The sequence below is a fragment of the Pseudomonas sp. S31 genome (assembly GCF_016648105.1).
GTDB lineage: Bacteria > Pseudomonadota > Gammaproteobacteria > Pseudomonadales > Pseudomonadaceae > Aquipseudomonas.
Genome location: NZ_JACVVE010000026.1, coordinates 56,720 through 103,806 on the forward strand (window position 1 = coordinate 56,720; position 47,087 = coordinate 103,806).

The window sequence follows — 47,087 nt, forward strand, 5'->3', positions numbered from 1 at the left end:
CCAGGTCCGCGGCGCCGCCTGGAACGTCGATGGTGGCTGGTTGGCCCAGTGAAGGGCCAAGCGTGCCTGGCAAAGGCCTTGCACCCTATTCATATCAAGGAGGCCCCATGCGCCTACGTCAACTGTCCGCGATCCTGTCCCTGAGCCTGGCGGCCACCGCCCCGCTGATGGCTGCCAACCTCAAGGACGTCGCCCCCTATCCGGAAGCGGAAAAAGGCTTCACCCGGCAGGTCATCCACCTGCCGGCGCAAGCCGATGAGTCTGCCTACAAGCTGGAAGTGCTCGCCGGCAGGACGCTTCAGGTCGATTGCAACCGCCAGCGCCTGGGCGGCAGCCTCGAGGAACACACCCTGCAGGGCTGGGGCTATCCCTACTACCGCCTGGAGAAAGTCAGCGGCCCCGCCAGCACCCTGATGGCCTGCCCGGATGGCAAGAAGACCGAGGCCTTCGTTCCGGTGATCGGTGACGGCTTCCTGTTGCGCTACAACAGCAAGTTGCCGGTGGTGCTGTATGTACCTGACGGCGTCGAAGTGCGTTATCGCGTATGGTCGGCGTCGGACGACGTGCAAAAGGCTACAGTGGAATAAGACGCTTCTTCAGAAGGCCCTGTCGCCTGCAGGCACTGGCTTACCGGCGACAGGGCCAGCACAGGCAAACCCAGGAGGTTCGGCATGACCGACGTGCTCTGGCGCCCCTCCACGGCGCTTATCGAGGCCAGCCGGATGGAGGCCTTTCGCCGCCGCGTCAACCTGCGCTACAACCTGCAACTGGCCGACTACGCCGCGCTGCACCGCTGGAGCATCGAACAGCGCCCGGCGTTCTGGCAGACCCTTGCCGATACGTTCCATGTTCGCTGGCATACGCAGCCTACCCAGGTACTCCATGAGGGCGAGCAGATGCCCGACGCCAAGTGGTTCGTCGGCGCCACGCTGAATTTTGCCGAACACCTGCTGCAGCGCCGTGACGACCGTACCGCCATCGTCGCCCTGCGTGAGGACGGCAGCCGCATCACCTTTACCCACAACCAACTCGCGGCCCAGGTCGCCGGCTTGCAGCGGGCCTTGCAGGCGGCAGGCATCGAGCCGGGCGACCGTGTCGGTGCCATCATGCCCAACACCTGGGAAACCCTGGTGGCGATGCTCGCCTGCACCAGCCTGGGCGCGGTCTGGTCGACCGCCTCCCCCGACTTCGGCCTGCATGGCATCATCGACCGCTTCGAGCAGATCCAGCCGAAGCTTCTGATTGCCTGCGCCGGCTACGACTATGCCGGCAAGCATATCGACCTGGTCGACAAGATCAACCAGACCTGCGCCCAGTTGCCCACGCTGCAACAGCTGCTGATCGTGCCCTTCACCCGCGAGCACACCACGGCGGATGAGTTCTTCGCGCCCCGGGTCAGCCTCTGGCAGGACTTCTACCAGCCCGGCGGCGAGCCCCGCTTCACCTCGCTGCCGTTCGACCACCCGCTGTACATCCTTTACTCCAGCGGCACCACCGGTGTACCCAAGTGCATCATCCACCGCGCCGGTGGCGTGCTGTTGCAGCACCTGAAGGAACATGGCCTGCACAACGACCTGAAGGCCGACGAGGTCTTGTTCTACTACACCACCTGCGGGTGGATGATGTGGAACTGGCTGGTCAGCGGCCTGGCAGTGGGCGCTACCCTGCTGCTGTACGACGGCTCGCCCTTGTACCCCGGCCCCGGGCGTCTGCTCGACCTGATCGACGCCGAAGGCATCCACGTCTTCGGCACCAGCGCCAAGTACCTGGCCGCTCTCGAACAGCAGGGCCTCACGCCAGCCACCAGCCATGACCTGGGCAGTTTGCGCATGATCCTCTCCACCGGCTCGCCGTTGTCGCCGCACAGCTACGACTACGTCTATACCAAGGTCAAGACCGACCTGTGCCTGGCGTCGATGTCCGGCGGTACCGACATCGTCTCGTGCTTCGTGCTGGGCAACCCGACCTTGCCGGTACGGCGCGGGCAGATCCAGTGCAAGGGCCTTGGCATGGCCGTGGAGGTATGGAACGAACGAGGCCTGCCGGTCACCGAAGAAAAAGGCGAACTGGTCTGCACCCGCCACTTCCCGTGCATGCCGCTGGGTTTCTTGAACGACAGCGATGGCAGCCGCTACCGGGAGGCCTATTTCAGCCAGTTTCCAGGCGTCTGGGCCCAAGGCGACTACGCCGAACAGTGCACCAGCGGCGGCTTGATCATCCATGGCCGCTCGGATGCGGTGCTCAACCCCGGCGGCGTACGCATCGGTACTGCAGAGATCTACCGCCAGGTGGAAAAGGTGGATGAAGTGCTGGAAAGCGTCGCCATCGGCCAGCAATGGCAAGGTGACGTGCGTGTGGTGCTGTTCGTGCGCCTGCGCGATGGGCTGCAGTTGGACGAGCCGCTGCGCCAGCGCATACGCCAAGTGATTCGCCAGTACACCACCGCGCGCCATGTGCCGGCGGTGATTGCCCAGGTCAGCGACATCCCGCGCACCCTCAGCGGCAAGCTGGTGGAGTTGGCGGTGCGCAACGTGGTGCATGGCCTACCGGTGAAGAACACCGATGCCCTGGCCAACCCCGAGGCCCTCGAACAGTTCCGCGACCGCACGGAGCTGCGCGATCAGGCATAATGACGGCCTTTTTTTGCCCGAAGTACAGGTGCCCCATGAAAGCTCAAGCCCGCCACATCCTGGTCAAGACCGCTGACGAAGCCGAAAAGCTCAAGCAGCGCATCGCCAACGGCGAGGCCTTCGACGTGCTGGCCAAGAAGTTTTCCACCTGCCCGTCGGGCAAGCGTGGCGGCGACCTGGGTGAAATTCGCCCGGGCCAACTGGTCGGCGCCATCGACCAGGTGATCTTCAAGAAACCCCTGCGGGTGGTGCATGGGCCGATCAAGAGCAAGTTCGGCTACCACCTGGTGCAGACCTTCTACCGCGACTGAAACTCAGCGCCGCGCGGCCCGAGGTTGAATCTCAATTTTTGCCGATTTTGAGTTGATACGGTACATTTATCTCAAATACATGGGAATTTGAGATATGTTCAAGCACCCTCCTCAGCTTCTTGCAAGCCCATTTGACGGCATCGAGCCAGGCAACATCATGAGCTACCTCGGCTATCACTCGATTGTGGACGGTGATGGCAAATATCTGCATTTCGATCAGCTTCGCCGACGGCTGCCGAAATCCATTGATGCGGTTGTGGCATGGTCCCTGATCAAAGATGCTCGACGGCAACAACAATCCATTCCCATCTTGCTCGGGGAGCCGGAGGAACCGTGTAAGTTCGTTACAACGCCAGCCATCCTACGGGCCATGTCTCTGTGTGATCAGAAGACGACCACCGCTGCCCTCACCTACATGACCTCTCAGATTGGTGAAGGAAAGCAGATCCAATACCTGATGACCGACCTTATCAATGAGGAGGCAATCAGCAGCAGCCAGCTGGAAGGTTCGGCCACGACGACGAAGGTCGCTAAAAGTTTGCTGCAAACCGAACGAAAGGGGAAAGACGAAGGCGAAAAAATGATCATCGGGAATTACCGGATGATGGAATGCGCCTGGAAAAACAGGAATGAACCGCTTACCGCTGAATTGATGCTGGAGCTGCACCTTGTAGGCGTTGAAGGGATAGACGATGAACACTATCACCCCGGGACGCTGCGCAATAACGATGACATTGAAGTGAGAGACGGAGACGGGAATATCGTCCATCAGCCGCCACCGGCGGCAACATTGAAATATCGACTCAGCGCAATTATCGATTGGATCAACCGGGATCACACCAACACGAGCGATCCCGATTACATCCACCCGTTGATCAAGGCCATCATCATCCACTTTGCCATGGGATTCGAACACCCGTTCCATGATGGTAACGGCCGAGTGGCACGTGCGCTATTCTACTGGTTCATGTTCAGGGAAGGATTCTCGGCGTTTCGCTACATCGCGATCAGCACGCTATTGAAAGCTGCACCTAAACGTTATGGCATGAGTTACGTCTATAGCGAAACCGACGACATGGACCTCACCTATTTTGTGGACTACCAGTGTCAGACGATCACTAGGGCGATCACCCTTTTCCTGAGAAATTTTGATGACGCCTTGAAGTCACTCTACGAATTCGAACAATTTCTATTCAAGTCTGGGTTATTCCGAAAACTCTCAGCCAATCAGCGCATCGTGTTCAACTTCGCCAACAGCAAAATGGCAACTGATTTCACTGCCAACAGTGTCATGACCCATTTAGGTTGTTCCTACAATACAGCAGCATCAGTGCTGAATGGTCTGGTCGAATACAAGGTGTTCAAAAAGCGCAAGGAGGGCAAGACCTGGGTCTACTCGATGGAAACCCCGGAAGCCATACGCAAAACATTGGTCTAAGACCTGCCCTCTGCGCAGTCCGGGGCGTGCAAGCAGACCGGACAGCGGTATTAGCGTCGCGCGGCCAGCAGGCCGAGGCCCGCGCAACCGAGCAGCGAGGCGCTGACCCGGTTGAACAGCCGGCGCGGCGCTGGTTGTTCGAACCACCGTTGCAGATAGGCCCCGAGCCCCGCATAGATGGCGATCGCCGCCCATTCCAGGAGCAGGAACAGCACGCCCAGGCAGAGGAACTGCTCGCTCACCGGGGTGCTGCTATCGACCGAGACGAATTGCGGCAGGAAGGCCGTGAATATCAACACCGCCTTGGGGTTGCCAGCAGCAACCCAAAATTCCTGACGCGCCAGGCGCCAACCGCCGCGGGGCTGTTCCTCGGCCTGGGTTGCTTCACCCACCGGTGCCCGCCACAACTGCCAGGCGATGTAGAACAGGTAGGCGGCACCGATCACCTTGATCGCCAGGAACAGGTATTCGCTGGTGTGCAGCACCACCGCCAGGCCCATGGCTGCCAGGGCGATCATGCCGGCGAAGGCCAGCAGCCGCCCGCCGCCGGCCAGGCAGGCGGTGCGCAGGCCGAAGCGGCTGGCATTGTGCAGCGACAACAGGTTGTTCGGCCCCGGCGCCATGTTCAGGGCAAAGCAGGCGGGTATGAATAACAGCAGGCTCGACAGGTCCATTTCGTTCTCCTTGCAACAGGCGGCTACTGTCAGCGCCGGTCGGGGCCTGGGTCAAGGTACAGCTGCCAGCGAAATCTGTACGGCCGGGCACCTGGCACTGCTAAGCTGGCGACCTGACCGAGGAGCCTTGCATGTCTGTCGACGAACTCTGGCGCGACCCGGCGCTGCCTTTCGTGGAGAGCCGCCGTGCCTGCCATAGCCGGGCCTGCTACAAGGCCCATAGCCACCCGACCTTCTCCATTGGCGCGGTGGATGCCGGCTACAGCCGATTCACCGGCGCCGAGGGAGGCCAGCAGCGCCTGACGCCCGGTACCCTGGTGCTGGTACCGGCACAGCGGGTGCATGCCTGCAACCCCGAGCCTGGGCAGGCCTGGAGCTACCAGATGCTGCATGTACATGCCGATTGGCTGGCAGCGCTGCGTCTGGAAGCCGGCCTGGCCTGCGCTGCGCCTGGAGCACCGGCACGCATCAGCCATTGTGCGCAGCTGTACCGGCAGTTTTGCGAACTCAACGATGTGCTGTTCTCGCACGCCTCCACGCTGGAGAAGGAGGCCGCGCTGGTGGCCTTCCTGGGCGACAACGACTTCGCTGAGCAGCCTACGCTGGTAGCCGCCCCAGTCCCGCCGCTGGCACCGACAACGTTGCGCGCGCTGACCCACCGGATCGAGCTCGAAGGCCCAGGCCAATTGAGCCTGGACGAACTGGCCCGACAAACCGGCATGGGCCGTTATGCCTTGATCCGGGCGTTTCGTGCCGCCACCGGGCTGACCCCGCATGCCTACCTGCTCAATGCCCGGGTCAACCAGGGCCGGCAGTTGCTGGGCCAAGGCCAGGCCCTGGCCGATGTGGCCTATCGCTTGGGGTTCGCCGACCAGGCCCACTTCCAGCGGGTGTTCAAGGCCCACGTCGGCATCACCCCGGGGCTGTACCGCCAAGCGCACGCGCCGCTGCAATAATCTTCAATACGGGCAGGCATCCGCGCTCGCAGACTGCGCTTTCTTCCACCAGAGAAAGCCAGTTCCATGGAGCAGTTCCTGATCGTCGCCCTCGCCCACTTCCTCGCCTTGCTATCGCCTGGCCCGGACTTTTTCCTGGTCGCCCGCACCTCGATCAACGCCGGCTGGCGCGCCGCCAGCGGTGCCTGCCTGGGCATCGCCCTGGCCAACGGGCTGTTCATTGCCATGGCCTTCGCCGGGTTGTCGGTGCTGCGTGAAGGCAGTGCATCGTTCATTGCCCTGCAACTGGCCGGGGCCGCCTACCTGATGTACATCGGCGGGCTGTTCCTGCGTCACGCCGGGCGGTCCAACCTCTCCGCCATCGACGCCCGCGCATTCAGCAGCAGCGGTTGGCGCAACCTAGGCATGGGTTTCGCTTCGGGTGTGCTCAACCCCAAGAACGCCTTGTTCTATGCCAGCCTGGCAAGCATGGTGGCCAGCAGCAGCGTGGCCTGGAAGCTGGTCTACGCCAGCTGGATGTTCGCCATCGTGCTGTTGTGGGATCTATTGGTGGCGCTGGTGATCGGCAACCGCCGCGTGCTGCGCCGTTTCACCCAGGCCCTGCCCTGGCTGGAGCGTGCCTGCGGGGCGATGCTGATAGTGCTGGCCACGGCGCTGCTCATGCGCCTGGCGTGGAACTGATCACACGCAGGGTGGCGAGGTCCATCAGGCTGAAATAGCCACTGGCCCAGCCACCCGTGTCCAGGTGCCAGACATTGCCGAGGCATTTGGCACGCAATACCGGCGTGTGGCCTACCAGCAACGCGCGCACGCCTGCCACCGGCTCGCTGTCGTCGTCCTTGAGACGCCGCCGGGACCACTGGCACACCTCGATCACCTGCAGGTCGTACTGCGTTTGCAGGCTGGTACGCAGGGTGGCCCAGTCGGCGAAGGGGCTGTCGGCGTGCAGCAGGCCGACCAGGCCGGCCTCGGTCTCGACCTCCATCGCGACGGGCAATTGGGCGAATGCCTCGACATAGCGCTGCTGTTCGCCCGGCGCCATGTCGATGAACCAGCTGCCACCCGCCGCACGGTACATGTCCAGTTCCAGGCGCCCGCCGCGCAACAGGGTGATCGCCAGCGACTCATGGTTGCCCTGCACCGCATGGAACCAGGGCCGAGCCAGCCAATCCAGCGCCTCTTCACTGTGCGGCCCGCGGTCGACCAGGTCGCCGACACTGAACAGGCGGTCGACGCTCGGATCGAAAGCCACCGCCTCCAGGGTCTGCTCCAGGCGGCGGAAATGCCCGTGGATATCCCCTACGGCCAGGTCACGGCCGAGTGTGTTGGCGCTCACGTGGCGAAACCGGCTCATTACAATGTTCCTCTGCTGTTGCGCCTCGGGCGGGGGTAAAATGATCGAACACACAGCCAGCCCGGAGGTGCATCATGCGTACATCCCTCGTGTATGCCGTGCTCGTGGCACTGGCAATGGACAGCATGGCACACGCGGCTCCCGCCGAGCAGGTCGAGGTCCGTTTCGAGCATCCGGAAAAATTCCGCGATGCCAGCCTCGACGGCCCAGGCTACGAGCGTGGTGCCGATGCCTACGTGCTGAAAACCCTCACCCAGTACCTGCAGAAACTGGGTCAACGCTACTTGCAACCCGGCCAGCACCTGGCCATCGACATCCGCGACATCGACCTGGCCGGTCGCTATGAGCCCTGGCACGGCAATGCCTACGATGTGCGCTACATGCGTGACATCACCTGGCCGACCATCGAGCTCACCTATACCCTGAGCCAGCCCGGCAAACCCGACCAGCACGCCCAGGAACGGGTCAGCGACAAGATGTACCTGAGCCGCCCTGGTCGCGCGGCGAGCAGCAGCGACCGCCTGTACGCCGAAAAAGCCATGCTCGACGACTGGTTCCGCCAGCGCTTCGCCGAGCGTCCGACATCCTGACATCGGTGCTGGTACTGTTGAAGCCAGCGGTAGTATGCTCGATGTTTGTTCGGACCAGGGATGGGCATCACCATGAAGCTATGCGCCGTGCAACTGGCTGCATACAAGGGCGACTTGCAGCGTAACCTCGAGCGGCACCTGTATTGCATCGACCAGGCAGCGGCACAGGGCGCAGAACTGGTGGTGTTCCCCGAGCTGTCACTGACCGGCTACGAACCCGCCCTGGCCCGCCAGGTGGCGCTGCCGCTGTGCTCTTCCCGGCTCGACCCACTGCAGGCCGCCTGCGAACGCCACGGCATCACGGTGGCGGTAGGCTTGCCGTTGCCTACCCCCGACGGTATCCGCATCGGCATGCCGATCCTCAGCCCCGGCGCGCCTCGCCTGGAATACGCCAAGCAACGCCTGCATGCCGACGAGCTGCCGTTCTTCACCCCGGCGAGCCAGCCTGTGGTGTTTTCCGCAGGCGTGCACCGTATCGCACCAGCCATTTGCTACGAGTCGATGTTCATCGAGCACGCCGCCCAGGCCCAGGCGCTGGGTGCGGACATCTACCTGGTGAGCGTGGCGAAGACCGCCAAGGGCCTGCGCGAGGGTTACGAACACTACCCAGAGGCCGCGCGTACCTTGGGCATGAGCGTGTTGATGGCCAACTGCGTCGGCGCCTCGGACTGCTTCATCGGTGCCGGCGGCTCGGCGGCCTGGGACAGCCAGGGCCGCATGCTGGCGGCACTGGACGAGCACAGCCAGGGCCTGGTGCTGCTGGACACCCTCAGCGCCAGTGCTGCCACACTGCCATTAGATGGCTTGTCTTGATGAAATACCTGCTGCTGGCATTGGCCAGTTACGCCGTGACCTATTACATCGTCGGCCTGTTGATCAGAGGCCAACTGGCGGAGATCGCCGAGGGCCTGCGCCACCGCCCCGACGCCCCGCCACCCGGGCAATATCTGCGCGAGGTGCAGTCTCGTGCGCAACGTGCGCATCGGCAGTACACGCTGATGGCCGGCTCGCTGCTGACCATCGTGGTGTGCCTGGTCGCAGCCTGGGTCGGCTAGAACGCCAACGCCAGGCTCTGGCGCCCCTCCAGCGCCAACAGGTACTGCTTGGCCGGCAAACCGCCGGCAAAGCCGGTCAGCCCACCGCCGGCACCGATCACACGATGGCAGGGGGCAATGATGGAAATCGGGTTGCGGCCATTGGCGGCGCCCACTGCCCGCACGGCGCTGGGGTTGCCGATCTGCCGGGCGATGTCGCTGTAGCTGCGGGTTTCGCCAAAGGGAATGGTCAACAGCGCTGCCCAGACCTGACGCTGGAACTCGGTGCCGGCAAAATCCAGTGGCAGGTCGAAGTGCTGGCGGTTGCCGGCAAAGTATTCGCCTAGCTGGCAAGCGGCCCGGAGCAGTACCGGGTGGGCATCATCACGGTGCAGCTCGCCCAGGCGCACGCGATTCTCCCGCTCCTCTTCCCACAGCACGGCCGCCAGGCTGTCGCCACGGGCCGCCAGGGTCAGGGTGCCGACCGGGGATTGCATGAAGGTGTAGGCACTGGACATGGGCAGGCTCCTGGAAGGTGAACGTTGCTGGCACTGTACGCACCCGCGCGGCGAGGCGCATCCGCTTTCTTGCGCACGCAAATGGCGAAATCCGAAAGCCTGGCGACGGGTGGTATATGACAGGCTGGTGACGCAATCGATTGCCACCCATGAGCTAACTTGCTGGTTTCAGACACTCCAGCTAATACTAAAGTCTCTGCCTGGGGAGGCACGAAACATGCAAACGAGATTTGTTATCGTTCCGGCCGTGCCGGTCGAGAAAGAGTCTTTTCGCATCGGTACACGCTACTACGCGGCAACCGTATGTGGTGGCTTCGATATCTATGACAACCACGGCAAGGAACGCTTGAAACCCAGTTACCCGAGCAAGGCCGAAGCCGAACAGCACTGCCTGCGCATGAACGCCGAGGCTTCGGCGGCCGAAGATGGGGTCGAACTTGCGTTCAATTCGGCGTTTCCCAGCGGGTAACAGTTCCAGTCATTCGTGCGTGCGGAACTTGAGTTTGGCGACCCGGCTCAACGCCCACCCGGCGAACACGTAGAAGGTATCCAGATAGAACAGGCCCTTGTAGTTGGGCAGGGATTGCCCTGTGACCATCAATTCCGGAGTCGGCGGGAACAATGCATGGATGCCGTTGGGCAACACTGCGAGGGCGAGCAGCATCAGGTAGGTGACCGTGCGCAGCAGGGTCGAGCGCGTGAGCGAACGGTCGGCCCACTTCAAGCCGAAATAGGCGATGACACCGGCGGCAGGTAAAACCCAGAAATGCGTCGGGATTCCGATGAACATCTCTGCCACGATACTTCTGGTCTCCACCCGCCTACCTCCACAACATGAAAAGCTGGATTATCACGAGTGAATCGGGCGAATGCAAAATCTTGCGCGGCGGCTGCCCGAACTACCCAGCTCAAGCCCTGCGGCGACGCGACCACAGACCAGTGGCGAGCAAGACGATACCGGGCACCAGCAGCCCAGCGGCGGTATAGCCGAATGCCGGCTGACCCGAGGCCGCTACCGCAGCGAATGCGGCGCCCACGGCGAGCAACGGTGCGCCAACGAAAATGAATGGGGTCTTGGCTGTCTTGGCCATTCGGGGTCCTCCTGAGTGAAGGCCCATTGAAACACATTCAGTCGAGGCACTCACGCGCTGCCATGCGCAGCTTGTCCGAGGACAGGAAGCTGCCTTTGTAGAAGGTCGCCCTGCTTCCCTCGCGATACGCCACCACCTCCAACACCTCGTCGGACGTCAGCGAACTAGGTGCCGTAAGGCGGTAACCATGGGCAATCGACTTCTGCGTGGTTTGCGGCGCCAGCGTCTGCCATTTAGGCAAGACACAGGCAGCATAAGCCTCGGGAGTTTTAGCGGAAGTCTTGCTGCCAGTGGGTTTTCCTGGCGTGGCACAACCTGCAACAACAGCAATCAGAAGCGAACAACTGAGAATACGAAAGATAGGCATTTGAACTTGATCCATTTGAGCTGATCGATTCTACCCACTTACACCCAGTTGCACTAATCCACCAAGGTAGAACGGCTCGGTTATTCGGTCTTATGGGAATGACTATTGAAACCAATAAGGCTCAAAGCATAGAGCAGGTAAGCCGATTGGCCGGTGATTATCGGGGGCTCGATAAACGCTTGGCGCTGCCGGTCGAGGATGCCACGCAACCCCTCTGCCACGGTATGACAGGCCGGAACGAACTCCCCTTGCGCCTCATAGATTCCGCAACCGCTGCAGTCGACCCAGCAGCCAGAACATTCATCCTTCAGAAGCAAAGCTTCATTGCCACAAATGAAACAGTCCATGCGGTCTCCTTGCGGGCACGTGGATTGTTATCTAGGCATAGTCGACGCACAAGGAACTTTCAACCGCCCTATCCTCTGCCTACTTCCCTATGCCGGTAAGTCTGCGCAAGCATTTGCTCAGCCAGAAAAGGACGTTCGGCAGCATGATGATGACGAACATCCCCCACAACCCGACCTGCTCGGTGCAGTACAGCACCACGCCCAGCACGGTAACGGCCATCGCGGCCATCCCAGGCCATGTCACCAACCTCTGTTTTTCTCTCACAGCCCGTTCATCCAAGACGCCTTCCCGAGGGCGCGGATGATAGCAACTGGAAAACCGCATGGCACAGCGGCGTGGGCATTTTTGCTTTTGCTGCCGCCCTTGTTTCATCATGTAAAAAGCCGCTGGGACAGCCAAGCAGCACCGATACAGCAAGGAAGCAACTCACATGAAGTACGCGGGTTTCTGGAAATACGCGCTATGGGCAGCCGCATTCGGCTGCAACGCCATGGCCAACGCCACACCCTTGCCACCTGGCTGGCAGATCCGCCCCACCACCGCCGAAGACATCGCAAGGGGCCTGCCTGCGGCATTGCAGACACCAGAACTGGCAAAGGACGGCAACCGGCTTCTCGGGGTGGAAATGGTCGTCGATCTGCCCTTCAGCCAGGTCTTGCCGGTCGTCGTCGAGGCCTTGCGGCCGGTCGGCCCCTTGCGCGATGAGATCGAGCTGATACCGGTCTCGCGGATGAGCGAGGGCTGGGGCGAGGTGCTGCTGTCGCGCCACCCTGAGCTTGCGCAGAAACTGGTCCGCCAGGTCGATCTGCCCAAGCTGCAGGAAAACGTGCGCGAAGGTGCCCTGGCGGAGTCGGAGATACCCGCGCGCCTTGCGGACCTGGAGCGAACGCTCAGATTCCAGCCCGGCGGCGAACGCATGGCGCCGTTGACCGAGCTCTACAAGTTCTGGTCCGGCAGCGCCAGGCGTGAACACGGTTTGCGCGGCAAGAGCAGCAGTATCGTCATTGCCAACGTGCGGCAGCTCGACCCGGTATTCGGGCGCCCCGCTACCTCGATCTTCCTGACGCGCAACGACGAGTACCCCAACCCCGACAACAATTTCATCGGTCAACTGCGCGGCCTCGCCGATTTCGATGTGTTCGGCGCCCATCCGCCAAGCCGCCTGGAGCGCAACAGCGTGCCGGAGGCCATGTTCCGGCCGGTGTACGAGGCATTGAGCCAGCTACCCGATGCCAACCTGGAACTTGGCCTGAACGCCGAGCACTGGCGGGTCCCGGTCGTGGCGAAATCGCGCGCCCTGGTGCGTGAGCCCAAGCTCACCCTACCCGACCCGCACGCCAAGGCGCTGCAGGCGCAAGTGCTGCTGGCGTTCGAGGGCATGGACAAGTTCACGGTCCTGGCCGATGGCACCGTGCTGATGTTACGCAGCTATCCCCAGGCGCTCCTGCAATGGTCACCGGCGCCGGGTAATCAGCCGCGTGTGGTCTGGACGCCCGCGGACTTCTTCACCAAGGGGTTGTTGTCGCGCGATACCCGTGGGCAGTCGGCCTACCTCGCGGTCAATCGGCAGCTCGTGCACTTCGACGCCGCCACCCAGAAACTGGCCACGCACCCCATCGAGTTCAAAAGCGATCGCGAAGTGGACAAGTACATCGACTACTTCCATCTCGGTAACGGCGTACCGCTGGCGTACGACCACAGCTACCGGAACAAGCGAGACAACTTCGATATCTGGCAGCCGACAGCCCAGCCGGCTGGCGACGGTGCGCCATGGACCTACGAGAAACGCTTCGCCTCCCTGCGCCAAGGCGTGATGCGCGAGCCGGCGCCCGGCAACCTGCAGATCAAGCCCGTGCGCTGGGACGGTGAAATGCCCGGTTTCTGGGTCGAGGATGTTAATGGGCTCGCTGAACTCGACAGCGAGAACGGCAAGGTGCTGCGCGCGGTGCGCTTGCCCCGCCGTTTTGGCGAAGCCGACCCGCAGGAGGACAGGGGCATGGCACAGTGGACGCCCGAGCCCTTCGGTTCGGCCAAAGGAGGCTGGATCGGGGTCGGTTTCATACTGATCGAGGATAAAAAACGCACCCCAGGCGTGCATGTCGTCGACGTCGCCAGCGGCAAGGTTCGCTACTCCCTCGCCCTGCCTGGGCAGGAAACGCTGGGCACGGCCGCGCCTTCGCCCGACGGCCGCCTGCTGGCGATGGCCACCGGCTCACGGGAAAATGCCGCCGTGCTGTGGAATCTGCAGACCGGGCGCTCGCTGACGCTGCGCTCGGAGAAAACCGGATGCAGCGACCTCAAGCAATTGCAGTGGACCCCACAGGGTGACCTGCTGGTGGGGCGCTGCTCGAACGGGCTGCTTGGCTGGGATGTGCCCTCCGACTGGTAAATTGGGCAGCTGGATGCGTCAATGTTGAAGTGAAGTGTGCAATCGAGGAGCAACCCATGAGTATCCGCAGCCTGGCGAAAAACCTTCCTCCAGACCCAAACAACGAGGGCTGGGTACTCGGCTGGGGCGTCCTGCGAGACCGCCACCCCTGGCATTTCGTCGACGTCTACGCCGACCAGAAGACCGCAAAAGCTGAAGCCGAGCGCCGCGGAGCAGGCTACGTCGTGGAGTATGGCTCGCACCGGCTTGGCTCGGATGAGTTCATTTGCGGAGTCACCGCTCCCGAAGGCTGACAAAGGAAAAATTGATGTCGATAAGCAACAATCGCAAGAATGGCGCCCTGGCGGTCTTGGGCGTGCTCCTCGTAGGCCTGAAGCTGTACGGGGTCATCAGTTGGACCTGGCCGTGGGTAACGGCGCCGTTCTGGCTCATCCTCGCCCGCTACCTGTTATCCCTGGCCGTTACGGGGCTGGTGTGGCTGTATGCGCGCTCGATGATCCGAAGTGCTCGACGGCGGGAAATGCAGGATCTGGCCCAGCGGGCATCACCCAAGGCCCGGGCGGCATCCGCCACCCAGCATGATCCCACCCTGCCCGCCTTCAGCCCCGCGGCCTACGCGGCCGGGGACGACACTCCCACGCGGTCTCACTGTTCCAGTCACAGCGGCGGCCATGGCGACCACGGGTACTCCAGCGGCGGCGACAGTTCGTGCAGTTCATCGAGCGATGGTGGGGATTCTGGCTCCAGTGACTGACCGGCCAGCACGGAGCAATGGCAAAGGAGTAGCTACGCTTGTTCTACTGCCGTTTCATGACCCTATTGGGGACCAGCAAGCGAAATGCTGAATCTGGAGTCACTGGTCTCGCCGATAAACAACGAAAACCGTGAGGATCAGCTAAAGTTTTGATGAGCGCATGAACCGTGAGATAGCGATCATGATCATACAAGAAGCGAATGAGGTGATTGAACGGATCCGGGACGATCTCAAGCGACATGGGATACTGATCGGCTACGACCCAGACTTCACCACCCCGGAATTTGGGTGCGACCTTGATTATCAAGAGGCTCAGGTCCGAGAGGACCCTCAAGTCCGAGTCGTGGGGATCATAATACATGACGAAGGCTTGTGGACTCAGCTCAGGCAAGGAGCCGTGTACCGATGCATCATCAGTGAATGTGGCGGCAAGCTATTCGGGTTGCCGATCAGCATAGAGCCTAGAGATGATGAGTCCTACACCATCCAGTACAAACTCTAGGCATCAGCACGGCAGCCCGAATGCCGGGCTGCCGTGCTGAGCGTTTCAGTGGAGCGGGGGTAGCTCTTTGCCACGAGCCCTGGCCAGCAGGTGCAGCTGCTCGACTTCTTCAGCGGGCTTCCCTTCAGCAGTTCGCCCCTAATCCCAGTCCATTTTGATGTTCTCTTGTTTTCGGAACGCGTCCAGCACACCCTGAAAATGGGCGCGTTCGAACGTCAGGCTCGGTATTGAGCCGTACCAATCGACCAACGGCAAAGGTTGGGTAGAAGCTGAGGCTGTACTTGGATTTATGACTGGCAATGGATAGCAGGTTAATCATTCCATATCTCGAATCCCTGACATCTGCAGAGGTTACTTTTTCCAGGTGCGGATGTCTGCTATTGCCCTATAGCTGTCCTCCACGAAGGGCAGCAATGGTATGAAGCGGCCATTCGCGACTTACCGCTACGACCCTAAGGACGTTAGGATATCGGCTTAGCTGCGCCCTCTGTAGGAGCGGGTTTACCCGCGAAGCAGGCGTCGCGGTGGATGGCACCGGCTATGCCGGTGCTCGCGGATCCGTTCATGGCTGTCGAACTCACTCAATTAGTGTGATTCTCGAACTCACGATCATGTTGTTCGATGGCAGCCGTTATCGAATCAGCCCAACTGCATCGTTCCAAGGGGCTTTCCTCCATAAACAGCTCCATGGCCAGAGCATCGGATCGGGCCCGTAGGGCATCGACGTTCGAGTGGAAAAAGTCTGCATTCTGAACGCAAAATTTTCCCGTGTTCAGATCTTCGAAGCAGTAATACACAACCGCCGCCCCCTCATGAGGACGCCTCCAGACAGTGTGCAGTTTGAGCAGTGACATAGCATCTCCTTGCCTCACTCAGTCAACACCCTGGCAGGTCGCATCCAGCGACCTAGGACTCAAGGATGATGTTCTCGCGGGCTAGTCTAGCGAAATAGACCAGGAGGCAACTAGCTAGACGGAAAGAGGGACGGGGCTGTTTTCTTTTCTGTCATAGAGGAACCGAGGTGAGAGAAACTATATCTGCCCCCGTTTCCGGCTGTGTTTGCGCCCCGCGCAGTGCTAGGCTCCGCTCGACTCCCCATCCAAGGAACTGGATATGAGCTTCAACTGGCATGCTGGGCCAATCACCCGCACCACCCCAATCGACTCCAGCTACCGGAACACTCAGAAAGTCCGGGAGTTCATGGCGAGCGAGTGCGGCGGAGCATTCAAATTCGATCGGCCCTTCATGGCCTGGATCAAGAGCGGTGCCCCGTCCACTATGGGCGATGTCGCAGATGAATGGCTGCGCTTGCATCGCTGACTACGGCGTTACCCGATTGAGGGCCGCACCAGCCCTCTCGGCGGCCAGGCTACTGGCCATCGCCCAGTAGCCCCCAGCCAGCCCAGCACCGCGCCGCCGGCAATCAGCACTACCGCGATCACCCAGGCCTCAGCACGACGCCCCCACGGGTGATATGAGTTGGGCATCAGGCGTCGGCCCCCATACAACTGCCGCCACACCTATGCGACAATACGCTCAATGTCCGGCCTCAACCCCCGCATTTATCGCCCTACAGCTGGGTCACAGCGTGCAGATGCTGCTGTCGACCTATGCTCGTTGGCTCAACTCAAGCTCCGACTGGAGCGAGCTGGAAAAACTCAAGATTGGTATCAAATCGGTATCAGCTGAAAATCCAGCGTCGTAAGTTACTGATAGGTAAGCCCTTTGATCTCCACCGCCAACATCACGATGCAGTTCGGCTCCAAGCCGCTGTTCGAAAACGTTTCCGTCAAATTCAACAACGGCAACCGCTACGGCCTGATCGGCGCCAACGGTTGTGGCAAGTCCACCTTCATGAAGATCCTCGGTGGCGACCTCGAGCCGTCCGGCGGCCAGGTCATGCTCGAGCCGAACACCCGCCTGGGCAAGCTGCGCCAGGACCAGTTCGCCTACGAGGAATTCACCGTCATCGACACGGTGATCATGGGCCACGCCCAGCTGTGGCAGGTCAAGGCCGAGCGCGACCGTATCTACTCGTTGCCGGAAATGACCGAGGAAGACGGCATGGCCGTCGCCGAGCTGGAAACCGAGTTCGCCGAAATGGACGGCTACACCGCCGAGTCCCGCGCCGGTGAATTGCTGCTGGGCCTGGGCATCCCGCTGGAACAGCACTTCGGCCCGATGAGCGAAGTCGCTCCAGGCTGGAAGCTGCGCGTGCTGCTGGCCCAGGCGCTGTTCTCGGACCCGGACGTGCTGCTGCTCGACGAACCGACCAACCACCTGGACATCAACACCATTCGTTGGCTGGAAACGATTCTTACGGCGCGTAACAGCACCATGATCATCATTTCCCACGACCGGCACTTCCTCAACAGTGTCTGCACGCACATGGCCGACCTGGACTACGGCGAGCTGCGCCTGTTCCCGGGCAACTACGACGAGTACATGACCGCGGCCACCCAGTCGCGTGAGCAACTGCTGTCGGACAACGCCAAGAAGAAAGCCCAGATCGCCGAACTGCAGACCTTCGTCAGCCGCTTCTCGGCCAACGCCTCGAAAGCCAAGCAAGCGACCTCGCGTGCCAAGCAGATCGACAAGATCCAGCTGGCCGAAGTCAAGCCGTCGAGCCGGGTGAGCCCGTTCATCCGCTTCGAGCAGACCAAGAAGCTGCACCGCCAGGCCGTGGTGGTCGAGAAGATGGCCAAGGCCTTCGACGACAAGGTGCTGTTCAAGGACTTCAGCTTCACCATCGAAGCCGGCGAGCGTGTGGCGATCATCGGCCCCAACGGTATCGGCAAGACCACCCTGCTGCGCACCCTGGTCGGCGAGATGACGCCGGACAAGGGCGAAGTGAAGTGGACCGACAGCGCCGAAGTGGGCTACTACGCCCAGGACCACGCCCACGACTTCGAAGACGACGTCACCCTGTTCGACTGGATGGGCCAGTGGACCAGCGGCGAGCAGGTGATCCGCGGCACCCTCGGGCGCATGCTGTTCTCCAACGACGAGATCCTCAAGTCGGTGAAGGTGATTTCCGGTGGTGAGCAAGGCCGCATGCTGTTCGGCAAGCTGATCCTGCAGAAGCCGAACGTGCTGGTCATGGACGAGCCGACCAACCACCTGGACATGGAGTCGATCGAAGCGCTGAACCTGGCGCTGGAGAACTACCCGGGTACGCTGCTGTTCGTCAGCCACGACCGTGAGTTCGTGTCGTCGCTGGCGACCCGCATCATCGAGCTGACTGCCGACGGTGTGGTGGACTTCAGCGGTACCTACGACGATTACCTGCGCAGCCAGGGCGTCTTGGTCTAAGGAATAGGCCAACCCAGGCACCGTGGGGTGCCTGGGTCAGTCGTCGCGGCAACTGTCTGGCCCGCTCCTACAGGTGTGCACTGAGCGCGCCGGGTCCCGACATTGGGTACAGTTAGTCGAATAATTCGTTAGCCTGCTTTCATTTCTTCCGCGCAGCGGCCATCATGGGCTCACGCCCAACCGCCCGCCCGCGAACGAGCCCATGACCGCGCAAGAACCCGCCCCCACCAGCAGTACCTTCGGCATCACCCTGCAAATCCTTTCGATCGTCTTCTACACCTTCGTTGCGTTTCTCTGCATCGGCCTGCCGATCGCGGTGCTGCCCAGCTACGTGCACGATCAGCTGGGTTTCGGCGCTGTCATCGCCGGCCTGACGATCGGCCTGCAATACCTCGCCACGCTGACCAGCCGCCCCTTCGCCGGGCGCGTGGCCGACACGCTCGGCGGCAAGCGGGCGATCCGCTATGGCTTGATGGGCATCGCCGGCTGCGGGGTGTTCACGCTGCTCTCGGCGTGGACCGTGGCGACCCCGCAACTGAGCCTGGTACTGCTGTTGATCGGGCGCCTGTCGCTGGGCGTGGCCCAGGGTCTGATCGGCGTCGCCACGCTGAGCTGGGGCATCAACCAGGTCGGCGCCGAGCACACCGCACGGGTCATTTCCTGGAATGGTATCGCCTCCTATGGCGCCATCGCCATCGGCGCACCGGTCGGCGTGCTGGCCGTGGATTACCTGAGTTTTGCCGTGCTCGGGCCGGCACTGTCGGTGATGGCCGTGCTGGCCTTGCTGGTACTGCGCAAACGGGAAGACGTGGTGGTCAGCCGTGGTGAACGCCTGCCGTTCTGGTCGGCCTTCGGCCGGGTGGCACCGTGTGGGCTGGGCCTGACCCTGGCGTCCATCGGCTACGGCACCCTGACGACCTTCGTCACCCTCTATTACCTCGAACGCGGCTGGCAAGGCGCAGCCCTGTGCCTGAGCGCCTTCGGCGTGTGCTTCATCATTTCGCGGCTGTTGTTCGTCAATGCCGTCAACCGCTTCGGCGGGTACAACGTCGCCATTGCCTGCATGGCCACCGAAGTCGTCGGCTTGAGCTTGCTGTGGCTGGCTCCGGTACCGGCCTGGGCGCTGGTCGGGGCGGGCCTGACCGGCTTCGGCTTGTCGCTGGTGTACCCGGCGCTGGGTGTAGAAGCGATCAACAAGGTACCTGCCAGCAGCCGTGGTGCGGGCCTGGGCGCCTATGCGGTGTTCTTCGACATGGCGCTGGCCATCGCCGGCCCGCTGATGGGTGCGGTGGCCGTGCACCTAGGCTATGCATCGATCTTCGGCGTGGCCGCCCTGCTCGCCCTGGCCGGCGTCGGCCTGTGCCTGTTACTGGCCCGTCGCCGCTGAACGCTCGGCCGGCTCCGGGGCGCCCAGCGCCTGGCTGAAGAAGGCGGCAGTGTCATGTTGCAAAGAATGGTGGATGTTGCGGCGGTCGACGCCGTCGGCATCCTTGCACAAGGCTGGCATGCGCGCACGCTGTTCGGCATCGCAGCGGGCCATGAACACGAAATGCCCCGCGCCGGCCAGCCGGCGGTAGTCCGGCGTCACCGGCAGCTTGCGCGCCAGCGCTTCGGCGTTGCGGTCCACGGCCACCAACTGGTCGCTGTCGCCGCTGTAGATCAAGGCAGGCACTTGCACCCCGGCCAGGGCGTGACGACCGAACAGCAGGCTCAACGGTGCCATCAGCATCACCGCCCCCACCCGCGGGTCGGCCTGGGGCGCCAGCTCGCTGCGGTCGGCAATCAATACGCCGTGGGTCTTGCAGGCATCGTGATCCTCGGGCCGCTCCAGGCAGTAGCGTCGCAGGCGATCCAGGTCGGGCTGGGCACCGGACAGGATCAACGCCGTCTCGCCACCGGCCGAGTAGCCGATCACCCCGACCTTGCCGTCGTTCAGGTACGGCCCGAGCAGATCGTCGTCACGCGCGGCGGTGATCGCCGCACTGACCTGTAGCGGGCGCCCATACAGATTGCTCAAGGTGCCCAGGCGACTGGGGTCGCGCGCATTGTCGCCTGGGTGCACCACCGCCACCACCACGAAGCCCTCGCGGGCCAGGGAGGTGGCCAGGTAGTGCAAAGCCAGCGGACTGCCGGTATTGCCATGGGACAGCACCAGCAACGGGAACTGGCCCATGGCGACCGGGGCTTCCTCGGCCACCCGCACAGGGTATCCGTCGATACGTTGCTGGTGTGCCTGGGCCGTTGCGGGATAGAACGCCAAGGCCTGCATGGGCCGGGCATCGACCGGGTCGGCCAGGGTCATGTGGTGCAAGCCAGCTACCCATGGGGCCGCCTGGGCGTGGCCGAGCAGGCCGCCGAGCAGCGCCAGGGTCAGCAAGGAACGGGGGGCGTTCATCGGAGGGTCCCCGCAAGGAAAGATCAGACCAGCATATGCGGGTCTTAAGCGGGGCAAGATGAAAACTGGATGAAAGGATGGGGCGCATAGGCGCCCCCTCCCTGGCGGCGATCAGGCCGCGGCGAACAGCTCGTTGGCGATCTGCGCCTGGGCTTCGTCGATGGCCTTGCTGCGCTGCTCTGGGCCATAGGCCAGGCCATGCGCGCGGACCACTTCGAGGTCGGTGATGCCGATGAAGCCAAGGAACACCTTGAGGAAGTCCTCATGGCCGACACCAGTCGGCTGGCCAGCGTGCAGACCACCAGCGGTAGACACCAGCACCACTTTCTTGTCACCGCACAGGCCTTGCGGGCCGGCTTCGGTGTAGCGGAAGGTCTTGCCGGCCACGGCGACGCGGTCGATCCAGGCCTTGAGCTGGGTCGGCACGCTGAAGTTGTACATCGGTGCGCCAATCACCACCGCGTCGGCGGCGAGGAATTCTTCCAGGGTTTCGGCGCTGAGCTTGGCCTCGAAGGCCTGGGCGGCGTCACGCACGTCTTCCGGGGTACCGGCGGCCACCAGGGTGGCGGCGGAGAAGTGGGCGATGGCGTCGGCGGCCAGGTCGCGGTAAACCACTTCGACGCTCGGGTCGGCAGCCTTCCACGCCTCGACCACTTCGCGGCTCAGCTGACGGGAGGCGGAATTGTCACCCAGGATGCTCGAATCGATATGCAACAGTTTCATGGGACTCTCCTGTGAATGAAGACCGCAGCGATGGGCGATCACGATGGGGAGAATCCTACCGAACCAGCCAATAGCTGAAAAGACAGCAAAAATGCGTTAGTTTGTCCCATGTGTAGGACAGTGGACAAAAAACGTGCAAGACCTCAACGACCTATTCTATTTCGCCCGCGTGGTCGAGGCCGGTGGCTTCGCCGCCGCCGGGCGCCAGCTGGGCATTCCCAAATCGCGCCTGTCGCGCCGCATCGCCGAGCTCGAAGAGCGTCTGGGCACCCGCCTGCTGCAACGCACCACCCGGCAACTCAAGCTCACGGCCGTGGGCGAGCGCTACCTGCACCACTGCCAGGCCATGCTGATGGAAGCCGAGGCCGCCGACGAGGTGGTGGCGAGCATGAGCAGCGAGCCGCGCGGGCGCTTGCGGGTGTCGTGCCCGGTAGCCCTGGCGCATGCCTTCCTGCCCGAGGTGATCAGCCGGTTCCTTGCACAGTACCCGCTGGTACAGCTCGACATGGTGCTGCTCAACCGCCGCGTCGACCTGATTTCCGAGGGCATCGACGTGGCCTTGCGGGTGCGCGACCTCGGCGATGAAGACCCGACCCTGGTCACTCGCCGCCTGCGCCAGGCGCAGATGCAACTGGTGGCGGCACCGGGCTTCGCCGACCATGTCCGCGACCCGGCCGAGTTGGCCTCGCTACCCGTCCTTGGCGCCGCCGAGGCCGATCGCCTGGTGCACTTGCGCCTGCTCGGGCCCCACGGTCGCCAGCAGGAAATCGCCCTGGAGCCACGCCTGGCCATCGACGATTTCGTGGTGCGTAACGCCGCTGTGCGGGCTGGGCTGGGCTTCACCGCCCTGCCGAGCATGTTCTGCGAAGAGGAGTTGGAGCGCGGCGAACTGGTGCGCCTGCTGCCGGAGTGGTCGCTGCCAGGCGGCTACCTGCAAGCGGTGTATCCGCATCGCCGCGGCTTGCTGCCGGCGGTACGGGCATGGATCGACCACCTGGCGGTCTCGTTCGAGGCCTGTGGAGAGCGTTATGTCTGAAAAGAAAATGACCGAGGCACAGGTGGCGGCGTTTTGCCTGAGCCTGCCCGGAGCAAGGGAGGACTACAAGTGGGGTGGCATCCGCGTGTTCTCGGTGGCCGGCAACAAGATGTTCGCGGTGCTCGACCTGGCTGGCGCGGGGTTGTCGTTCAAGGTGGCCGACGAGCTGTTTCTCGGCTATTGCGATCGCCCTGGCATCCGCCCTGCCCCGTACCTGGCACGGGCACGCTGGATCAGCATGACGCCACCCTACCCCATGGGCCGTGACGAACTCGGCGACCTGCTGCGGCGCTCGCACCAACTGGTGGTACGGCGCCTGCCGAAACGTTCGCAGGTGGGCTTGCTGCTGTAGTCAGCCGAGGCTGGCGAACAACGACTGCCACGGCAGCCGCCCACCCAGCCACAGGTAGTCGAGCCAGAACACCTGGTGCAGCGACACGATGCCCCAGAACACCAGCTGATACGACAGCTTGCGGGTCTTGTGCCGGAACAGCTGCTGGGCCAGCAGGCCGCCGGGCCAGCCGCCAAGCAGTTCACTGACATGCAGGACCTTCTCCGGCGTGCGCCAGGCCTGGCTGCGTGCCTGTTGCTTGTCCTGCCAGTACAGCAGTACGGTCACCAGGCTCGCCAGCGGGTACAGCGCCAGAGGTATCCAGCCCTGCCCGGCCCAGGCCATCCGCGCCGCACCCCCTATGGGCAGCAGGCACAGCACCGCCAATGCCAGCAGTTTCAGGCGCGCGTTGCGCACGCCTTGTTCACGGCCACTGGCACGCCGCTGTGGCGCTTGCGCACGGGCCATGTCAGCCCTGCGCCGTGGACCAGTCGACCCAGCCGAACTGCCAGGTAGCCAGAATCAACAAGCCGAAGACGATACGGTACCAGGCGAACACGGCATAGCTGTGGTTGGCGATGAACTTGAGCAACGCACGCACGGCGATCATGGCGAAGATGAACGAGGTCACGAAGCCCAGGGCGAACACCGGCAGGTCGCTGGGCTGGAACAGGTCGCGGTACTTGTAGCCCGAGTACACCGCCGCACCGACCATGGTGGGCATGGCCAGGAAGAACGAGAACTCGGTGGCCGCTTTGCGGGACAGGCCGAACAGCAGGCCGCCGATGATGGTCGAGCCGGAACGCGAAGTGCCCGGGATCATCGCCACGCATTGCACGAAGCCGATCTTCAGGGCGTGGCTCCAGCGCATGTCGTCGACATGGTCGACCTCCACCCGGTGCTCGCGGCGTTCGGCCCAGAGCATGATGAAGCCGCCCACCACCAAGGCCGCGGCCACGGTGATCGGGTTGAACAGGTACTCGTGGATCAGGTCGGCGAACAGTACGCCCAGCACCACCGCCGGCATGAATGCCACCAACAGGTTGCCAGTGAAGCGGCGCGCCGTGGGCTGGCTGGTCAGGCCGAAGACCACGTCGAGGATCTTGCGGCGGAATTCCCAGACCACGGCCAGGATCGCCGCGAGCTGGATGATGATGTTGAATGCCATGGCCCGTTCGCCACCAAAGCCGATCAGGTCAGCGACGATGATCTGGTGACCGGTGCTCGAAATGGGCAGGAACTCCGTAAGCCCTTCCACCACACCCAAGATGATTGCCTGAAAGGCACTCCAATAATCCATCCATTCCCCCGTTGGAGCACTGCCTACGTGTGCAGGCCCCTAATTCTTGATTTGCTTGTGGTTGCCACGCATGGCCATGCGGTTTTTACAGCGACAGGTGGGACAAATGCCAGCAGAAAAGTTCACCCCACCTAAAGGTTTCATCTGACGCGGCCGAGATCCTATCAGAGCGCCCCTGCCAAGGCTTGTGCTGCCCTGAACTAGCGCCCAATAATGGCAGTTAGCCATTGGTCGAGTTTGGCACAGCGCCAAGCCATGGTTGGATAGGCCTGAATAAAAAGAACAATCAGGGAGTAGCATTGATGAAGGCATTGAGGTCGATGTCGATCAGCCGCCGTTTGTGGCTGATTCTGCTGGTGGCGATTGCGATGTTGGTGGCCCTGGGCTTGTTGATGTTGCGCCAAGTCCATGGCGACCTCTACCAGGCCAAGGCCGAGAAAACCCGGCATGTGGTGCAGACCGCCGCTGGCGTGCTGGCCTACTACCAGGGCCTGGAAGCGGCAGGCAGCCTGAGCCGCGACGCGGCCCAGGCCCAGGCGCTGCAGGCCGTGCGCGGGCTGCGCTATGCCAAGGACGACTACTTCTGGATCAACGACCTGGGTCCCAGGATGATCATGCATCCGGCCAACCCCAAGCTCGATGGCCAGGACCTCTCGGCCATCCGTGACCCCGACGGCTTTGCCGTGTTCAACGAGATGGTCGCCCTCGCCCGCAGCCAGGGCGAAGGCCCGGTGAACTACCGCTGGCCCAAGCCGGGTGCCGCCGACCCGGTCCCCAAGACCTCGTACATCCAGCTGTTCAAACCCTGGGGCTGGATCATCGGCTCCGGCGTCTACGTCGACGACGTCCAGGCCGAATTCAACCGGCAACTGCGCGACAGCCTGCTGCTCGGCCTGGGCATCGTCCTGCTGATGGCGCTGGTGGTCATGCTGATCGCCCGCAGCATCGCCCAACCGTTGCAGCAGGCCGTGCAGGCGATGGGCAACATCGCCAGTGGCGAAAGCGACCTGACCCGCCGACTGGACACCGATGGCCGCGACGAACTCAGCCAGCTCGGCGAGCATTTCAACCGTTTCAACGGCAAGCTTCAGGGCGTGGTCGGCCAGTTGCAGGGCACCGCCCATGCCCTGGCCCAGTCGGCGGGCCAGGTGGGCGACAACGCAGGGGCCACGCAAGCGCACAGCAGCCAGCAGTCGTTGCAGATGGACCAGGTGGCCACTGCGGTCAACGAGGTGACCTACGCCGTGCAGGACGTGGCCAAGACCGCCGAACAGGCCGCCGGCGAAATGCGCGCCGCGCAACAGCAGGTCGAACATGGCCAGCAGGCGATCCACGGCAGCCTGCAGCAGATCGACCGGCTTTCGGCGACCATCGACCAGGCGGTACAGGTCATCCGCGAGCTGGCCGGGCACAGCACACGAATTGGCGGCGTGCTCGAAGTGATCCGCTCCATCGCCGAACAGACCAACCTGCTGGCGCTCAATGCCGCCATCGAAGCGGCCCGGGCCGGTGAACAGGGCCGGGGCTTTGCCGTGGTCGCCGACGAGGTACGCCTGCTGGCTCAGCGCACCGCCCAGTCGACCGCCGAGATCCACACCATGATCGAACACCTGCAAGGGCAGTCCGACGCTGCGGTGCGCGCCATCGACACCAGCAGCGAGGCCTCGCGCCAGACGGTCGAGCAAGCCCGTGAGGCTGGCTCCAGCCTGGATGCCATCAGCCAGGCCCTGCAGAACCTGACCGCACTCAACGCCACCATTGCCAGTGCCACCCTGCAGCAGTCGCACGTGGTCGAGGAAATCAACCGCAACGTGCTCGACACCGCCGGGCTCTCGCAACAGACCGCCGATGCCGCACGCCACTCCAGCGAAGCCGGCACTCGGCTGGCAAGCCTGAGCGAAGCGCTGGAGCAACTGCTCAAGCAGTTCCGCGTATAGCCCCAAAAAGGCGGCCGCCTACCTAATGCCAGTCAGTTAAGGTTCCAGCAGACTTTACTGGGGCTGCGCTGCAGCCCTTCGCGGGCAAGCCCGCTCCCACAGGGACCGCGCATTTCCAAAGCTCAGCGCCAAATCTGTGGGAGCGGGCTTGCCCGCGAAGGGCCGCAAAGCGGACCCAAATTGCTTAACTGACTGGCATTAGCCGCCTACCTGGCATTTCTGCCAGTAGACGCCCAAGGCCGCCGACAACATGGTGAAACCTCCACTCCTGGGAGGTTCATCATGGACGTTCGTTACCTCGCAGCCAGCCTGCTGGCAACGCTGCCGCTTGCCGCCATCGCCGATACCAGCGTCATCGCGCTGGACCCTGCCGCCACGCTGCAGCGCATCAACCACAACTACAACAACATCGACAATCACTGCCGCGAGCCCGATACCGGCGCCCCTCGCGGGCACTACTACTGCAGTGGAGTGACCCTGCGCATGGTCGACGATGGCCCCTTCAATCCCTGGGACTACAGTGATTACGCGCAGAAGACTGGCGCCACCTCGTTCAGCTGGATCCGCAAGGACTTGAGTACCAACCGCCTGATCCGCCCCGCAGGCTTCATCCTGCGCACGCCGATGGATGCGCATGCCTTGAAGCTGCCGGTGTTGGAGAAAGGCTTCATGTGCATCTACAGCTTCGATGGGTTCACCGGCCCTGAGCGTAAATGGTACGGTTGCGGCGCCTACAACAAGGCATTGCCTGCCAACTTCCAGAAAAACTCCGGCACCACGCCGGCCAACCGCAACCACGCGCTGGCCTATGGTAGCTGCGACAGCCTGAACATCGACAGTGCCGATCAATGGCGCAAGAACTATCGCTACGCCCGCACCGACCTGAACCGCATACAGGTCACTCAGTGCTCGTGGAACGTCGAACAGCCCAGCGATTGGAACGCGATGATCACCGTTCACGAGCATCCCAACGTCGTCACACGCAACCTGTTGGGCAGGGAGGTGCCCGCACGGGATGCCTTCGCCCAACCCCAGAAGCTCAACGAAATGCTGTTGCGCAACGCCGGTAGCGGCAGCGATGGCAGCGCGCGGCTGCCGTACATCGACGCCATGGTCTGGGACGTGAACAGTACCTACGTCGCCAACACCCGGGGCGATGCCGAGAAAGCCAAGCCCACCAACGGGCTGGAGCCGGCCCGCAACTTCCAGCGCAAATTGTATGCCCAGGGCTACGCCGTGCCGGTGTTGCGCATGGACTTCAGCAAACCTGCAAGCCAGCGCTTCAGCTACGCCGCCGAAGACCAGGCCGTGCCCCTTGGCGCTATAGCCGAGCAGCCGGCGACCGCGCCTGAAGAACCCGGCCGGCAGTTCATCAAGTCTGCCGATTGGCAGTTGCGTCTGGACCCTGGCACGGGTCGCCAGGAGTGGACCCTGAGCGTGACCCCCACGCAAGCGGGCAAGGCAGCCCAGGCACGCGAACAACAGGCGGTATACGACGAGTTGCTGCACACCCACGGCAACGACCCGCAATGGCGGGACAACGAACACAGCCCAGGCAGCATGCGGGCTCAATTGGCGTGCCTGGTCGCCAACTATCCGAAGAAGAACGTCTGGAATCTCGAACCCTTCCGTCCTGTGGCCAGTGCGCAGCAGGCCAAGGCCCAGGGTTGTAACCCTCATTGAAACGTGTCGGCGTCAGCACTGCGAGCGCTGGCGCCGTCGGCTTCAGAGTGGATTGCAGCCAGCCTTCTGCGCAGCCGCCTCACTCACGTTGGGGCGGAACGGCTCAAGGTTGAACTCATTCTTGTTGCGCGCGATCTGGTAGTGACAGACCAACTGGCGGCGCATGCCGCCACCGTCGTTCTGCGTCCATTGGTAATCGTCACCGAACTTCCTGCGCATTTCGGCGTACACGGCATCCGAGCCGCTCGAGCCTTTCTGCTCCCTACCCTTCGCGGTGAGCTTGAGCGAAAGGGTCCACTCCTCCTTGCCGGTACCAGGGTCGAAGCGTCGAATCCAACGGCCAGATTCGATGTACTCGTTGGTCGGTGTCCGCTCACGCTCGGCAATCGCCTGATCCCTGGCGTTGCAGGCAAACTGCGCCCGGCCGTCCGGGCGCTCGGGCATGCTCAGGGCGATGATCGGAACCCATACTCCGGTCTGGTTGAAGTAACGCGTCTGGTCCAGGCGCGCATCTGCCAGCCCTTCGCTATCGCCGGCAAGATGGAAGAACGACTCGATGGGCAGGGTCTCATCGCCGCCATCGCGTTTCCAGTTCTCAAGGCGCAACTCGTTCTGCCTGCGGAACAAGTCACCTTGGCGCATCGCCCGCAGTGACTGGTTGAAGTTCTCGACCGCATACTTGTCCAGGTCATCCCGCACGGCAAAACCACAAGAGTTGCGGTTATCGCCCTTGGATTCCTTCTGGTATTGGTTGACCCATTGCTCGGCGGTGGTGATGTCCTGTCGATGGCAGGGCGCACCTTTGGCCTTGGCCGTAGCGGCTGAGGCGGTGCCACAGCCATTCTCGCGCCGGCTGTTGGTGCCACCATCCACCGGAAATGCGCACAGTACCGAGTACTTCTGCTTCGACTCCGGTAATTCATTGATCGGGTAGAGGATGTAGCCGTTGTTCTGGTCCTGTACCAGGCGTCTGAAGTTGGCATCCTTGCGCAGATAGGAAAACGATGTGCCTTTGCTCCTCTCGGAGGTCGGGCTGACGTCCCACGAGTTGTACATCCCTTCCCGTGGCGCAGGCTCGGTCGCCCGCAGGATAATGCCGGAACAGAGGAACGCCGGCGACGAGCTCTTGCCGCAATTCTCCGGCGTGGCGTCGTAACGTGCCTGTTGAGCACGTGCGGTTTCTTCGCAGCTGCGCGCATAGGCAAGGCTGCCGGGCAACGCCAGGCACAAGGTGGCAAACAGCAATCCAGTGCGATTCATCATTTTCTCCTCGGAGGGTCGGTGGCCAGCCGTTTAAAACTCACCGAACCCCCAAGGCGGCACAACTGTCAGAAATGTCAGGTCTGCCTCAGCCCATGCGCACGCTAGTTGTTACATCGCAGGTGCCAGCAAGGTTACAATCGCGCCTTTTTCCACGCCCAAGGAGCGCCGATGTCCGGCCTCGAACTCGTCGCCGCCGTGCTCGGCGTCACCGCCGTCTGGCTTACCGTCAAACAGAACGCCTGGTGCTGGCCGATCGGTCTGGTCATGGTTTCGATCTATGCCTGGCTGTTCTTCGAGGTGAAACTGTATTCGGGCATGCTTCTGCAACTGGCGTACGCCGTGCTGACGCTGTATGGCTGGTGGCAATGGAAGCGCCCGGACCGCGTCGAGGATGCCCGCCGGGTCTCGCGCCTGGGGGCGTCGAGCCTGGTTGCCGGGCTGACGGCAGGCCTGCTGATGAGCCTGGCGCTGGGCGCCAGCATGGCCACGTGGACCGATGCCGCCCTGCCCTGGCTGGACGCGACCCTGACCGGTTTCAGCCTGGTCGCGCAGCTGTGGATGGCACAGAAACGCCTGCAATGCTGGCCCTTGTGGGTGGTGGTGGACGTGGCCTATGTCGGCCAGTACCTGCACCAGCAGATGTACTTCACCGCCGGGTTCTTCGCCGTGCTCACCGTCATCGCCGTGCGCGGCTGGCTGGAGTGGCGCCGTGACCCGGCGCTGGCAGCATCACCGGTGGCGCCATGAAGGTACTGGTGCTGTGCGGCCCGGAGTCCAGCGGCAAGAGCTGGCTGAGCGGGGTGATCCAGGCGCGCTTCGGCGGCGTGGTGGTGGCCGAGTACGTGCGCCACTTCATCGACCAGGAGTGCCGCGATACCTGCTACGCCGATATCCCGGTCATCGCGCGGGGCCAATTGGCCTGGGAAGACCAGGCACGCGCACAGGCCCCCGAGCTGTTGATCCTCGACACCCACCTGCTCAGCAACATGCTCTGGAGCCGGGCCCTGTTCGACGACTGCCCACCGTGGCTGGAGCAAGCGCTGCTGGCGCGCCGCTACGACCTGCACCTGCTGCTCAGCCCACAAGGCGTGGGCTGGGTCGCCGATGGCCAGCGCAGCCAGCCCGAGCTAGGCGATCGCCAGGCATTCTTCGACGACAGCCTGGCCTGGTTGCGGGGCCACCAGCAACCCGTGCAGATCATCGGCGGCGATTGGCTGGCGCGGGAGAACGCTGCCATGGCGGCGGTGGGGCAATGGTTGGGGCAAAAAGCCCGCCAATGCCCCACCCAGTGTTAACCAGGCGCAACACCCTGTGGGGGCCTACCCCCCGTATTTGTGGGCTTTGCACCGGTTTCGGGGACAGTGAAAAATTTGTGAAACACCCTCGCCCAATCACCCTCAGGCGTCGTGATTGCTGGGCGCAACGGCGATTGGGCGAATAATTTGTATCACCGCTGATACAACGAACTACTCGCCAACTCTAGGAAATATCGATAACCCATTGATTTTCCTGCTTTAGCAAAAAGCGGCACACCTTCTGCTCTAGTCCCTCGCAATGCTGACTGGACCTGCGCACTGAAGAAGGAATTGCCATCGTGGGGAATCTCGACAAAGGCTTCTACGGCCTCCTGCTGATCAGTTGCACAATCGGCGCCAGCCTGAGCGTCCCGGCGCAGGCGGACAACGGCATCATCGTCATCACTCGCGATGTGCAACCGCGCAACGCCACACGCCCGCCGCTAGCCCCCGACCCCTACCCGACCACCGTCAACGCCAACCCGTCCGAGCATGTGCTCAAGCAGACCAACGAGCTCAGCGATGGCGACTTCGCCGGCATCGCCAGCGGCGCGGGCATCTCGACGCTGGTCACCCAACAGACCAACAACCTCGGCGGCCAGATCGGCAACCAGCAGCAGTTGCCGAACATGGCCGGTGGTCGCGCCAGCGGCGGCGGCAACGGCATCTCCAACATGGTCAACTCCAACGTCCAGCGCGGCATGGGCGCCCTCAAGATCCTCACCGGAGGCCAGTGAGATGAGGCACTCGCTGCTGATCCTGGCCGTGTTCTGCAGTACCTCGGCCCTCGCCCAGTCCCCGGTGGTGGATACCGCCGTCATCGACAGCTCCGCCAGCCGCTACCAAGGCAACATGGCGGTCAACCAGGCGGCCGGCGACCAACAGCAACAGGCCAACGCCCGCGCCTTCGCGGTCGGCCCTGGGGCCAGCGCCAACTACCAGATCAAACAGAGCCTGGACACCCTGGCCGACCCTGCCCGCGACAGCCGCTCGCAGATCAACGGCGATGCCTTCAGCCATGGCAGCGGCGCACTGGGCGTGAACCAGAGTGCCGGGGCCAATACCCAGCAAGCCAACGCGTTGCGCATCAGCATCGGTGCGCAACCACAAAGTATCGACGACAGCGTCCTCCTGCAGCAGAACGTGGCGCTGGTCAACAACTCCGATTCACCTGGATCCGTACCCGGCTATCGCCAGGTCACCACCAGCGACCGGGCCTTCACCGGTAGCCGTGGGGTCATCCAGGTGAATCAGAGCGCCGGGGTAGGAAACCGAACTGCCAATACCCTGAGCATCCGGGTCGCGGATTGACCCACAGGTAAAGCAACGACACTTAACCTAAAACAACGTACGGAGAATCACCATGAAACCCTCGATGGCACTCAAGCCTCTGGTTTTCGCAATTGCTGCGGTCATGGCTGTTGCTGTACAAGCTGGGCAACCCAATAACGGCCATAACAATGGCCATAATAACGGCCATAACGGAGGCCACAACGGCGGCAACAACGGTGGCAACAACGGCAATGACGATCCCACTGTGATCTACATCTCGGCGACGGCCAACTCGCTGGATACCCAGGACAGCCGGGACAACAAGATCCTCAACGAAGGCACCCTCAACGGCGCCGAAATGAGCAACTCGGCCACCGGCACCAGCGGCAACGTGGGTGTCAACGTGGCGGCAGGTTCCGGCAACCAGCAGGACAACGCCGCGTCCATCGCCAACGCCGCTGCAGATGCGTCCAGCCTGGACAACAGCTTCGTGTTCGGCACCGCCACCGCCACCGCACAAGTCACCCAGACCAGCAACAACAACAAGGTGAACAACTACGGCAGTCAGGCCGCAGCGGTAATGAGCGGCTCGGGTAACTCCGGCAGCGGCAACATGGGCATCAACATCGCCGGTGGCGACCTCAACCAGCAGAAAAACACCATGGCCATCGCCAATGCCAATGCCACCATCGGCAATGCGGTAGCCACTGCCTCGGCCAACCAGAGCGGTCCTGGCCTGGAAGTGAACAACCGTGCCGACCGTACCTATCGGGTGGATACGCTGACCTACACCACTCGGGCGACAGGTTCCACCGCACGCGCCAACGCCTCGGAGCTGCACTCCAACGCCACCTCCTCCTGGAACACCGCTGCCAACGGCAACAGCAGCTGGGGGGTCGCCGGCAACAGCAACTCGGGCCTCACCGTCACCAACCACAAGGAAACCTCTGGCAGTAGCCACGCAGGGCTCGGCGTCGTCGCATCCGGGGGCTTCGATGCCAGCACGACCCATAGCTGGGAAAGCGGTCGCCACAGCGGCAGCACCACCGATTCGGTCAGTGGCGAGGCTAATGCGAACCTGAATGTGGCCGTCGATACCAATCACAGCAGCCTGTACGACTCGTCGTTCGAGAAGGCCTACGACTCGCACTTCGACAAGTCGGGTAATGCCAACTACCAAGACAACAAGAGCGGGAACTCGGCCTCGAGGAACGACGTGACCCAGGGGTACGCCGAGAGCAGCTCCTACGACCTGAGCAACACCGTGTCGTTCCAGGTCCTGACTCCGACCGGCTGGGCAAACCCTGTGACCAACATCGCAACCCTGAGCGGTTCGGTCAATGGCGGCAGTGGCAACCTCGGTGTCAACGTGGCCTCGGGCGTGGGCAACCAGCAGAGCAACTCGCTGGCCATCTCCAACGTCTCGTTCTAAGCGCTGTGTAGCAGAGGCCCCCTTCGGGGGGCCTTTTCCACGACCGTACCAGAGGCGATCCGACATGCGCATCCTGGCTTTGGCATGTTTGCTGTGCGTGGCAAGTCTTGGCGAAGCGGCTCAAATGCCGCTTTCGGTGCTTCCCGGCGGTGCTGTGATCTACAAGCCGATACAGAGCATCCGCGAACGCAAGTTCGCCGATCTGGTACAACAGAAAACCGATTTCAGTTGCGGCGCTGCGGCGCTGGCGACCATCCTGCGTCAAGCCTACTGGCTGGACGTCGACGAAAAACAGATCATCGAAGGCATGCTCGCCCACGCCGACCAGGACCTGGTCAGGGTCCAGGGCTTTTCCATGCTGGACATGAAGCGCTACGTCGAAAGCCTCGGGATGCGTGCCCGGGGTTACCGGGTGGCAGCGGAAACCCTCACCAGCGTGCGCATCCCGGTGGTGGTACTGATGGACATCCGCGGCTACAAGCACTTCGTGGTGCTGCAGAAGGTCGACAAAGGCTGGGTCTACATCGGCGACCCGGTGCTCGGCCACAAGCGCTACAAGGTCGATGACTTCCTCAAGGGCTGGAACGGCATCATCTTCGCCGTGATCGGCCAGGGCTACGACAAAGGTAACGCCCTGCTCGACCCACCCCAACCGCTCACCGCCAAGAACCGCATCGACAACTTCACGCCGGTAAAGGACGCGGAGCTGATGGACTTCGGCTTCATCCAAAGCGATTTCTTCTAATCGATTCTTATAACAATGGGCAAGACGCTCGGGGAGCATCCCATGAAAATTCCAACCTGGCTTACCCTGGCCTGCCTCGCGGCGAGCCTGCCTACCCAGGCGCAGACGTTCGCGCCCATCGAGCTCAAGGACCAGGAACTGGCCAACCTGCGCGGGCGCTTCGTCATGCCCGGGCGGATCATCAGCTTCGGCATCGTGATGTCCAGCACCTGGCAGAACGCCAAAGGCGAGGTCATTGGCGTCAGCTCGACGATGCAGATCCAGCAGAACACCATCAAGCCACAGTTCTATGTCTCGACCATCGACGAGAAGCCCTCCACGACCGGGCAATCGTCCGGCAGCGGCACGATTGCCACCGGCACCGGCAGCGTGACCGGTGGCGCCGGTCTGGGCACCACCACCGGTGTGACCCAGGTGGTGCGTGCAGCGGGTGACAACAACGCCGCCAGCAACGACGTGGCCATCAATGTCACCAAGGCCAGCCAGGCCACCTCGGCATCCACGACGCCGAAGGGCCAGGTACTCACTCCCGGCTCTACCATAGCCGCCAGCAATGGCGCAGGTTCGATGAGCGTAAAATCCACCAGCAGCGGTGTGCAGATGAACATCGTCGCCAGCAATAACCAGGGCGCCACCCTGCAACGACTGGCCGAGGGTGGCCTGTTGCAGAACGCCACATTGCTCGGTACCGGCAACCAGGTGAAGAACCTCACGTCGCTCAATGTCGTGCTGCGCGACAGCGTGTCGACGGCCGGCGCGGTGAGCGGCAATCTTGACCAGCTCAAGGGCCTGCGCACCCTCGGATACTGATCTACGCTTCGTCTCATCAAATTGCAGTCGGAAGGGACGGTTAACCATGCACCGATCTTTGACGTTAAGCGCTGTCGTTTGTTTGACAACCCTGGCCCCGGCCAGCTTGCTGTACGCGGCCACCGATCCCCAGGTCGAAGCCCTCAAACAGGAGTTGATGGCGCTGAAGGAGCGCTACGAAGCACAACAGAACGCCTTGATGGTGCTCGAGCAACGTCTGCGCCAGGTCGAGGAGGCGCCGCCCGCCCCGGCGCCGCGACGCCTGACCAAGTCCCCGGCGGAAACGGTCAAGGGCGGGCAGACCGTCGCGGCGGGCGCACCTGGCACGACTGGCAGCTCCTACGGCCAGTCGTTGCAGGACGATTCCCAGCCCGCGCAGAGCGTGTCCAACCTGTATGACGAGGCCAGCGGCTTCTTCGGTGGCGGCAAGTTCAGTGTCGAGACCGGCCTGACCTACACCCACTACGACACCCGCGCCCTGGTGCTCAACGGTTTCCTGGCGCTGGACTCGATCTTCCTCGGCAACATCAACCTCGACCGCATCAAGGCCGACAACTGGACCCTGGACCTCACGGCCCGCTACAACCTCGACCAGCGTTGGCAGTTCGACATCAACGTGCCGGTGGTGTACCGCGAGTCGACCTACTCTTCCGGCGGTGCCGGGGGCGCTGGGCCGGTCACCTCGGATGCCACGGTCACCCGCGACCCGACCATCGGCGACGTCAACGTCGGCGTGGCCTACAAGTTCCTCGACGAGTCGGAAGACTGGCCCGACGCGGTGGCCACGCTGCGGGTGAAAGCCCCCACGGGCAAGGACCCGTACGGCATCAAACTGGTCAACGACCCGACCAACGACAACCTTTCGGTGCCGGAAGACCTGCCGACCGGCAACGGCGTCTGGTCGATCACCCCAGGCATCTCGCTGGTCAAGACCTTCGACCCCGCCGTGCTGTTCGGCAGCCTGTCCTACACCTACAACATGCAGGACTCGTTCAGCGACATCAGCCCCACGGTCAACACCAAGGTGCCGGGCGACGTGAAGATTGGCGACTCCTGGCAGATCGGCGCCGGCATCGCCTTTGCCCTGAACGAGAAGATGAGCATGTCGTTCTCGGTATCGGACCAGTTCGCCCGCAAGAGCAAGATCAAGCCCGACGGCGGCGACTGGCAATCGGTGCCCAACAGCGACTACAACGCGGCCAACTTCAACATCGGCATGACCTTCGCCGCCACCGACAACCTGACCATCGTGCCCAACCTGTCCATCGGCCTCACCGAGGACTCGCCGGACTTCTCCTTCAGCCTGAAATTCCCTTATTACTTCTGACCGGGCTGGGCGCGCAACGCGCCCATTGTCGGCCCGCCCGCCTTGTTCTGCCTGGCCTGTTATCATCAAGCACAGATGTGTGACGATTTAATGGCAAATAAGGAATGCTTGTGAACAACCTGCTCGGCCACCCCCGTGCCCGCCTCGCCAGCCTGGCGACCCTGGTACTGGTCATCCCACTGGGCGCTCGCGCCCTGCTGGGCTGGTCCGATCCGTTCGGATACCTGTCGGATCTCGCGATCGGCAGCCTACTGTTGGTGGTGCTGCAGCGCCGTGCCTGGTGGCTGGCCTTGCCGCTACTGGTGGTCTGGGGAGCCCTCTGGGTAGCCTCGGCAGAACTGGTCAGCGCCGTCGGCAGGCTGCCGACCACCGCCGACCTGGGCTACCTGTTCGATCCGCAATTCATGGAAAACTCTACCGGCGGAGGCTTGGCCCATGCCTGGTTACCAGGGGCGATGGGTGCCGGGCTGGTGCTGTGGCTGGCCAGTGTCTGGTGTAGCCGCGGCCAACCGCGCCGGGCCCTGCCACGCCCGGCCTGGGCCGCCGTCGTGGTGCTGTTCGGCGCGCACTGGGCGGGCCAGCACCTGGCCCCTTCGGATGCAGACCAATGGCGCCAGTACAACCTGCCGCACCAGGCGCTCGCCGCCGCAGCCGGCAACCTGCAACACCGGGCAATGGTCTGGAGCGGCCAGCAAACGCCAGTAACAGCGCTGCCCAGCAGCGGCCTGACCCAGTCCGACCTCAGCGGCCACAAGCTGCTCAGCGCACCGGGCCAGGCGCGCAACGTGCTGATCGTCACCCTCGAAGGTATCCCGGGCGCCTACCTGCGTGCCAACCGCGAGGCGCTGCCCAGCCACTACGACGCCGACCTGATGCCCAAGCTCAGCCGCTGGGCCGAACGCGGCATGAACACCCCCGACTACGTCGTGCACACCCACCAGACCATCCGTGGGTTGTACGCCATGCTTTGCGGCGACTACGACAAGCTCGCCAACGGCACACCCAAGGGCACCGAACTGTTGACGCAGAACCTGCGCAACCAGTCCTGCCTGCCCGCGCAGCTGCGCGATGCCGGGTTCAGCACCCACTTCCTGCAGGGCGCCGGCCTGCGCTTCATGGCCAAGGACCGGATCATGCCGCACATGGGCTTCGATCAGGTGCACGGCATGGAGTGGTTCCGCAACCCCAACTACCTCAAGTTCCCCTGGGGCAAGGACGATCGTGCCTTCTTCGAGGGCGCGCTGGGCTACATCGATGACCTGCGCAAGCAGGACAAGCCGTGGATGCTCACCTTGCTGACCGTGGGCACCCACCAGCCCTATTCGGCGAACGAAGAGTACCTGCAGCGCTACGACTCGCCGAAGCAAGCGGCCGTGGCCTACCTGGACGACGCGCTGGATGCGTTCCTGGGCAATCTGGAGCGCCAGGGCGTGCTCAAGAACACCCTGGTGGTGATCACGTCCGACGAGTCCCACGGCATCGATGGCGTGCGCCTGGCATCGTCATGGGGCTTCAACCTGACCCTGGCGCCCGAGCAGGCCGAACTGCCCCGTATCAAGCGCGGCACCTACGGCCATGTCGACCTGGCCACGTCGCTGCTCGACTATTTCGCCCTGCCGATTCCGACCGACCTGGCCGGCCGCTCGCTGTACCGCGACTATGACACCGGCCGCGAGATGATCTCCTTCACCAATGGCATGCTGCGCTATCACAACGGCCACGGCATGTTCACCGAATGCGACTTCCAACAGCGCTGCCGTACCTACGCCAGCGACGGGTTCATCGCCGACCAGGCCAAGTACCTCGGCCCCGGCAACGACGGTACCGGCCAGCAGATCAGCGACCTTGCCGCCGTGCTCGACCAGTCCCTGCTGCGCACCCCGCTGAACCTGCGCTACCAGTTCGGCGGCCCGGCGCGGATCAAGCTGCAAAAGCGCGTGCATGACGATTGGGCCGACAACCTGATCGGCGCTCAGTACCTGGAAATGCCTGAAGGCTCGCATACCCGCGTGCGGATCAAGGTGCGTTCGCTGGACCGTCGCCACGATGCCCTGATCCAGCTCAAGGCCAAGGAATTCGAAAAGGACGTTTCCGTGGGGTTGCCCGGTGAGCTGCGCGTGAGTGCCGACAAGCCGCTGGAAATGGAGTTCGGCTTCGACAACCCGACGGTGCGCAAGGCATTCTCCTTCCACCTGCTCGGCTATGGCGGTGGCGCGGTGGAGATCAGCGACTTCAGCGTGATCACTGCACTGCCTGGGGATGAAGAGCCGGTGCCCGAGACCGCCGACGCAGCCGCCGAACAGTCGAGCTGAAACTCGGCCCGGGCTACAGCCCGGGCCGTGTAGGAGCGGGTTCACCCGCGAATGCGTCGGTAACGCCCCCTCAGCGAATCTGGTGCTTGTGCAACAACCGATAGAACGTCGGCCGTGACACCCCCAGCACCTTGGCGGCAATGCTCAGGTTGTCGCTATGGCGATTGAGTACATCGCACAAGGCCTGACGCTCGGCCCGGTGCTTGTAGTCCTCCAGCGTACCCAACGGCTGCTCCTCGGTGTCTATCGTATGCAGCCCCAGGTCCTGGGCCTCGATTTGGCGCCCCTCGGCCAGCACCAGGCCGCGCCGCACCCGGTTGGCCAACTCGCGCACGTTGCCTGGCCAGGAGTGTCGCCCCATGGCGGCCAGGGCGCTATCGCTGAACGAACGAGGCCGACGCCCGGTTTCCAGGCTGTAGAAGTGCGAGAAGTGGTTGGCCAGCATCGACAGGTCTCCATGCCGGTCGCGCAACGGCGCGGTGACAACCTGCAACACATTCAGCCGGTAATACAGGTCTTCGCGAAAACGCCCCTGCTCGATAGCCTTCTCCAGATCGACATGGGTCGCCGCCAATACCCGTACATCCACGGGGATCGGCTGACTACCGCCCACGCGCTCTATGTGTTTTTCCTGCAGGAAGCGCAGCAGGTTCGCTTGTAGCTCGAGCGGCAGGTCGCCAATCTCGTCGAGGAACAGGGTGCCGCCGTTGGCCGCCTCGATCCGCCCGACTTTGCGCTGGTGCGCACCGGTGAACGCGCCCTTCTCATGGCCGAACAACTCGGACTGGATCAAGTGCTCGGGAATCGCCCCGCAATTGATCGCGATGAAAGGCTGTTCATGGCGCAACGATTGGCGATGCAGAGTCCGGGCGACCAGTTCCTTGCCGGTGCCGCTTTCGCCACGGATCAGCACCGGCGACTCGGTCGGTGCCAGCTTGCCGAGCAGCTTGCGCAGCTCACGGATCGGCCGACTTTCACCCAGCAGTTCGTGCTCGGGCTCGTCCACCCTGACCGTGCCCTTGCCACGCAGGCGCGCCATGCCGAAGGCGCGGCCCAGAGTCACCTGGACCCGCGACACATCGAAAGGCAAGGTATGGAAGTCGAAGAACCATTCACAGACGAAGTCACCGACATTCTGGATGCGCAACTCCTCGGCGCTGAGCACGGCGATCCATTCGGTGTTGCTGCGCTTGATCATGTCCTTCACCGCGTCGGGATGACGCAGGTGCGAGGCCTGCAGGCGCAACAGGCCGACATCGCAGGGATATTCCAGGGCAAGATCGAGGGAACAGCTGTGCACGTCCCACCCGGCGCTACGCAAGCCAGGGAGAAGGCGGTGGCAATCGTCGCACGGGTCGACGATGAGCAAGCGGCGTTGGGCTGCGGTTTCGTGCATGACCGTTCCTTGGCGCCAAATTGTGGTTTTTTGCGTGAAAACAGTAAGTTGCGACGCCCGAATTAACAGTAGCAACGAACTTGACGCCCCCCCCTACCGTTTGTCTGCTAAATGCTACTGCGCCAACCGCTGCCAGGAATTTTCCCAACTTAACGGCGTCACACGCGGCGGCGGGCAAGAAACTTTGAAACCGCCGAAAAAAAATTTACAACTGCCATGTGACTTGAACACCGACTTGGAGCATCAGTACGAATAACCCCGCGCTGCGCATCTCGATAATGCAGAAGCGATGCCAGAACAACCGCGGACGACATTTCGATGTTTGGGACCATAGAGAGACCGAACCATGAACGCCCCGCTCCGTGTCAACGAAGCACTGCTGATTGCCGACCACGCCTTCGAACCTTTCCAGTGTGTAGTCTGGGATGCCCCCAACGGCACTGGCGAGCTGAGCCTGGCAGTGATCGACCGGACCAGCACGCGTATCGGCAGCAAGCAAGTTTCCTCGCGCATCTATTCCGACCCTGCGCAATGGGCCTGCCTGATCGAAGAAGTGCGAGCCGAACTCTGTGAAAAAGGTTACGACCTGCAACCCTGGTCGATGCCAAGGTAATATCGTCGGTGGCCTAAAAGTGCGTGCTTGCCACGCACTTGGGTAACTTCCCCCCGCCGCACCCATTGTGGGGGATGGCAACTTTCTTTATTGCGACATAGTGTCGCGCCCTTCTTTAATTACCCTTCACGCTGAACTGATCGAGGTGCTGGTAATCGGCCAGTAGTTGCTCAGCCAATTGCCGTGCCCGGCCCAGACGCACGGGGGCCAGTTCCATGTCGACCAGCACCGTCGCGCAGGGCATCGGCGCAAGCGGCTGCCAACGCTGCAGGCGGCCGTCGGTGAACACGAGGCAGCGTTGAACCTCGTGCGGATGCGCCTTGCGCCGCGCCAGCAACCAGTCACGGGCTTGCTCCAAAGCGGCCAGCAATGGCGTGCCGCCACCAGCGCCGAGTGCACGCAACCAGGGCTGCAGGGCAGCCGATGCCTTCAATCCATGCCGTTGCCACTGCGGCGCGCCGCCACTGGCGGTCAGCAGCGCCAGGCGCGCCCGCTGGCGATACGCCTGGTCGAACAGCTCCGCCAGCACGCCCTTGGTGGTGGCCAGCGCCTGGTGGCGGCGGGTCGAGGCCGAGGCATCGACGATCACCAGCCACAATACCGGCGCCTGGCAGCGGCGCTGCTGCCAGCACAGGTCCTGGCGTTGCCGCGGACGGCCTTTGAGCAGCGTCGGCAGCCAAGCCACGCGACCGCTGGACGACGGGCGCGCTCGCCCGCCCCGCGGGCCTGTCAGATTTCCGACACTGGGCCTGGCATCCGCCGCCTGCGGGTGCGGGCGGATGCTCAGGGCTTTTTTGCCCAGTTCGGCACCTCGCGACGGGGACCGCTGCCGACCGGCTGGGCCGGCAACGCCCCCCAATCACCCGGCCCACCCTGCTCGGCGGCGCCCTGGCCCCCAGCATCGGGGGCCGGCGCCGGCGCGCTGGAAGGGCTATCGGGCGCGGGTTCACGACGCCGGTGGCGCAGGGCGAACTCGGCAACGGCCTCGACATCCTCCTCGGCGATGGCCTCGGCGCCGCGCCAGGCGCAATGGGCGCGCGCGGCACGCAGCCAAACCAGGTCGGCGCGCAGGCCATCGACCCCGGCGGCGAAGCAACGCTCGGTGATCCAGGCCAACGCCTGGTCGTCGAGAGCGATGGCTGCAAGGCGCTGCCGCGCCTGCTGGCAGCGCTGGCGCAGTTGATCCTGGGCCGCTGACCACTGGGCGCTGAAGGCTTCGGGGTCGCTGTCGAAGGCCAGGCGGCGGCGAATGATCTGCTGGCGGGCCGCAGGCTCTGGCAACCCGTCGAGCAGCACATTCAGGCCAAAGCGGTCGAGCAACTGCGGACGCAGTTCGCCCTCCTCGGGATTCATGGTGCCGATCAGCACGAAGCGGGCACTGTGGCGGTGGGAAATACCATCGCGCTCGATACGGTTGGTGCCGCTGGCCGCCACGTCGAGCAGCAGGTCGACCAATGTATCGGGCAGCAGGTTGACCTCGTCGACATACAACACACCGCCGTCGGCCTGGGCCAGCACACCGGGCGAGAACTGCGCCTTGCCCTGCCCCAGCGCGACATCCAGGTCCAGCGTGCCGACCAGGCGTTCCTCGCTGGCGCCCAGCGGCAAGGTCACGAACGGGCCTTCGCCCAGCAGGTCGGCCAGGCCACGGGCCAGGGTGCTCTTGGCCATGCCGCGCGGGCCCTCGATCAGCACGCCGCCGATCTTCGGGTCAATGGCGGTCAGGCACAGGGCCAGCTTCAGGTCGTCGGCACCCACCACGGCCGCCAGCGGAAATTGCACGGGTTCACTCATCTCAAGCCTGTTCCTCGCCGTCGAGCAGTTGCGCCTCGAGGGCTTCGCGGTAGTCGCCCGGCTGCTCCCACAAGCCACGCTGCTGGGCTTCCAGCAAGCGTTCGGTCAGGTCGCGCAGCGCTTCGGGGTTGTGTTGACGCATGAAGTCGCGGGTCGCCGGGTCGAGCACGTAGGCATCGGCCAGCGACTGGTAATGGTGGTCGTCGATCAGGTGCGTGGTGGCATCGAAGGCGAACAGGTTGTCGACGGTCGCCGCCATCTCGAACGCCCCCTTGTAGCCGTGTCGCTTGGCCCCGTCGATCCACTTGGGGTTGAGCGCCCGGGCGCGGATCACCCGGTTGAGCTCTTCCTTGAGGGTGCGGATGCGTGGCCGATCGACCTGGCTGTGATCGCCGTGGTAGCTCGCCACCGTGGCCTCGCCCAGGGTTTCCGAGGCCGCCAGCATGCCGCCCTGGAACTGGTAGTAGTCGTTGGAGTCGAGCAGGTCATGCTCGTGGTTGTCCTGGTTGTGCAGCACCGCCTGTACCTGGCCCAGGCGCGTGGCGAACTGCGCCCGCGCCGGCGTGCCATCGTCCTGGCCGCCATAGGCATAGCCACCATGGTTGAGGTAGACCTCGGCCAGGTCCTCGCGGCTGTGCCACAGGCGCCCGTCGATGGCATTCTGCACACCCGCGCCGTAGGCCCCCGGCTTGGCGCCGAACACCCGCCAGCCGGCCTGGCGCGCGGCCTGCTCGGCCTCGACGCCTTGTGCCTGCAAGGCCTGGCACTCGGCGCGCACGCGTGCGGCCAAGGGGTTGAGGTCGTCCGGCTCGTCGAGCCCGGCGACCGCCTGCACCGCCGCATCGAACAGGCGGATCAGGTTGCCGAAGGCATCGCGGAAGAAGCCCGAGACGCGCAGGGTCACGTCCACCCGCGGGCGGTCGAGCAGGCTCAACGGCAGGATCTCGAAGTCATCGACACGCTGGCCACCGCTCGCCCACACCGGGCGCACCCCCATCAGCGCCATGGCCTGGGCGATATCGTCGCCGCCGGTGCGCATGGTCGCCGTGCCCCATACCGACAGGCCCAACTGGCGCAGATGGTCGCCGTGGTCCTGCAGGTGGCGTTCGAGAATCAGGCTGGCCGAGGCGAAGCCCAGGCGCCAGGCGGTAGTGGTCGGCAGGTTGCGCACGTCCACGGTGTAGAAATTACGCCCGGTCGGCAGCACGTCCAGGCGCCCCCGACTGGGCGCGCCGCTGGGGCCGGCCGGCACGAAGCGCCCCGCCAGTGCGGCGAGCAGCCCATTGCGTTCGGCAGCGCCGCAGGCGTCGAGGTTGGGGGCGACGTCCTCGCACAGCGCCTGCACGACCTGCTGGACCGCCTGCCATTGCTCGCCCGGCGGCAGCTGCAGTTGGCCAGCCAGGGCTTGTTCGATCACCTGCAGGGCAAACAGCTCCAGGCGTTCGCGGGTGTCGCCACAGGTGCGCCAGGTGCTGTCGTCGAGTGCTTGCAACAGCGCTGGGCGCGGCCCAGCCCAAGGTTGGCCAAGGTCGCAGTCGAGCGGATCGAAACCCAGCGCCAAGGCCTTGGCCAGCACCCGTGGCAGGCTCGCATTGCCGCCCCGGCCATCGTCGCGCTCGACGCGCAGCAGGGCCAGCAGCGTATCGCGGCGCAGGCGCCCTTGGGGTGACTGGCCGAACACATGCAGGCCATCGCGGATCTGCGATTCCTTGAGGTCACACAGGTAGGTGTCCAGGCGTGGCAGCCAGACGGCGGCGTCGTCCAACTGGTCTTCCAACTGCAACTCGCGGTCGATATGGTTGGCCTTGACCAGTTCGAGGATGTCGCGCTGCAGCTCGCGGGCGCGGCGCGGATCCAGCAGTTGCGCCTCGTAGTACTCGTCGGCGAGACGCTCCAGGTGCCGCAAAGGCCCGTAGGTCTCGGCGCGGGTCAGCGGCGGCATCAGGTGGTCGATGATCACCGCCTGGGTGCGTCGCTTGGCCTGGGCGCCCTCGCCCGGGTCGTTGACGATGAACGGGTAGATGTTCGGCAGCGGGCCCAGCAGCGCGTCCGGCCAGCACTGCGCCGACAACCCCACACCCTTGCCCGGCAGCCATTCCAGGTTGCCATGCTTGCCGACATGGATCACTGCGTCGGCGGCGTAGACGTGGCGCAGCCAGAAATGGAACGCCAGGTAGGCATGCGGCGGCACCAGGTCGGGGTCGTGATACACCGCGCTGGGGTCGACCTGGTAACCGCGCGCCGGCTGGATGCCGACGAAGGTCTGGCCAAAACGCAGGCCGGCCACCATCAGCCGACCGCTGCGGAACATCGGGTCCTGCTCCGGCGTTCCCCAGCGCTCCAGCACGGCCTGGCGATTGGCCTCGGGCAAGCGGGCGAACGCGGCCTGGTAGTCGACCAGCGCCAGGCTCTGGGCACAGGGGCGCAAGTCAAGGTGGTCAAGGTCATTGGTCACGCCGCCGAGCAATGCGTGAATCAGTTGGGTGCCGCTGTCAGGCAGGTCGGCCACCGGGTAGCCCTCGTCGCACAGCGCGGCAAGGATGTTCAGGGCGGCGGCCGGGGTGTCCAGGCCAACACCGTTGCCGATACGGCCATCGCGGGTCGGATAGTTGGCCAGCACCAGGGCCACACGCTTCTGTGCGTTGGGCAGGCGCGCCAGGTTGACCCAGTGCCGCGCCAGCTCAGCGACGAAATCCATGCGCTCGGGGTGGGCGCGGTAGCAGACGACATCGGCCTGACTGCGCTCGCTGCGCCAGGCCAGGTCCTTGAAACTCACCGGCCGGGTGATGATGCGCCCGTCCAGCTCCGGCAAGACGATGTGCATGGCCAGGTCGCGGGCGCCCAGGCCCTGTTCGCTGGCTTCCCAGGCCGGCTGGTTGTCCTGGGCGCAGATGGCCTGCAATACCGGGATGTCACGCTTGAGCGGCCGCAGGTTGGGTCGCTCCGGGCTGGACAGGGCGAAGCCGGTGGTATTGATCACCACCTCGGCGTCCACTGCGTCCAGCCACTGTTCGAGCTGCTCCAGGCAGGCACTCTCCTTGAGGCTGGCCAGGGCCACCGGCAACGGGTTCAGCCCCGCCGCCAGGAGGCGCTCGCAGAACACGTCGATAAAGCCAGTGTTCGCGGCCTGCAGGTGCGAGCGATAGAACAGCAGCGCCGCCACCGGCTGCTCCGGGTGCCAGTGGCCGTACCAATCCTCCAGGCTGGCGCTGCCCTTGGCCGGGTGATACACGGCGGTGCGCGGCAGCGCTTGCGGTTCCACCCAGGGGTACTGGCGGCCGAGCCACAGACTGGCCATGCAATTGAGCAGGTTCAGGGCGTTGGCCTTGCCGCCCTGGCGCAGGTAGTGCCAGAGCCGCTCGGCCTGCGCCGGGGCAACGGTGCTCAGACCAGTGAGTTCCGGGTCGGGGCGATCGTCGCCTGGCACCAGGATCAGCTGTATGCCACGGGCGGCCAGCTCGACCAGTTGCTCCACGCCGTAGCGCCAATAGCCGACGCCGCCATGCAGCGACACCAGAATCACCTTGGCGTGACGCAGCACCTGGTCGACATAGAGGTCGACCGAGGCATGGTTCTGCACCTGCATGGGATTGGCCAGGCGCAGCGTGGGAAAGTCGTCAGGCAGTTGCTCGGCGGTGTCGGCGAGCAATGCCAGGTGCGAATCGCCGCTGCAGAGAATCACCAGCTCGGCGGGAGTCTGGCCAAGGTCGGCAATACTGTCATCCGGCACGAAGCCGCCGGGCTGGGTCCGCAGCAGGTGCATGGGTCAGGCGCCCAGGGCCTGGCGCAGGCGCGCCTCCAGTTGCGCAGCGTCCAGCTCCTGGCCAATCAGTACCAGGCGGGTGATGCGCGGCTCGTCGGCGCGCCAGGCGCGGTCGAAGTGCTTGTCGAAACGCGTGCCCACGCCCTGCACCAACAGGCGCATCGGTTTGCCGGGAATGGCGGCGAAGCCCTTGGCGCGCAGGATACCGAACTCGACCACGAGCTGGGTCAAGGCATCGAGCAGCAGGCTTTCGTCGGCTTCGGGCAGGTCGATGGAGATGGAGTCGAAGGCATCGTGGTCATGGTCATCATGGTCGTCACCATCGTGGTGCGAGTCGTGGTGGGTACGGCGGCCATCGATGTGCGCCTCGGCCTCGGCACCCACGCCAAGCAGAACGTCCAGTGGCAACCGGCCGCTGGCTGCCTCGATCACCTTGACCGCTGGCGGCAGCTCTTCGGCCACCTCGGCGCGGACCTTGGCCAGCCCTTCGGCGTCGATCAGGTCGGCCTTGTTCAGCACCACCAGGTCGGCGCTGGCCAGTTGGTCGGCGAACAGCTCGTGCAGCGGCGACTCATGGTCGAGGTTAGGGTCGAGCTTGCGCTGGGCATCGACCTGGTCGGGGTAGGCAGCGAAGGTGCCGGCGGCCACGGCCGGGCTGTCGACCACGGTGATGACCGCATCGACGGTGCAGGCGTTGCGGATTTCCGGCCACTGGAAGGCTTGCACCAGGGGCTTGGGCAGCGCCAGGCCGCTGGTTTCGATAAGGATGTGGTCGAGGTCGCCGCGACGTGCCACCAGTTCGCGCATCACCGGGAAGAACTCTTCCTGCACGGTGCAGCACAGGCAGCCGTTGGCCAGTTCGTAGACGCGGCCGCTGGCTTCTTCTTCGGTGCAGCCGATGCTGCATTGCTTGAGGATCTCGCCATCGATACCGAGCTCGCCAAATTCGTTGACGATGACCGCGATGCGTCGGCCCTGTGCGTTGTCGAGCATATGGCGGAGCAAGGTAGTCTTGCCCGAGCCAAGGAAGCCGGTGACGATGGTGACAGGGAGTTTGGCCAGTGTTTTCATGTCGCGTTGCCCTTGGCAGGTTGGCGCGGGCATGCGGGACGACAGCCCCGGGACCAGGCCGGCCGGGCTCGTTCGCCACCGGATCACCCCGCCCGGTTGAAAGTCGAAATCGCCTCGAGGCAGGTCTCCTGGCTTGCACCGTTCGGCCCTGGGCCCCAGGGCTTGCGGATGACGCCTTCCCGCGCCGTGGCGCAGTGGCTGTGTCGATCCAGGGGGTGCTTACAGTTGCGGGGGCAGCCGCGGCTTGGACCGCGTTCCCATCTTAGCTTCGGCATGGCCGAAGAACCTCGAAGCGGCAAGGCTACGCGGGGGGTGGCTGGG

The 47,087-nt window shown here is 63.6% G+C and carries 51 protein-coding genes, 2 pseudogenes and 1 riboswitch (1 of these 54 cut by a window edge); of the genes and pseudogenes, 34 read left to right on the forward strand and 19 right to left on the reverse strand.

The features are described from left to right. The 5 genes from hbdH to IAE37_RS18890 all read left to right on the forward strand — a co-directional run. A protein-coding gene (gene hbdH, locus IAE37_RS18870) for a 3-hydroxybutyrate dehydrogenase (RefSeq protein WP_201175961.1) crosses the window boundary here: on the forward strand, nucleotides 1-52 show its 3' end. It extends 719 nt beyond the left edge of the window; the window shows 52 of its 771 coding nt (coding positions 720-771); its start codon lies beyond the left edge, outside the window; it ends in the stop codon at nucleotides 50-52. 55 nt (nucleotides 53-107) lie between these two features. Continuing rightward, the gene (gene eco / locus IAE37_RS18875; protein ID WP_201175963.1) at nucleotides 108-587 is read left to right on the forward strand and encodes a serine protease inhibitor ecotin; all 480 of its coding nucleotides are present in this window, start codon (nucleotides 108-110) and stop codon (nucleotides 585-587) included. Nucleotides 588-671: 84 nt separating this feature from the next. Beyond that, entirely contained in the window at nucleotides 672-2,630 is a 1,959-nt protein-coding gene (locus IAE37_RS18880; RefSeq protein WP_201175965.1) for an acetoacetate--CoA ligase, read from the forward strand. 35 nt (nucleotides 2,631-2,665) lie between these two features. Further along, nucleotides 2,666-2,941: a peptidylprolyl isomerase gene (locus IAE37_RS18885; RefSeq protein ID WP_110994954.1), complete on the forward strand. Its 276-nt coding sequence runs from the start codon at nucleotides 2,666-2,668 to the stop codon at nucleotides 2,939-2,941. A gap of 94 nt (nucleotides 2,942-3,035) precedes the next feature. Beyond that, the gene (locus tag IAE37_RS18890; protein WP_201175967.1) at nucleotides 3,036-4,379 is read left to right on the forward strand and encodes a Fic family protein; all 1,344 of its coding nucleotides are present in this window, start codon (nucleotides 3,036-3,038) and stop codon (nucleotides 4,377-4,379) included. Between the two features lie 50 nt (nucleotides 4,380-4,429). Here IAE37_RS18890 and IAE37_RS18895 read toward each other — a convergent pair whose 3' ends face one another. Further along, nucleotides 4,430-5,053 (reverse strand): LysE family translocator, encoded by a 624-nt coding sequence (locus IAE37_RS18895; protein ID WP_201175969.1) that lies wholly within the window; start codon nucleotides 5,051-5,053, stop codon nucleotides 4,430-4,432. Nucleotides 5,054-5,184: 131 nt separating this feature from the next. Here IAE37_RS18895 and IAE37_RS18900 point away from each other — a divergent pair, with 131 nt between their 5' ends. Further along, nucleotides 5,185-6,009 (forward strand): AraC family transcriptional regulator, encoded by an 825-nt coding sequence (locus IAE37_RS18900; protein WP_201175971.1) that lies wholly within the window; start codon nucleotides 5,185-5,187, stop codon nucleotides 6,007-6,009. A 66-nt stretch (nucleotides 6,010-6,075) separates the two neighbouring features. Further along, complete coding sequence (locus IAE37_RS18905) at nucleotides 6,076-6,690, forward strand: LysE family translocator (protein ID WP_201175972.1); 615 nt, start codon at nucleotides 6,076-6,078, stop codon at nucleotides 6,688-6,690. Here IAE37_RS18905 and IAE37_RS18910 read toward each other — a convergent pair. After that, a complete protein-coding gene (locus tag IAE37_RS18910; protein ID WP_201175973.1) occupies nucleotides 6,668-7,363 on the reverse strand; it encodes a metallophosphoesterase in 696 nt (231 codons plus the stop codon). The two genes, IAE37_RS18905 and IAE37_RS18910, sit on opposite strands and share 23 nt — an antisense overlap. A gap of 74 nt (nucleotides 7,364-7,437) precedes the next feature. Between IAE37_RS18910 and IAE37_RS18915 the strand changes: the two genes are divergently transcribed. From IAE37_RS18915 to IAE37_RS18925, 3 genes are all read left to right on the forward strand, one after another. Then, nucleotides 7,438-7,953, forward strand: a complete 516-nt coding sequence (locus IAE37_RS18915; protein ID WP_201175974.1) for a DUF3016 domain-containing protein — start codon at nucleotides 7,438-7,440, stop codon at nucleotides 7,951-7,953. Nucleotides 7,954-8,025: 72 nt separating this feature from the next. After that, a complete protein-coding gene (locus IAE37_RS18920) occupies nucleotides 8,026-8,766 on the forward strand; it encodes a carbon-nitrogen hydrolase family protein (protein WP_201175975.1) in 741 nt (246 codons plus the stop codon). Further along, entirely contained in the window at nucleotides 8,766-9,008 is a 243-nt protein-coding gene (locus IAE37_RS18925; RefSeq protein ID WP_201175976.1) for a hypothetical protein, read from the forward strand. Before IAE37_RS18920 ends, IAE37_RS18925 begins: the two co-directional genes overlap by 1 nt. Here IAE37_RS18925 and IAE37_RS18930 read toward each other — a convergent pair. After that, nucleotides 9,005-9,505: a methylated-DNA--[protein]-cysteine S-methyltransferase gene (locus IAE37_RS18930; protein ID WP_201175978.1), complete on the reverse strand. Its 501-nt coding sequence runs from the start codon at nucleotides 9,503-9,505 to the stop codon at nucleotides 9,005-9,007. The two genes, IAE37_RS18925 and IAE37_RS18930, sit on opposite strands and share 4 nt — an antisense overlap. A gap of 217 nt (nucleotides 9,506-9,722) precedes the next feature. Between IAE37_RS18930 and IAE37_RS18935 the strand changes: the two genes are divergently transcribed. Further along, complete coding sequence (locus IAE37_RS18935; RefSeq protein ID WP_201175981.1) at nucleotides 9,723-9,974, forward strand: hypothetical protein; 252 nt, start codon at nucleotides 9,723-9,725, stop codon at nucleotides 9,972-9,974. Nucleotides 9,975-9,983: 9 nt separating this feature from the next. On the opposite strand, the gene IAE37_RS18940 is transcribed toward IAE37_RS18935, so the two are convergent. The 5 genes from IAE37_RS18940 to IAE37_RS18960 all read right to left on the reverse strand — a co-directional run bounded on the left by IAE37_RS18940 (nucleotide 9,984) and on the right by IAE37_RS18960 (nucleotide 11,530). Next, the gene (locus IAE37_RS18940) at nucleotides 9,984-10,295 is read right to left on the reverse strand and encodes a hypothetical protein (protein ID WP_201175983.1); all 312 of its coding nucleotides are present in this window, start codon (nucleotides 10,293-10,295) and stop codon (nucleotides 9,984-9,986) included. A 118-nt stretch (nucleotides 10,296-10,413) separates the two neighbouring features. Continuing rightward, nucleotides 10,414-10,596, reverse strand: coding sequence for a hypothetical protein (locus IAE37_RS18945; RefSeq protein WP_201175984.1), 183 nt, complete (start codon nucleotides 10,594-10,596; stop codon nucleotides 10,414-10,416). Between the two features lie 37 nt (nucleotides 10,597-10,633). After that, nucleotides 10,634-10,963 carry a hypothetical protein gene (locus tag IAE37_RS18950; protein WP_201176038.1) on the reverse strand — a complete coding sequence of 110 codons (330 nt, stop codon included), beginning with the start codon at nucleotides 10,961-10,963 and terminating at the stop codon, nucleotides 10,634-10,636. A gap of 80 nt (nucleotides 10,964-11,043) precedes the next feature. Next, on the reverse strand, nucleotides 11,044-11,310 hold the full coding sequence (locus IAE37_RS18955) for a hypothetical protein (RefSeq protein ID WP_201175985.1): 267 nt from the start codon (nucleotides 11,308-11,310) through the stop codon (nucleotides 11,044-11,046). 79 nt (nucleotides 11,311-11,389) lie between these two features. Then, nucleotides 11,390-11,530 carry a hypothetical protein gene (locus IAE37_RS18960; RefSeq protein WP_201175986.1) on the reverse strand — a complete coding sequence of 47 codons (141 nt, stop codon included), beginning with the start codon at nucleotides 11,528-11,530 and terminating at the stop codon, nucleotides 11,390-11,392. 211 nt (nucleotides 11,531-11,741) lie between these two features. Between IAE37_RS18960 and IAE37_RS18965 the strand changes: the two genes are divergently transcribed. The 4 genes from IAE37_RS18965 (at nucleotide 11,742) to IAE37_RS18980 (ending at nucleotide 14,956) form a co-directional block, all read left to right on the forward strand. Then, nucleotides 11,742-13,700: a WD40 repeat domain-containing protein gene (locus IAE37_RS18965; RefSeq protein WP_201175987.1), complete on the forward strand. Its 1,959-nt coding sequence runs from the start codon at nucleotides 11,742-11,744 to the stop codon at nucleotides 13,698-13,700. A 56-nt stretch (nucleotides 13,701-13,756) separates the two neighbouring features. Beyond that, nucleotides 13,757-13,993 (forward strand): hypothetical protein, encoded by a 237-nt coding sequence (locus IAE37_RS18970; protein ID WP_201175990.1) that lies wholly within the window; start codon nucleotides 13,757-13,759, stop codon nucleotides 13,991-13,993. 14 nt (nucleotides 13,994-14,007) lie between these two features. Then, on the forward strand, nucleotides 14,008-14,454 hold the full coding sequence (locus tag IAE37_RS18975) for a hypothetical protein (RefSeq protein ID WP_201175992.1): 447 nt from the start codon (nucleotides 14,008-14,010) through the stop codon (nucleotides 14,452-14,454). A 160-nt stretch (nucleotides 14,455-14,614) separates the two neighbouring features. Next, nucleotides 14,615-14,956 carry a hypothetical protein gene (locus IAE37_RS18980; protein WP_236410050.1) on the forward strand — a complete coding sequence of 114 codons (342 nt, stop codon included), beginning with the start codon at nucleotides 14,615-14,617 and terminating at the stop codon, nucleotides 14,954-14,956. Nucleotides 14,957-15,537: 581 nt separating this feature from the next. On the opposite strand, the gene IAE37_RS18985 is transcribed toward IAE37_RS18980, so the two are convergent. Further along, nucleotides 15,538-15,810 carry a hypothetical protein gene (locus IAE37_RS18985; RefSeq protein ID WP_201175993.1) on the reverse strand — a complete coding sequence of 91 codons (273 nt, stop codon included), beginning with the start codon at nucleotides 15,808-15,810 and terminating at the stop codon, nucleotides 15,538-15,540. A 259-nt stretch (nucleotides 15,811-16,069) separates the two neighbouring features. Here IAE37_RS18985 and IAE37_RS18990 point away from each other — a divergent pair, with 259 nt between their 5' ends. The 4 genes and pseudogenes from IAE37_RS18990 (at nucleotide 16,070) to IAE37_RS19000 (ending at nucleotide 19,655) form a co-directional block, all read left to right on the forward strand. Next, nucleotides 16,070-16,276: a DUF6434 domain-containing protein gene (locus tag IAE37_RS18990; RefSeq protein WP_201175994.1), complete on the forward strand. Its 207-nt coding sequence runs from the start codon at nucleotides 16,070-16,072 to the stop codon at nucleotides 16,274-16,276. Between the two features lie 159 nt (nucleotides 16,277-16,435). Continuing rightward, nucleotides 16,436-16,661 (forward strand): annotated as a pseudogene (locus IAE37_RS28855) (site-specific integrase); the annotation flags it as partial. Nucleotides 16,662-16,681: 20 nt separating this feature from the next. Beyond that, nucleotides 16,682-18,268, forward strand: coding sequence for an ABC-F family ATPase (locus IAE37_RS18995; protein WP_201175995.1), 1,587 nt, complete (start codon nucleotides 16,682-16,684; stop codon nucleotides 18,266-18,268). A gap of 202 nt (nucleotides 18,269-18,470) precedes the next feature. Beyond that, nucleotides 18,471-19,655, forward strand: a complete 1,185-nt coding sequence (locus IAE37_RS19000) for an MFS transporter (protein ID WP_201175997.1) — start codon at nucleotides 18,471-18,473, stop codon at nucleotides 19,653-19,655. Here the strand turns inward: IAE37_RS19000 and IAE37_RS19005 are convergent. Beyond that, on the reverse strand, nucleotides 19,635-20,663 hold the full coding sequence (locus IAE37_RS19005) for an alpha/beta hydrolase family protein (RefSeq protein WP_201176001.1): 1,029 nt from the start codon (nucleotides 20,661-20,663) through the stop codon (nucleotides 19,635-19,637). The two genes, IAE37_RS19000 and IAE37_RS19005, sit on opposite strands and share 21 nt — an antisense overlap. Before the next feature lie 111 nt (nucleotides 20,664-20,774). Further along, entirely contained in the window at nucleotides 20,775-21,386 is a 612-nt protein-coding gene (locus tag IAE37_RS19010; protein WP_201176004.1) for an FMN-dependent NADH-azoreductase, read from the reverse strand. Nucleotides 21,387-21,519: 133 nt separating this feature from the next. Here IAE37_RS19010 and IAE37_RS19015 point away from each other — a divergent pair, with 133 nt between their 5' ends. Together IAE37_RS19015 and IAE37_RS19020 are read left to right on the forward strand one after the other, a co-directional pair. Then, the gene (locus tag IAE37_RS19015) at nucleotides 21,520-22,422 is read left to right on the forward strand and encodes a LysR substrate-binding domain-containing protein (protein WP_201176006.1); all 903 of its coding nucleotides are present in this window, start codon (nucleotides 21,520-21,522) and stop codon (nucleotides 22,420-22,422) included. Beyond that, nucleotides 22,415-22,774 (forward strand): MmcQ/YjbR family DNA-binding protein, encoded by a 360-nt coding sequence (locus tag IAE37_RS19020; protein WP_201176009.1) that lies wholly within the window; start codon nucleotides 22,415-22,417, stop codon nucleotides 22,772-22,774. The genes IAE37_RS19015 and IAE37_RS19020 overlap by 8 nt, the downstream gene beginning before the upstream one ends. Here the strand turns inward: IAE37_RS19020 and IAE37_RS19025 are convergent, their stop codons facing one another. Next, a complete protein-coding gene (locus IAE37_RS19025; protein WP_201176012.1) occupies nucleotides 22,775-23,221 on the reverse strand; it encodes a DUF1294 domain-containing protein in 447 nt (148 codons plus the stop codon). A 1-nt stretch (nucleotide 23,222) separates the two neighbouring features. Continuing rightward, nucleotides 23,223-24,053: an undecaprenyl-diphosphate phosphatase gene (locus IAE37_RS19030; RefSeq protein WP_201176014.1), complete on the reverse strand. Its 831-nt coding sequence runs from the start codon at nucleotides 24,051-24,053 to the stop codon at nucleotides 23,223-23,225. Between the two features lie 392 nt (nucleotides 24,054-24,445). Between IAE37_RS19030 and IAE37_RS29270 the strand changes: the two are divergent. From IAE37_RS29270 to IAE37_RS19040, 3 genes and pseudogenes are all read left to right on the forward strand, one after another. Continuing rightward, a pseudogene (locus IAE37_RS29270) lies at nucleotides 24,446-25,117 on the forward strand (cache domain-containing protein); the annotation flags it as partial. Nucleotides 25,118-25,255: 138 nt separating this feature from the next. Beyond that, nucleotides 25,256-25,990, forward strand: coding sequence for a methyl-accepting chemotaxis protein (locus IAE37_RS29275; protein WP_442967839.1), 735 nt, complete (start codon nucleotides 25,256-25,258; stop codon nucleotides 25,988-25,990). A 282-nt stretch (nucleotides 25,991-26,272) separates the two neighbouring features. After that, a complete protein-coding gene (locus IAE37_RS19040; protein ID WP_201176018.1) occupies nucleotides 26,273-27,673 on the forward strand; it encodes a DUF2599 domain-containing protein in 1,401 nt (466 codons plus the stop codon). Nucleotides 27,674-27,715: 42 nt separating this feature from the next. On the opposite strand, the gene IAE37_RS29280 is transcribed toward IAE37_RS19040, so the two are convergent. Beyond that, entirely contained in the window at nucleotides 27,716-28,117 is a 402-nt protein-coding gene (locus IAE37_RS29280; protein ID WP_442967840.1) for a DUF2599 domain-containing protein, read from the reverse strand. Between the two features lie 987 nt (nucleotides 28,118-29,104). On the opposite strand from IAE37_RS29280, the gene pnuC reads away from it, so the two are divergent. From pnuC to IAE37_RS19090, 9 genes are all read left to right on the forward strand, one after another. Beyond that, the gene (pnuC, locus tag IAE37_RS19050) at nucleotides 29,105-29,683 is read left to right on the forward strand and encodes a nicotinamide riboside transporter PnuC (protein ID WP_201176022.1); all 579 of its coding nucleotides are present in this window, start codon (nucleotides 29,105-29,107) and stop codon (nucleotides 29,681-29,683) included. After that, nucleotides 29,680-30,231, forward strand: coding sequence for an AAA family ATPase (locus tag IAE37_RS19055; RefSeq protein WP_201176024.1), 552 nt, complete (start codon nucleotides 29,680-29,682; stop codon nucleotides 30,229-30,231). Before pnuC ends, IAE37_RS19055 begins: the two co-directional genes overlap by 4 nt. Nucleotides 30,232-30,530: 299 nt before the next feature. Next, nucleotides 30,531-30,968: a hypothetical protein gene (locus IAE37_RS19060; protein ID WP_201176025.1), complete on the forward strand. Its 438-nt coding sequence runs from the start codon at nucleotides 30,531-30,533 to the stop codon at nucleotides 30,966-30,968. Between the two features lies 1 nt (nucleotide 30,969). Further along, nucleotides 30,970-31,542 (forward strand): adhesin, encoded by a 573-nt coding sequence (locus tag IAE37_RS19065; protein WP_201176027.1) that lies wholly within the window; start codon nucleotides 30,970-30,972, stop codon nucleotides 31,540-31,542. Nucleotides 31,543-31,594: 52 nt separating this feature from the next. Continuing rightward, nucleotides 31,595-32,935 (forward strand): heme utilization protein, encoded by a 1,341-nt coding sequence (locus IAE37_RS19070; protein WP_201176028.1) that lies wholly within the window; start codon nucleotides 31,595-31,597, stop codon nucleotides 32,933-32,935. 64 nt (nucleotides 32,936-32,999) lie between these two features. Beyond that, the gene (locus tag IAE37_RS19075; RefSeq protein ID WP_201176029.1) at nucleotides 33,000-33,680 is read left to right on the forward strand and encodes a C39 family peptidase; all 681 of its coding nucleotides are present in this window, start codon (nucleotides 33,000-33,002) and stop codon (nucleotides 33,678-33,680) included. Between the two features lie 42 nt (nucleotides 33,681-33,722). Then, nucleotides 33,723-34,490, forward strand: coding sequence for a hypothetical protein (locus tag IAE37_RS19080; RefSeq protein ID WP_201176030.1), 768 nt, complete (start codon nucleotides 33,723-33,725; stop codon nucleotides 34,488-34,490). Between the two features lie 46 nt (nucleotides 34,491-34,536). Then, nucleotides 34,537-35,817: a hypothetical protein gene (locus IAE37_RS28860; RefSeq protein WP_236410051.1), complete on the forward strand. Its 1,281-nt coding sequence runs from the start codon at nucleotides 34,537-34,539 to the stop codon at nucleotides 35,815-35,817. Nucleotides 35,818-35,927: 110 nt separating this feature from the next. Further along, complete coding sequence (locus IAE37_RS19090; RefSeq protein ID WP_201176031.1) at nucleotides 35,928-38,129, forward strand: LTA synthase family protein; 2,202 nt, start codon at nucleotides 35,928-35,930, stop codon at nucleotides 38,127-38,129. Nucleotides 38,130-38,199: 70 nt separating this feature from the next. Here IAE37_RS19090 and IAE37_RS19095 read toward each other — a convergent pair whose 3' ends face one another. Further along, entirely contained in the window at nucleotides 38,200-39,525 is a 1,326-nt protein-coding gene (locus IAE37_RS19095; RefSeq protein ID WP_201176032.1) for a sigma-54 dependent transcriptional regulator, read from the reverse strand. A gap of 346 nt (nucleotides 39,526-39,871) precedes the next feature. Between IAE37_RS19095 and IAE37_RS19100 the strand changes: the two genes are divergently transcribed. Further along, a complete protein-coding gene (locus tag IAE37_RS19100; protein WP_201176033.1) occupies nucleotides 39,872-40,138 on the forward strand; it encodes a hypothetical protein in 267 nt (88 codons plus the stop codon). Nucleotides 40,139-40,253: 115 nt separating this feature from the next. Here IAE37_RS19100 and IAE37_RS19105 read toward each other — a convergent pair whose 3' ends face one another. From IAE37_RS19105 to cobW, 4 genes are all read right to left on the reverse strand, one after another. Further along, on the reverse strand, nucleotides 40,254-40,823 hold the full coding sequence (locus tag IAE37_RS19105) for a vWA domain-containing protein (protein ID WP_201176034.1): 570 nt from the start codon (nucleotides 40,821-40,823) through the stop codon (nucleotides 40,254-40,256). A 98-nt stretch (nucleotides 40,824-40,921) separates the two neighbouring features. Next, complete coding sequence (locus IAE37_RS19110) at nucleotides 40,922-41,932, reverse strand: ATP-binding protein (RefSeq protein WP_201176035.1); 1,011 nt, start codon at nucleotides 41,930-41,932, stop codon at nucleotides 40,922-40,924. Nucleotide 41,933: 1 nt separating this feature from the next. Continuing rightward, nucleotides 41,934-45,695, reverse strand: a complete 3,762-nt coding sequence (gene cobN, locus IAE37_RS19115; protein ID WP_201176036.1) for a cobaltochelatase subunit CobN — start codon at nucleotides 45,693-45,695, stop codon at nucleotides 41,934-41,936. Between the two features lie 3 nt (nucleotides 45,696-45,698). Beyond that, on the reverse strand, nucleotides 45,699-46,766 hold the full coding sequence (gene cobW / locus IAE37_RS19120; RefSeq protein ID WP_201176037.1) for a cobalamin biosynthesis protein CobW: 1,068 nt from the start codon (nucleotides 46,764-46,766) through the stop codon (nucleotides 45,699-45,701). A 101-nt stretch (nucleotides 46,767-46,867) separates the two neighbouring features. Next, nucleotides 46,868-47,071: riboswitch (cobalamin riboswitch) on the reverse strand. Between the last annotated feature and the right edge of the window lie 16 nt (nucleotides 47,072-47,087).

Bases quoted from the DNA above. Each gene is read 5' to 3' on its own strand.
- IAE37_RS18920 (WP_201175975.1), top strand. From the start codon at position 8,026: ATGAAGCTATGCGCCGTGCAACTGGCTGCATACAAGGGCGACTTGCAG.
- IAE37_RS18965 (WP_201175987.1), top strand. From the start codon at position 11,742: ATGAAGTACGCGGGTTTCTGGAAATACGCGCTATGGGCAGCCGCATTC.
- IAE37_RS19000 (WP_201175997.1), top strand. From the start codon at position 18,471: ATGACCGCGCAAGAACCCGCCCCCACCAGCAGTACCTTCGGCATCACC.
- IAE37_RS19075 (WP_201176029.1), top strand. From the start codon at position 33,000: ATGCGCATCCTGGCTTTGGCATGTTTGCTGTGCGTGGCAAGTCTTGGC.
- cobN (WP_201176036.1), bottom strand. From the start codon at position 45,695: ATGCACCTGCTGCGGACCCAGCCCGGCGGCTTCGTGCCGGATGACAGT.
- IAE37_RS18905 (WP_201175972.1), top strand. From the start codon at position 6,076: ATGGAGCAGTTCCTGATCGTCGCCCTCGCCCACTTCCTCGCCTTGCTA.
- IAE37_RS18890 (WP_201175967.1), top strand. From the start codon at position 3,036: ATGTTCAAGCACCCTCCTCAGCTTCTTGCAAGCCCATTTGACGGCATC.
- IAE37_RS18990 (WP_201175994.1), top strand. From the start codon at position 16,070: ATGAGCTTCAACTGGCATGCTGGGCCAATCACCCGCACCACCCCAATC.
- IAE37_RS19010 (WP_201176004.1), bottom strand. From the start codon at position 21,386: ATGAAACTGTTGCATATCGATTCGAGCATCCTGGGTGACAATTCCGCC.
- eco (WP_201175963.1), top strand. From the start codon at position 108: ATGCGCCTACGTCAACTGTCCGCGATCCTGTCCCTGAGCCTGGCGGCC.
- IAE37_RS18915 (WP_201175974.1), top strand. From the start codon at position 7,438: ATGCGTACATCCCTCGTGTATGCCGTGCTCGTGGCACTGGCAATGGAC.
- IAE37_RS18960 (WP_201175986.1), bottom strand. From the start codon at position 11,530: ATGGCCGTTACCGTGCTGGGCGTGGTGCTGTACTGCACCGAGCAGGTC.
- IAE37_RS18895 (WP_201175969.1), bottom strand. From the start codon at position 5,053: ATGGACCTGTCGAGCCTGCTGTTATTCATACCCGCCTGCTTTGCCCTG.
- cobW (WP_201176037.1), bottom strand. From the start codon at position 46,766: ATGAAAACACTGGCCAAACTCCCTGTCACCATCGTCACCGGCTTCCTT.
- IAE37_RS19030 (WP_201176014.1), bottom strand. From the start codon at position 24,053: ATGGATTATTGGAGTGCCTTTCAGGCAATCATCTTGGGTGTGGTGGAA.
- IAE37_RS18985 (WP_201175993.1), bottom strand. From the start codon at position 15,810: ATGTCACTGCTCAAACTGCACACTGTCTGGAGGCGTCCTCATGAGGGG.
- IAE37_RS18885 (WP_110994954.1), top strand. From the start codon at position 2,666: ATGAAAGCTCAAGCCCGCCACATCCTGGTCAAGACCGCTGACGAAGCC.
- IAE37_RS18945 (WP_201175984.1), bottom strand. From the start codon at position 10,596: ATGGCCAAGACAGCCAAGACCCCATTCATTTTCGTTGGCGCACCGTTG.
- IAE37_RS29275 (WP_442967839.1), top strand. From the start codon at position 25,256: ATGGACCAGGTGGCCACTGCGGTCAACGAGGTGACCTACGCCGTGCAG.
- IAE37_RS18955 (WP_201175985.1), bottom strand. From the start codon at position 11,310: ATGGACTGTTTCATTTGTGGCAATGAAGCTTTGCTTCTGAAGGATGAA.
- IAE37_RS18935 (WP_201175981.1), top strand. From the start codon at position 9,723: ATGCAAACGAGATTTGTTATCGTTCCGGCCGTGCCGGTCGAGAAAGAG.
- IAE37_RS18925 (WP_201175976.1), top strand. From the start codon at position 8,766: ATGAAATACCTGCTGCTGGCATTGGCCAGTTACGCCGTGACCTATTAC.
- IAE37_RS18930 (WP_201175978.1), bottom strand. From the start codon at position 9,505: ATGTCCAGTGCCTACACCTTCATGCAATCCCCGGTCGGCACCCTGACC.
- IAE37_RS19055 (WP_201176024.1), top strand. From the start codon at position 29,680: ATGAAGGTACTGGTGCTGTGCGGCCCGGAGTCCAGCGGCAAGAGCTGG.
- IAE37_RS28860 (WP_236410051.1), top strand. From the start codon at position 34,537: ATGCACCGATCTTTGACGTTAAGCGCTGTCGTTTGTTTGACAACCCTG.
- IAE37_RS29280 (WP_442967840.1), bottom strand. From the start codon at position 28,117: ATGCCCGAGCGCCCGGACGGCCGGGCGCAGTTTGCCTGCAACGCCAGG.
- IAE37_RS18900 (WP_201175971.1), top strand. From the start codon at position 5,185: ATGTCTGTCGACGAACTCTGGCGCGACCCGGCGCTGCCTTTCGTGGAG.
- IAE37_RS19020 (WP_201176009.1), top strand. From the start codon at position 22,415: ATGTCTGAAAAGAAAATGACCGAGGCACAGGTGGCGGCGTTTTGCCTG.
- IAE37_RS19025 (WP_201176012.1), bottom strand. From the start codon at position 23,221: ATGGCCCGTGCGCAAGCGCCACAGCGGCGTGCCAGTGGCCGTGAACAA.
- IAE37_RS19070 (WP_201176028.1), top strand. From the start codon at position 31,595: ATGAAACCCTCGATGGCACTCAAGCCTCTGGTTTTCGCAATTGCTGCG.
- IAE37_RS18980 (WP_236410050.1), top strand. From the start codon at position 14,615: ATGAACCGTGAGATAGCGATCATGATCATACAAGAAGCGAATGAGGTG.
- IAE37_RS19095 (WP_201176032.1), bottom strand. From the start codon at position 39,525: ATGCACGAAACCGCAGCCCAACGCCGCTTGCTCATCGTCGACCCGTGC.
- IAE37_RS19005 (WP_201176001.1), bottom strand. From the start codon at position 20,663: ATGAACGCCCCCCGTTCCTTGCTGACCCTGGCGCTGCTCGGCGGCCTG.
- IAE37_RS19040 (WP_201176018.1), top strand. From the start codon at position 26,273: ATGGACGTTCGTTACCTCGCAGCCAGCCTGCTGGCAACGCTGCCGCTT.
- IAE37_RS19065 (WP_201176027.1), top strand. From the start codon at position 30,970: ATGAGGCACTCGCTGCTGATCCTGGCCGTGTTCTGCAGTACCTCGGCC.
- IAE37_RS19100 (WP_201176033.1), top strand. From the start codon at position 39,872: ATGAACGCCCCGCTCCGTGTCAACGAAGCACTGCTGATTGCCGACCAC.
- IAE37_RS18950 (WP_201176038.1), bottom strand. From the start codon at position 10,963: ATGCCTATCTTTCGTATTCTCAGTTGTTCGCTTCTGATTGCTGTTGTT.
- IAE37_RS19080 (WP_201176030.1), top strand. From the start codon at position 33,723: ATGAAAATTCCAACCTGGCTTACCCTGGCCTGCCTCGCGGCGAGCCTG.
- IAE37_RS19110 (WP_201176035.1), bottom strand. From the start codon at position 41,932: ATGAGTGAACCCGTGCAATTTCCGCTGGCGGCCGTGGTGGGTGCCGAC.
- IAE37_RS18880 (WP_201175965.1), top strand. From the start codon at position 672: ATGACCGACGTGCTCTGGCGCCCCTCCACGGCGCTTATCGAGGCCAGC.
- IAE37_RS18975 (WP_201175992.1), top strand. From the start codon at position 14,008: ATGTCGATAAGCAACAATCGCAAGAATGGCGCCCTGGCGGTCTTGGGC.
- IAE37_RS18940 (WP_201175983.1), bottom strand. From the start codon at position 10,295: ATGTTCATCGGAATCCCGACGCATTTCTGGGTTTTACCTGCCGCCGGT.
- IAE37_RS18970 (WP_201175990.1), top strand. From the start codon at position 13,757: ATGAGTATCCGCAGCCTGGCGAAAAACCTTCCTCCAGACCCAAACAAC.
- pnuC (WP_201176022.1), top strand. From the start codon at position 29,105: ATGTCCGGCCTCGAACTCGTCGCCGCCGTGCTCGGCGTCACCGCCGTC.
- IAE37_RS18910 (WP_201175973.1), bottom strand. From the start codon at position 7,363: ATGAGCCGGTTTCGCCACGTGAGCGCCAACACACTCGGCCGTGACCTG.